48 protein-coding genes and 1 pseudogene are annotated in these 51684 nt (G+C 34.4%); 38 read left to right on the forward strand and 11 right to left on the reverse strand.

Annotation, left to right across the window (positions count from 1 at the left end; translation table 11 throughout):
- The first annotated feature begins 148 nt into the window (after positions 1-148).
- From DYH56_RS11870 to murI (DYH56_RS11890), 5 genes are all read left to right on the forward strand, one after another.
- Positions 149-1171: a bifunctional diguanylate cyclase/phosphohydrolase gene (locus DYH56_RS11870; RefSeq protein WP_255414718.1), complete on the forward strand. Its 1023-nt coding sequence runs from the start codon at positions 149-151 to the stop codon at positions 1169-1171.
- Between the two features lie 156 nt (positions 1172-1327).
- Complete coding sequence (locus DYH56_RS11875) at positions 1328-1528, forward strand: cold-shock protein (protein ID WP_114641395.1); 201 nt, start codon at positions 1328-1330, stop codon at positions 1526-1528.
- A 112-nt stretch (positions 1529-1640) separates the two neighbouring features.
- The gene (locus tag DYH56_RS11880; RefSeq protein ID WP_114643090.1) at positions 1641-2501 is read left to right on the forward strand and encodes a radical SAM protein; all 861 of its coding nucleotides are present in this window, start codon (positions 1641-1643) and stop codon (positions 2499-2501) included.
- Between the two features lie 201 nt (positions 2502-2702).
- Positions 2703-3023, forward strand: a complete 321-nt coding sequence (locus tag DYH56_RS11885) for a DUF3870 domain-containing protein (RefSeq protein WP_114643091.1) — start codon at positions 2703-2705, stop codon at positions 3021-3023.
- Between the two features lie 72 nt (positions 3024-3095).
- On the forward strand, positions 3096-3926 hold the full coding sequence (gene murI / locus DYH56_RS11890; protein WP_233500036.1) for a glutamate racemase: 831 nt from the start codon (positions 3096-3098) through the stop codon (positions 3924-3926).
- Positions 3927-4077: 151 nt separating this feature from the next.
- Here the strand turns inward: murI (DYH56_RS11890) and DYH56_RS11895 are convergent, their stop codons facing one another.
- Genes DYH56_RS11895 through DYH56_RS11910 form a run of 4 tightly spaced genes read right to left on the reverse strand, consistent with a single transcriptional unit; the run spans position 4078 to position 7520 of the window.
- Positions 4078-5145, reverse strand: coding sequence for an NAD(P)/FAD-dependent oxidoreductase (locus tag DYH56_RS11895; protein ID WP_114643092.1), 1068 nt, complete (start codon positions 5143-5145; stop codon positions 4078-4080).
- Positions 5146-5174: 29 nt separating this feature from the next.
- On the reverse strand, positions 5175-6233 hold the full coding sequence (locus DYH56_RS11900) for an NADH:flavin oxidoreductase (protein WP_114643093.1): 1059 nt from the start codon (positions 6231-6233) through the stop codon (positions 5175-5177).
- A gap of 45 nt (positions 6234-6278) precedes the next feature.
- Positions 6279-7064, reverse strand: a complete 786-nt coding sequence (locus DYH56_RS11905) for an EFR1 family ferrodoxin (RefSeq protein WP_114643094.1) — start codon at positions 7062-7064, stop codon at positions 6279-6281.
- Positions 7065-7103: 39 nt separating this feature from the next.
- Positions 7104-7520, reverse strand: a complete 417-nt coding sequence (locus DYH56_RS11910) for a MarR family winged helix-turn-helix transcriptional regulator (protein WP_114643095.1) — start codon at positions 7518-7520, stop codon at positions 7104-7106.
- Positions 7521-7813: 293 nt separating this feature from the next.
- Between DYH56_RS11910 and DYH56_RS11915 the strand changes: the two are divergent.
- The 7 genes and pseudogenes from DYH56_RS11915 to DYH56_RS11945 form a co-directional block, all read left to right on the forward strand.
- A pseudogene (locus DYH56_RS11915) lies at positions 7814-7969 on the forward strand (VanZ family protein); the annotation flags it as partial.
- Between the two features lie 92 nt (positions 7970-8061).
- Entirely contained in the window at positions 8062-9408 is a 1347-nt protein-coding gene (locus tag DYH56_RS11920) for an MATE family efflux transporter (RefSeq protein WP_114643096.1), read from the forward strand.
- Positions 9409-9542: 134 nt separating this feature from the next.
- Positions 9543-10181 (forward strand): GntR family transcriptional regulator, encoded by a 639-nt coding sequence (locus tag DYH56_RS11925; RefSeq protein ID WP_114643097.1) that lies wholly within the window; start codon positions 9543-9545, stop codon positions 10179-10181.
- 236 nt (positions 10182-10417) lie between these two features.
- Entirely contained in the window at positions 10418-10795 is a 378-nt protein-coding gene (locus DYH56_RS11930) for a GrdX family protein (RefSeq protein ID WP_199533022.1), read from the forward strand.
- A 19-nt stretch (positions 10796-10814) separates the two neighbouring features.
- Positions 10815-12101: a glycine/sarcosine/betaine reductase component B subunit gene (locus DYH56_RS11935; RefSeq protein ID WP_114643098.1), complete on the forward strand. Its 1287-nt coding sequence runs from the start codon at positions 10815-10817 to the stop codon at positions 12099-12101.
- 26 nt (positions 12102-12127) lie between these two features.
- On the forward strand, positions 12128-13438 hold the full coding sequence (locus DYH56_RS11940; RefSeq protein ID WP_114643099.1) for a glycine/betaine/sarcosine/D-proline family reductase selenoprotein B: 1311 nt from the start codon (positions 12128-12130) through the stop codon (positions 13436-13438).
- Positions 13439-13593: 155 nt separating this feature from the next.
- Positions 13594-14745, forward strand: a complete 1152-nt coding sequence (locus DYH56_RS11945) for a YkvI family membrane protein (RefSeq protein ID WP_114643100.1) — start codon at positions 13594-13596, stop codon at positions 14743-14745.
- Between the two features lie 109 nt (positions 14746-14854).
- Here the strand turns inward: DYH56_RS11945 and DYH56_RS11950 are convergent, their stop codons facing one another.
- Both DYH56_RS11950 and DYH56_RS11955 read right to left on the reverse strand, forming a co-directional pair.
- Positions 14855-15469 carry a ferritin family protein gene (locus tag DYH56_RS11950; protein ID WP_114643101.1) on the reverse strand — a complete coding sequence of 205 codons (615 nt, stop codon included), beginning with the start codon at positions 15467-15469 and terminating at the stop codon, positions 14855-14857.
- 60 nt (positions 15470-15529) lie between these two features.
- Positions 15530-16003 (reverse strand): GyrI-like domain-containing protein, encoded by a 474-nt coding sequence (locus DYH56_RS11955; RefSeq protein WP_114643102.1) that lies wholly within the window; start codon positions 16001-16003, stop codon positions 15530-15532.
- A gap of 156 nt (positions 16004-16159) precedes the next feature.
- Here DYH56_RS11955 and DYH56_RS11960 point away from each other — a divergent pair, with 156 nt between their 5' ends.
- The 6 genes from DYH56_RS11960 to DYH56_RS11985 all read left to right on the forward strand — a co-directional run bounded on the left by DYH56_RS11960 (position 16160) and on the right by DYH56_RS11985 (position 25910).
- Positions 16160-18931 (forward strand): heavy metal translocating P-type ATPase, encoded by a 2772-nt coding sequence (locus tag DYH56_RS11960; protein WP_199533024.1) that lies wholly within the window; start codon positions 16160-16162, stop codon positions 18929-18931.
- 264 nt (positions 18932-19195) lie between these two features.
- The gene (locus DYH56_RS11965; protein WP_114643103.1) at positions 19196-19774 is read left to right on the forward strand and encodes an anthranilate synthase component II; all 579 of its coding nucleotides are present in this window, start codon (positions 19196-19198) and stop codon (positions 19772-19774) included.
- A gap of 222 nt (positions 19775-19996) precedes the next feature.
- Positions 19997-21382, forward strand: coding sequence for an aminodeoxychorismate synthase component I (gene pabB, locus DYH56_RS11970; RefSeq protein WP_114643104.1), 1386 nt, complete (start codon positions 19997-19999; stop codon positions 21380-21382).
- Between the two features lie 9 nt (positions 21383-21391).
- On the forward strand, positions 21392-22201 hold the full coding sequence (locus DYH56_RS11975; RefSeq protein ID WP_114643105.1) for an aminotransferase class IV: 810 nt from the start codon (positions 21392-21394) through the stop codon (positions 22199-22201).
- 57 nt (positions 22202-22258) lie between these two features.
- Complete coding sequence (locus tag DYH56_RS11980; RefSeq protein WP_114643106.1) at positions 22259-24307, forward strand: carboxy terminal-processing peptidase; 2049 nt, start codon at positions 22259-22261, stop codon at positions 24305-24307.
- 199 nt (positions 24308-24506) lie between these two features.
- Positions 24507-25910 carry a peptide MFS transporter gene (locus DYH56_RS11985; RefSeq protein WP_114643107.1) on the forward strand — a complete coding sequence of 468 codons (1404 nt, stop codon included), beginning with the start codon at positions 24507-24509 and terminating at the stop codon, positions 25908-25910.
- A gap of 41 nt (positions 25911-25951) precedes the next feature.
- Here DYH56_RS11985 and cysK read toward each other — a convergent pair whose 3' ends face one another.
- Positions 25952-26875, reverse strand: a complete 924-nt coding sequence (cysK, locus tag DYH56_RS11990) for a cysteine synthase A (RefSeq protein WP_114643108.1) — start codon at positions 26873-26875, stop codon at positions 25952-25954.
- A 185-nt stretch (positions 26876-27060) separates the two neighbouring features.
- Between cysK and DYH56_RS11995 the strand changes: the two genes are divergently transcribed.
- Positions 27061-27888 (forward strand): WYL domain-containing protein, encoded by an 828-nt coding sequence (locus tag DYH56_RS11995; RefSeq protein ID WP_114643109.1) that lies wholly within the window; start codon positions 27061-27063, stop codon positions 27886-27888.
- 487 nt (positions 27889-28375) lie between these two features.
- Positions 28376-28885: a hypothetical protein gene (locus DYH56_RS12000; protein WP_114643110.1), complete on the forward strand. Its 510-nt coding sequence runs from the start codon at positions 28376-28378 to the stop codon at positions 28883-28885.
- Positions 28886-29233: 348 nt separating this feature from the next.
- Here DYH56_RS12000 and DYH56_RS12005 read toward each other — a convergent pair whose 3' ends face one another.
- Positions 29234-29722 (reverse strand): flavodoxin, encoded by a 489-nt coding sequence (locus tag DYH56_RS12005; RefSeq protein WP_114643111.1) that lies wholly within the window; start codon positions 29720-29722, stop codon positions 29234-29236.
- Positions 29723-29994: 272 nt separating this feature from the next.
- Between DYH56_RS12005 and DYH56_RS12010 the strand changes: the two genes are divergently transcribed.
- From DYH56_RS12010 to citF, 10 genes are all read left to right on the forward strand, one after another.
- Positions 29995-30675, forward strand: a complete 681-nt coding sequence (locus tag DYH56_RS12010; RefSeq protein WP_114643112.1) for a hypothetical protein — start codon at positions 29995-29997, stop codon at positions 30673-30675.
- Between the two features lie 352 nt (positions 30676-31027).
- The gene (glmS, locus tag DYH56_RS12015; protein ID WP_114643113.1) at positions 31028-31450 is read left to right on the forward strand and encodes a methylaspartate mutase subunit S; all 423 of its coding nucleotides are present in this window, start codon (positions 31028-31030) and stop codon (positions 31448-31450) included.
- A 77-nt stretch (positions 31451-31527) separates the two neighbouring features.
- Positions 31528-32940 carry a methylaspartate mutase accessory protein GlmL gene (glmL, locus tag DYH56_RS12020; protein ID WP_114643114.1) on the forward strand — a complete coding sequence of 471 codons (1413 nt, stop codon included), beginning with the start codon at positions 31528-31530 and terminating at the stop codon, positions 32938-32940.
- A gap of 14 nt (positions 32941-32954) precedes the next feature.
- A complete protein-coding gene (locus tag DYH56_RS12025) occupies positions 32955-34412 on the forward strand; it encodes a methylaspartate mutase subunit E (protein ID WP_114643115.1) in 1458 nt (485 codons plus the stop codon).
- A 134-nt stretch (positions 34413-34546) separates the two neighbouring features.
- Positions 34547-35743 (forward strand): sodium/glutamate symporter, encoded by a 1197-nt coding sequence (gene gltS / locus DYH56_RS12030; RefSeq protein ID WP_114643116.1) that lies wholly within the window; start codon positions 34547-34549, stop codon positions 35741-35743.
- A gap of 72 nt (positions 35744-35815) precedes the next feature.
- Complete coding sequence (gene murI, locus DYH56_RS12035; protein ID WP_114643117.1) at positions 35816-36610, forward strand: glutamate racemase; 795 nt, start codon at positions 35816-35818, stop codon at positions 36608-36610.
- Between the two features lie 30 nt (positions 36611-36640).
- Complete coding sequence (locus DYH56_RS12040; protein WP_114643118.1) at positions 36641-37882, forward strand: methylaspartate ammonia-lyase; 1242 nt, start codon at positions 36641-36643, stop codon at positions 37880-37882.
- 302 nt (positions 37883-38184) lie between these two features.
- Entirely contained in the window at positions 38185-38451 is a 267-nt protein-coding gene (gene citD / locus DYH56_RS12045; RefSeq protein WP_114643119.1) for a citrate lyase acyl carrier protein, read from the forward strand.
- On the forward strand, positions 38451-39320 hold the full coding sequence (locus DYH56_RS12050) for an HpcH/HpaI aldolase/citrate lyase family protein (RefSeq protein WP_114643120.1): 870 nt from the start codon (positions 38451-38453) through the stop codon (positions 39318-39320). Before citD ends, DYH56_RS12050 begins: the two co-directional genes overlap by 1 nt.
- 119 nt (positions 39321-39439) lie before the next feature.
- A complete protein-coding gene (gene citF, locus DYH56_RS12055) occupies positions 39440-40978 on the forward strand; it encodes a citrate lyase subunit alpha (protein ID WP_114643121.1) in 1539 nt (512 codons plus the stop codon).
- 225 nt (positions 40979-41203) lie between these two features.
- Here the strand turns inward: citF and DYH56_RS12060 are convergent, their stop codons facing one another.
- The 3 genes from DYH56_RS12060 to DYH56_RS12070 all read right to left on the reverse strand — a co-directional run bounded on the left by DYH56_RS12060 (position 41204) and on the right by DYH56_RS12070 (position 44801).
- Positions 41204-42487, reverse strand: coding sequence for a DEAD/DEAH box helicase (locus tag DYH56_RS12060; RefSeq protein ID WP_114643122.1), 1284 nt, complete (start codon positions 42485-42487; stop codon positions 41204-41206).
- A gap of 189 nt (positions 42488-42676) precedes the next feature.
- Positions 42677-43540, reverse strand: a complete 864-nt coding sequence (gene zupT / locus DYH56_RS12065; RefSeq protein WP_114643123.1) for a zinc transporter ZupT — start codon at positions 43538-43540, stop codon at positions 42677-42679.
- 73 nt (positions 43541-43613) lie between these two features.
- Entirely contained in the window at positions 43614-44801 is a 1188-nt protein-coding gene (locus tag DYH56_RS12070) for a radical SAM protein (protein WP_114643124.1), read from the reverse strand.
- A gap of 533 nt (positions 44802-45334) precedes the next feature.
- On the opposite strand from DYH56_RS12070, the gene DYH56_RS12075 reads away from it, so the two are divergent.
- The 8 genes from DYH56_RS12075 (at position 45335) to DYH56_RS12110 (ending at position 51572) form a co-directional block, all read left to right on the forward strand.
- Positions 45335-46180 (forward strand): hypothetical protein, encoded by an 846-nt coding sequence (locus DYH56_RS12075; RefSeq protein WP_114643125.1) that lies wholly within the window; start codon positions 45335-45337, stop codon positions 46178-46180.
- A gap of 249 nt (positions 46181-46429) precedes the next feature.
- Positions 46430-46921, forward strand: a complete 492-nt coding sequence (locus DYH56_RS12080) for a GNAT family N-acetyltransferase (protein WP_114643126.1) — start codon at positions 46430-46432, stop codon at positions 46919-46921.
- A 20-nt stretch (positions 46922-46941) separates the two neighbouring features.
- Positions 46942-47778: a CPBP family intramembrane glutamic endopeptidase gene (locus DYH56_RS12085; protein WP_114643127.1), complete on the forward strand. Its 837-nt coding sequence runs from the start codon at positions 46942-46944 to the stop codon at positions 47776-47778.
- A gap of 162 nt (positions 47779-47940) precedes the next feature.
- Positions 47941-48435 (forward strand): GNAT family N-acetyltransferase, encoded by a 495-nt coding sequence (locus DYH56_RS12090; RefSeq protein WP_114643128.1) that lies wholly within the window; start codon positions 47941-47943, stop codon positions 48433-48435.
- Between the two features lie 28 nt (positions 48436-48463).
- Complete coding sequence (locus tag DYH56_RS12095; protein ID WP_114643129.1) at positions 48464-49207, forward strand: class I SAM-dependent methyltransferase; 744 nt, start codon at positions 48464-48466, stop codon at positions 49205-49207.
- Positions 49208-49258: 51 nt separating this feature from the next.
- Positions 49259-50140: a CPBP family intramembrane glutamic endopeptidase gene (locus DYH56_RS12100; protein ID WP_114643130.1), complete on the forward strand. Its 882-nt coding sequence runs from the start codon at positions 49259-49261 to the stop codon at positions 50138-50140.
- Between the two features lie 30 nt (positions 50141-50170).
- Positions 50171-51046 carry a CPBP family intramembrane glutamic endopeptidase gene (locus tag DYH56_RS12105; RefSeq protein ID WP_158539148.1) on the forward strand — a complete coding sequence of 292 codons (876 nt, stop codon included), beginning with the start codon at positions 50171-50173 and terminating at the stop codon, positions 51044-51046.
- A complete protein-coding gene (locus DYH56_RS12110) occupies positions 51018-51572 on the forward strand; it encodes an LD-carboxypeptidase (protein WP_114643132.1) in 555 nt (184 codons plus the stop codon). The genes DYH56_RS12105 and DYH56_RS12110 overlap by 29 nt, the downstream gene beginning before the upstream one ends.
- Positions 51573-51684: the final 112 nt, after the last annotated feature.

The raw sequence follows: 51684 nt of genomic DNA on the forward strand, positions 1-51684 counted from the left end.
AGTTTAGTTTAGTCACTTAAATTATTAGAGTGTAATTTGATATGTGTCAATGGTCTTTTTTTATTTATTGCTAAAACGCTGACATTTTACTTTGCAACTGTGCTGTCTTTTTACTTTACCATAAACAAGAATAGCAAGAGAACAAAAAATCTGTTATTTAAGTTATCATGATTCTCTAACAGGCCTGCACAACAGAAGATTTTATGAAGAAAATCTAAGTAAATTAGATATCCCTGAAAACTATCCACTAACAATTGTAATGTCAGATATCAATGGTTTAAAATTGATAAATGATGCTTTTGGTCATAGTGCAGGGGATAAACTCCTTATTTCTGCAGCAAAAATTTTTTCCGATTATTGTAGAGAAACTGATTTGATTGCTAGAATTGGAGGAGATGAGTTTATTGTTGCAATGCCTAACACCAGTGGAGTAGAAGCTGAAAAAATTATAGATAAGATTAACAAAGAAGCAAAAAAAATAACTATTGAATCAATAGAGTTATCAATATCATTTGGATTTGAAACTAAGAATGAGGTTCATGAAAATATTCAAGAAATTTATAGAACTGCTGAAGATCTAATGTATAGAGTAAAACTGATTGAGATACCTTCAATGAGAAGTGGCGCAATCAAAACAATTTTGAATACATTGTACGAGAAAGATAAGAGTTCTGAGATTCATTCAAGAATCGTATCTCAAATCAGTGAAAAAATAGCTGTAGCCTATGGAATGAACCGACAAGAAGTTGCCGAAGTGAAAACAGCCGGATTGCTTCATGATATAGGAAAGATAATTATTCCAATCGAAATTATAACTAAAGAAGGAAAATTAACTTCCGAAGAATATAATTTAATAAAAGGACATCCTGAAATAGGATTTAGAATATTAAACTCAAGTCACGATATGAGGAATATTTCGACTATTGTGTTAGGCCACCACGAAAGATGGGACGGATTAGGATATCCAAGAGGAATAAAAACTGATGAGATTCCAATACAATCAAGGATAATTGCCATTGCTGATACATTTGATGCAATGACAAGCGAGAGAACATATCGAGAAGTTTGTACAAATAAACAGGCATTAGATGAAATCATTAGATGTTCAGGAACTCAGTTTGATCCTAAATTAGTTAAAGTATTTGCAGATAACTTCGAAAAGATAATCTAGGATAAATCTTTACTTTTTATAACGATTATGATACTATTTAATGGTAACAGAGAGTAGGACAAGAGTTTCATTAGTTAAAAAACCTTGAATGGATTTAAAGTTAAATGGATTTTAAGAAAAACTTATCTGTATTAAAATTTTACGGAGGAAATATATATGTTAAAAGGAACAGTTAAATGGTTCAACGATGATAAAGGATTTGGATTTATTTTGGCAGAAGACGGGAACGATTACTTCGCACATTTTTCACAAATCAACAAAGAAGGATTTAAAACTCTGCAGGAGGGAGCGGAAGTAACTTTCGAAATTACTGAAGGTGCTAAAGGTCCTTGTGCTACAAACATAGAAACTGTATAATTATGTAAAATTTTGAGTATTAAAGTGGTGGAAATTTCTGCCACTTTTTTATTTGCCGTTAAACAAATTTGTTTGTGATATAATAAAAGAAAATGAAAAAAGGAGGCAACACATGCCCTATGAAGGAGCAATATACCGGCCGCCCAGTGAGGCCAACAGTTTAATTTTACAGGTTACCGTGGGATGCTCCCACAATAGATGTACTTTTTGTTCTATGTATAAGGACAAATCATTCAGGATGAAATCCAAGGAAGAAATATTTGATGATATCGATACCTACACCAATGATTTTTATACCAAAGCCTTCCTGGCTGACGGGGATGCAATGCTGCTCCCAACCGGCCTCCTCATTGAAATAATCAGGCGGATCAGGGCTAAGATGCCCAAGATTAAAAGGATCGGGATCTATGCCCATGCCAATAATCTAAAGACTAAATCTGTGGAGGAGCTGAAATCCCTGCGAGAAGAGGGGCTGAATATAGTCTATGTAGGGATAGAGAGCGGCAGTGATAAAATTTTGGAAAAAATAAACAAAGGGATTACTTCCGGTGAGATGGAAAAGGAATTGATGAAAATATCTGAGAGCGGAATAAAACTCTCCATAATGATCATCTCAGGCTTGGGAGGGAAAGAATTAACCCATGAACATGCTGTGGAATCGGCTAAACTACTGAGCAGAGTCAAGCCTAAATTTCTCTCCCTCCTGACCCTGATGTTGGAAGAAGGAACCCAGTTTTATAACGATGTGAAGAACAATAAAGTAGAGTTATTGAACCCAGAGGAGATCTTACTGGAAACCAAACTTCTGATAGAAAATTTGGAATTAAATAATACCATATTCCGGGTAAACCATGCTTCTAACTACCTGAGTTTGGAGGGGGTGCTGAACAGGGATAAGGAGCGTATTTTAGAAGAGATAAATACAGCTGTCAGAGATAAAGACTATATACCCGAATATTTTAGGAGATTATAATTTAATAAAAAAGTTGACAAAATCATAAATTTAAACTATTATTAGTCATAAGTGAACCAAAATGTCATAAATTGTTTTAAAATTTTATATCTATTATAAAAAAGTAAGATATCTTAGAATATACGATATTAAGTTATTCGAGTCAGATTTACTTCCCCAAGGGAGTAGTCTGACTTTTTTTTTGAAAAATAAGGGGGATAAATGAAGAAAAAAAATGTATACGTATCTGGGTATGGAAAGGCACATGAGAAATCCGCTATAACAAAAATATATGGAATTTTTGCTCTGGGCATGATAGTAGACCCTAATACAGATGAGATCTTAGAGGTAGAGGGATCTTTGGTCTTGGATATAACTAAAAATTTTTTGAAGTGTCTGTTTGTAGGAGAGAAAATTACAGATGAAAAAAAAATAAGTGAAAAGATTAATGATTTATATTTTGGAGCCTCAAAAAAAGCATTTATTATAGCTTATAAGGATGCACTGAGAAGATACAAGGAGAAAATTAAATATAATATTTAAAGGAGTCTTGTCTACAGGTTTTCTAAATATGGAATGACAATTTTTATAAAGCTATTAATGGAGGTAGAAATAATGTATAAAATTGGTATATTTGATTCAGGGGTTGGAGGATTAACAGTTCTTAAAGAGATTCAAAAAATAGTTCCTTTAAGCCATATAATCTACTATGGAGATAACGGGAATGCCCCCTACGGAGATAAAACAGAAGCAGAGATAAAAGAACTTTGTTTAAAAATAGGGGAGTTTCTTTATGAAAATGAAGTTGATGTCATAGTGATAGCCTGTAATACAGCTACTGCCGCATCGATAAAAACAATGAAAAATAAATTTCCCATACCTGTCATAGGTGTAATAGAACCCGGAATAAGAGCAGCATTGGAAGTTACGCAAAATAAGAATATAGGTGTAATATTAACTCCTGCAAGTGCCAGAATGGAAGCATATAAAAATGTATTTGACGTCATAGCTCCTAAAACTCATACTTTAACTGAAAAAGGGTGCAAACTTATCTGTCCAATGATAGAAAATGGATGGGAGGATCGTTATGGTAATTATTTAACCGATGAAATAATCAAACTTTATATAGAACAAATTTCCCCTGAAATAGATACCCTTATCTTAGGCTGTACCCACTACCCTATTGTAGAAGAGAATATAGCTAAATACTTTAAAAAAAATATAGTGAATCCAGCCAATGAAACTGCAAATGAACTGTTGAAAAACCTTTCCCTGATTAAGCCGAAAGATTTAAATAACACCCATCCAAAGGTTGAATATATAGTTAGTGGAGACAGTAAAAGATTTATTGACTCTGCTGAGAAATTTTTAGGAGAAAAGATAGACAATATATACGAATTAGATCTGCATAAAAAATATAAAGAATTATTTCATGATGCAGTATAATAAATTATATTTTTTAGTATACAAAAAACCATGAAATAAGTCACACCTTTTATTGGGGTCCGATTTCATGGTTACAGTTTACAACTTACTACTTCTTTTTGCATTATTTACACAAATTTTGAGAATAAAGTCAAATCTATACTACTGTAATTTAAGATTTATAAAGAATATCAGTTACAAATAAATCTTTTTTTTGTTTATACGATGCTAAAAAATCCAATCTAATAAATGGTAATTGAGCAATTCCATTTTTTCTACCAAGTGTTATAAAAGAAATAGATCCCTTAATGGGTTTATATGGTTTTGTTTTTTTCCCATTAAGTGTTTTAAGTATATTACTCGCTGTTCTGTCTGCTTGTCTAATAGCTAAAGTACCAAGTTTGATTTCCGGAACATTATTGATATCTCCTATAGCCCATATATTTTCAACTCCTTCAATCTGCAGGTAAGAGTTTACTTTAATTTGATTTTTGTTATCAATCTTGTTAGAAAAATTATTTTTTAAAAAATCAGTATTTATGACATTCCCAAATGATTTATATATTATATCCACTTCATGTCTTTTACCTGAATTATCTATGACAACTTTAGAATTATTATTTTCTTCTATAGTAGCACGAGTATTTAAAATAATTTGTACTCCTAATTCTGATAATACTCTATGAGCCTTTTTACTAGCCCCTTTTGATAATGGAGACAATATTCTATCACTATTATGAAACAATAAAACTTTTTTATTAGGATATGCTTCTGCAATTTCACCAGCCAATTCTACACCTACAGTTCCACCGCCAATAATTGCAATTTTTTCTTTACTCTTTAATTGTTCGGCATAAGCTTCCCATTGTTTTTTTCTTTCGTTAAAACTTTGTTTATAATTTATTTTTAGATCCTCAAACCCTCTTGAAGTAGATCCTGTTGCAATAATACAATAATCAAAAGTAATAGTTTGATCATTATCAAGAATAGCCTTATTTTTATGTAATTTCACCAATTTTGCTTGAATATGTCTAACCTTTACTATTTCTGATATTCTTCTTCTAACTTTCTTTCCATAATCAAGGGGATCAACTATAGCTCTCAACATTCCATAAGGAACTTCAACATAATCTTTAGGTTCAACCAGTGTAATATCTAATTTATCACCCTTATATTTTTCTAATTTTTTAAGAACAGATATACCACCTATTCCTCCACCAAAAACAACTATTTTTTTCATAGGATAAATCCTCCTTAAAATTCAATTTTCTATAAATGTCGAGGGCACTTTGCAAAAATATTCATACAACCTGTTTTACAAGACAAGCATGAAATTGGTTTCTTATTTTCTTTTACCTTGTTTGTCCAATTATAATCTGCAACATGAGCTCTACCAACAGCTACAAAATCCGCCATATTTTTTTCTATAAGATATTTTGCTTGTTCAGGAGTTTTAATTTCATTTACAACAATAACAGGAATAGAAACGTATTTTTTTATTTCGGTACCACTAAATACAATTGCATTGCAAGGAAACTTATCAGGTACTTTTGGAAGATTTTCTTCATTGAATCCAGCTGATACATGAATATAGTCAATACCTTTTTTATCAAGTATTTTTGCGATATCTATTCCTTCATTGATAGTAGGTTCATTTGCTCCCATTCTATATCCAATAATAAAATCATTATTTAATTCATTCTTTAACAATTCTATAATTTCACAGGCAAATCGCATTCTATTGGATATTCCACCACCATATTCATCTTTTCTTTTATTTACAGTAGGTGAAGCAAATTGACTTAATAAAAAACCATGAGCTCCATGTAGTTCTATACCGTCTAAACCTGCAAGTTGAGCACGCTTTGCAGCTTTTAAAAAATCTCCCTGTATTTCGTAGATTTCTTGCTTAGTAATTTCCCTTGCCAATACATTGCCATCCTGAATATACTCAGATGGAGCTACAGAAAGTTTTGCCATAGATGGATCAGTTTTAAAACCTGGGTACATTATCTGCAAAATAACTTTTGCTCCATTTTCATGACAGATATCTGCAATTTTTTTAAGGCCTTCAATATGTTCATCAGACCATATTCCTAGATGTGTATCAGCAATACGGCTATTTCTATTTACACTATGACCTTCAAGTATTATAAGCCCGGCTCCGCCTTCGGCAATTTTTTTATAGTGTTTATAGAGACGTCTTTCACTGATTTTTCCTTCTTTATTTGCCTCAGCAGGCAAAAGAGAAGAAAGCATAGGAGGAACTACAACTCTATTTTTAATTTTTTTACCTTTAATATTAATTTCTGAAAATAAATTTTTCATAAAATCTCCCCTTTATACATTTGGTGTCACATATCCTACACCGAATTATTTTATTATTTTAGTATTTACTAAGTTATATTGTTCAAAAGACTTATTTTTAGCAAGATATGCGTTTTTAGGGCAAATATTTAGGCATTTTGCACAAGCCAGACAATGATCATTAAATATAATTTTATTATCTCTGATTTTTATATTATGATTTGGACATTTTTTAACACATAAAGTACACAGAGTACACTTATCACCATCAACCTTTAAATATTTATTAGCAAAGTTTGGAATCCACCCCTTATTCAGTGCTTTGTACATAGTTTCAAACAGTACTTGTTTTATTATTGATTTTTTATCAATTTGAGGTTTTCCATTAAAGTAGAATTCCATCATATTATTTATTTTTTTGATAACATCCCTATACATAGATTGAATTTCTATTTCTGTATTTTTTTCATGATTCATCATATAAAAACCATTTGGCATTAAGAATGATTGGGCTGATATGACGTTATATCCTGATTTATTTAAATGCTTTTTTAAGGTCATATGACCATAGGATTCGCCCCAGCTATGTGTGGTATAAGTGATGAAATCCTTACTTTTATTGTCTTCGTATTCAATATATTCATCAATAAAATTAAATACTTTTGCAGACGCTACTTTTGAATATGTCGGGGATCCAATAATAAACAGATCATAGTCCCTTAATTTACTAGACCATTGACTTATATCCACTAAATCTACTTTATAATTTGCAGTGAGCAAACGTTCTTTAAAAACTTCTGCAACCTTATAGGTATTACCTGTTCCAGAAAAATAAACAATAGCTGCTTTCATTTATATTACCTCCTTAAAAAATACTAATATATAGGACCTTTATTTCAAGTCACCGATTATCTTCATCATTAATTCCCCTAAAATATCTTTGTCTCCATCTGAAAATGACAAAAACATCTTTTTTTTAATATTTTCTACAATAGTAAGAATGTGGTCTTTCATCTCTTCTGCCCGATCAGTAGTTTCTACATAATAGACTCTTTTATCTTCTTTGGATTGATATTTTACTAAATAACCATTTTTTTCCAATGTATTAATCATCTCCGTAACTGTAGACTTTTTCTTTTCCAGTTGTTTAACCAGTTCCTTAATTTCCGACCTGCCGTTATTTGAATAGACAACAGACAGTAACCATATATGACCACAGCTTATGTCGATGCTATTTTGCTTCAATTTTTTTTGTAATTCTTTATTTATACGTTCACGTATTATCCCCAGTGCCACTAATAAATCCATAATTCCACCTCTTTTAATAAAATAGTTCAAAATTGAACTTAATTAATTATAGTCCATTTTTGAACTATTGTCAATAAATTATTCTAATAGAAGATATTGTCCCTACTTATCAAATTGTTCAATTACACCTCAATGGGTAGACAGAAATGAAGTCTTTAGAGTATACTTTTATTAAGATGAAATAGGTAAATCTATTAATCTAACCGATATAGAATGTAAATGTTTATTCAGTGTATATTTAAGAAAGCTATCTTTTGTTTGGTATAAAAATAGAATAATGATTTTTATTTGCTTGCAGCGATGAACTACATCAAACTTTTGTTCAAGGAAGAGGTGGAAGATTTTTAGATGTAATAATAGATTCTACCGGTGGGATGATTGGAATAATCTTTGCCAGTGTAAACTTTAGACAAAAGAAATCTAGAAAAATTATAACAAAAAAATCTTAGAAAGAATTAAAATCCTAGATTATCAAATTAATACAACAGCCATATTTCGCCACGAGAAGTATTCTCGGGGCGTTTTCTACAGAGGAGAGAGAATGAATACAGAACTAGAAAAAAAGAAGATACTGCCCCTGCTTATCAAATTTTCCATCCCGTCTACCATAGCGGTCCTGATTAATATGATATATAATATCACCGACAGGTATTTTATAGGGCAGAATGTAGGGAGGGATGGGATAGGAGCTTTAGCAATTATCTTTCCTGTGACCATATTAATAGGCGGAATAGGAATGTTCTTTGCCATTGGGGGAGCTTCAGCAGCAGGGATAAAATTGGGAGAAAGGGATAGGGGAGGAGCCGAGAAGGTCTTAGGGACTACTATATTTTGGATAATAATGATAGGTCTCGGTCTGACAGCTTTAATCCTTTTAAATCTAACCCCGATCCTGGAAATATTAGGAGCCAGTAAAAATAATATAGACCATGCCTATACTTATTATGCCTATATAATCCCGACTCTTGTGCTCCAGCTGGTGTTCATGTCCCTCAATGCTTTTATCAGAACGGAGGGGAATCCCATGCTGTCCATGAAGATTAATTTGCTTGGTGCAGGTTTAAATACCCTCCTGGATTATATTTTAATTGTAAGGTTCGGAATGGGAATAAAGGGAGCAGCCATAGGAACAGCTGCCGCCGGAGTAGTTCCTGCAATAATACAGTTATATCATTTCTTCAGGTCGGATATAATAACTTTAAAATTAAAAAATATAAGACCGAATTTAGAAATAATGTCGGAAATTTCAAAGATAGGTATAGGGTCGTTTTTAAACCAGCTCCTAAATGGAATTTCAGTATATATTATGAATATCAAGTTAAACTATTATGGAGGAGATCTGGCTATAGCAGCAGTTGGAATAGTATCTACCTCGAGAAATTTTATAAATACAAGTTTTATAGGATTTAACCAGGGAAGGCAGCCCATACTATCCTACAACTACGGGGCAAAAAAGTTTGACAGGGTGAAAGAAACCTTTAATATATCCACAAAGATCACATTTACAGTGGCTTTAATCCTTGTCTTTATAGTTGTGGGAAATTCAGATGCGGTAGCTGAATTTTTTGTGAACGATGAAAATCTTATAGAATTCACAGGTCATGCAATAAGGCTGAACCTGTTTATGATGGTATCCACAGCTCTCTACCTGTCGGGAACCAATTATTTTCAGGCAGTGGGAAAGGGGAAAAAGACTACCCAGCTGCTGACCATAAGGCTGGTGGTACTGACCATACCTCTTTTATATATTTTACCTGTATTCTGGGGATTAAATGGTGTCTGGCTGGCATTTCCCATCTCGGATACCATAGCTGCAGTAGTTGCCATGTATTTTATGAGGGAAGAATTTAAGGAAATGAAGGGGAATCCTTCGGTTCAATCGGTTTAACTTTAGGATAAAAACTGCTGAGATTATGGGAATTTTGTTTAGTCTTGTATTTTTAATAAAAAGTGGTTATAATTATAAATATAAAAATATTAGTTTTTTAAAAATGATTCTTAAAGATAAGAGGATGGTCTGCAATGAAAAAAAAATTTACAACAGATGAAATATATAATATTTTAAAAGATAGAATTATACAAATTAAATATGAACCTGGAATAGTTTTGAATGAAGTTGATATTGGAAATGAATTTGAAATAAGCAGGACCCCCATAAGAGAAATATTCCAAAGGTTAAACAGCAATAAATTACTTAAAATTATACCAAGGTACGGGGCCCAGGTTTCACATATTGATTTTAAATATATGAAATCAATATTTGAAATAACCAGAGAATTTGACAGCCTTGCAACAAAACTGTGTGTGGATAACATTTCAGAAGAAGAAATTTCCAAACTTGAAGAAATATATAATAACCTCCTCCAGTATAATATTGAGGAAGATTACCAGAAAGCTATCTCAGAGGATGAGAAATTCCATAAAATAATTTTAAAAAATTGTGGAAATACATGTCTGGAAGAAATACTTTCAAATTTACATATCCATACTGAAAGATTGTGGCATTATTCTGAAGATCATATAGATTCAATGGAAATATTTACAGAAACATTGGGGAAGATCCTAACTGCCATAAAGGAAAAAGATAAAGAAAAAGCAGAAAAATATGCCCGGGAGCATATAGATATTTTTGTTGAAAAAGTAAAAAAAGAGATGCTTTAAATAAAGGCAATAAAAAAAATCCGAGAATTAATTCTCGGATTTTTTTTATTATCTGGGAAATTATACCTATTTGGATGCAAGGTCACGTTGCTTTTTTATCACTTTATTTCTGTAAAAATAATTTAAAAATAAATTTGGAAAAATAAATTTGATATTGTATACTCCTGATATAAGATGAAAATACAACAAGTATACAACAAATAAAAAGAAAGTATTTTTGATTAAGGGGTGATTCTTTGGGATACTTAATAGTAAGTAATAATCCGATGGTCAAGGAAAAATTTGATAATGTTTATTTTATTGAAGGTACATCAAGGGAGGTGCTGGAAAAGGTAAGAGATCTGGTTCACGAAGGGTTTGAGTTGATGACCCACCCGTTGGGAGCCAGCTTGAGAATGATGTTCTCACCATGTTTTTCTGTAGTCGTTAAAGAAAAGCAGGGGGAGTTCAATTATTTTCACACTGAAATAATTGAATCAAGTATTGAAAAATATAACCAGCATATGGAGGTGAGAGAAGAGGATGTTGAAAATTCTAAAGATTATGCAGTAGTTGACTATAAGCTTTTAGAATCTGCTCTTGGGGAAATAAATAATAATGCAATGTCTTTTTAAAAAATTTGGAGGTGTCATTTTGAAGTTAGAACATAGAAAAATTAATATTAAGGATATACAGTTTGGAGAAAAAACTGCAGTAGCAGATGGAGTATTGTTTGTAAATAAAGAAGAAGTAATAGCTGAGTTAAAAACAAATTCTAAAATTAAAGAAGTAAAAATTGATATAGCAAGACCGGGAGAAAAAGTAAGAATTATTCCTGTGAAAGATGCTATCGAACCAAGGGTAAAAATTGAAGGGGAAGGAGATCAATTTCCAGGGGTACTGGCAAAAGTAACCCAGGCAGGGGAAGGAAAAGTTAATATATTAAATGGTGTTGCAGTGGTAACAATAGGAGATATTGTAGGATTCCAGGAAGGGGTAATTGATATGTGGGGTGAAGGTGCTAAATGGACTCCCTTTTCTAAGACATTAAATTTAGTAGTAGAAATCATACCTATAGATGGTTTGGAGCCACACGTTCATGAGGCTGCTGTCAGAATGGCAGGACTAAAAGCAGCTGCATTTATCGGAAAAGCAGGAAGAGAGATAGAGCCGGATGAGATTGAAGTTTATGAAACTGGAAGTATGGCAGAAGAGATAGCAAAATATCCTGACTTACCAAAAGTTTTATATGTAGAGATGCTGATATCTCAAGGATTACTGCATGACGGTTATATATATGGGGTAAACAGTCAGCAGATATTACCGACATTGTTACATCCAAATGAAGAACTGGATGGAGCGGTTATCAGCGGGAACTGTGTAGCTGCCTGTGACAAAATAACAACTTACCAGCATCAGAATAATCCGGTTATGAAAGATTTATATGCTAAACACGGGAAGGAATTAAACTTCTTGGGTGTTGTATTAACTCCAGAATTAACAACCTTAGACGGGAAGATCAGAACATGTGATTATACAGCTAAATTATGTAAGATGGTAGGAGCTGACGGGGTTATCGTATCGGAAGAGGGATATGGAAACCCGGATACCGACCTATTGATGATCTGTAAAAGATTAGAAGATTCAGGGATAAAAACAGTTTTAATTACAGATGAATGTTCTGGAAGAGACGGGATGTCACAGTCACTTGCAGATACAGCAAAGGAAGCAATAGCAGTAGTTTCAGGAGGAAACGTAAGTCATCTGGTTACTCTGCCCCCTGCAGACATAATTTTGGGAAATATTGAAGCTATATCTACCTTAGCAGGAGGATGGGAAGGATCACTCTTGGAAGATGGAAGTTTTATGTGTGAGCTGAACGCAATAATAGGAGCAACATCAGAGATTGGATACCATAATTGTACATCTAAATTATATTAATAACTATGACTGGAGGGGAATATATAATGGGAAAAAAGTTTAAGGTAGTATATTATTTGAATCAGTTTTTTGGTCAAATAGGCGGGGAAGACAAAGCCGGGATGGGACCTCAATTTATAGACGGGAATGTAGGACCGGCAACGGCTTTTGATAGTCTGTTAAAAGGAGAGGGAGAGGTAGTTGGAACTGTAATTTGCGGGGACAATTATTTTAATGAAAAAAAAGAAGATGCCATGGCAGAGATTAGCCGGATGATAAAAGATGCTGATCCGGATATAGTTATAACAGGACCTGCCTTCAATGCAGGAAGATATGGGATGGCATGCGGGGAAGTTGCTAAATATGTTATAGATGAACTAAAAATTCCGGCAGTGACAGGAATGTATATTGAAAACCCGGCAGTGGAACTCTGCAAAGCTAAAGTTATAATTGCCCAAACAGGAGCTTCAGCCGGAGGTATGCGTAAAGCTTTAAGTTCAATGTCAAGGATTGTGAAAAAAATAATATCAGGAGAAGAATTAGGACTGCCTGAAGAAGACGGGTATATTCCCCAGGGGAAGAGGAAAACAATCTTTGTAGATAAAAGAGGATCTGAAAGAGCTGTAGATATGCTTTTAAACAGGTTAAACGGGAGGGAATTTACAACAGAACTTCCAATGCCGGTATTTGATACGGTAGAACCGGCAGATGCCATTAAGGATATAACTAAGGCTACCATTGCATTAATTACAACCGGGGGAATTGTTCCAATGGGGAATCCCGACAGAATCCAGTCGGCAAGTGCCCAGATATGGGGAAGATATGACATAGCTGACTATAACAGTCTTACAGAAGGGGAATACTGTACGATTCATGGGGGGTATGATCCTGTATATGCAAATGAAGATCCAGACAGGGTGGCTCCCCTTGATATGCTGAGAAAACTTAAAACCGAGGGTTATATAGGAGATGTGGATAAATATTTCTATACAACCACAGGAACAGGAACCTCTGTAGGAAATGCCGTTAAGTTTGGAAGGGAGATGGGTGAGTTACTCAAAGCAGATGGTGTGGATGGAGTAATCATGACTTCTACATGAGGAACTTGTACTCGTTGCGGTGCAACGATCTTAAAAGAAATAGAAAGATTTGGAATAGCAGTAGTTCATATGTCTACAATTACTACTATATCTAAATCGGTAGGAGCCAACAGGATTGTTCCAACTATCGCTATCCCATACCCGGTAGGAAATCCAAAACTTTCTTCTAAAGAAGAGGGAGAGTTAAAATATAGCCTTGTAAAAAGAGCCGTAGATGCTTTGGCTACAGAGGTTTCTGGTGTAACTGAATTTGAATAAATAATTGATTATTTTTTCTTGAGCCCACCATCGTGGGCTTGAGAAAAATATTTTTTTCTCTACTTAAAAATGCCGTACTTAGGAAGACTACGCAATTATCGATTATTCCCAGAGATTAGGGGTAATAAAGTGTCTTTTAAAAAAAGGAGGTTTGGATGGTAAACGAAAAAGTCAAGATAAATGAAAAAATCAATAAAAAAACTGTCATGATGTTTGGTGGAGCTATAATTGCTTTTCTGATAGGTTCAGGATTTGCGACCGGACAAGAGATCTTACAGTATTTTGCCGGTTATGGTTACTTAGGATTAGCAGGTTCTGCTGTTGTTTTTCTGCTCTTAGTATATGTCTGCTCTAGTTTTTTAGAGGTTGGGCATAGGGAGAAATTTGAAAAAGGTAATGATATCTATAAATACTATTGTGGAGAAAAATTAGGGTTCTTCTTTGATTATTTTTCAACAATATTTTGTTTTATGTCTTTTGTAGTCATGGTAGCTGGTGCATCTGCTACTATGACTCAGCATTACGGTACACCAGCGGTAGTTGGTGGACTTTTAATAGCTTCTTTGTCTTTGGTCACCGTCCTTACAGGATTGTCCAGGATAGTTGAAATCGTTGGAAGAGTCGGCCCTATTATAGTTGCGATCGCAATTTGTGTAGGTCTTGTAGCTATCTTCAAGAACTACACCAATCTAGATCCGGAAACAGTGTCCTTGTCCATAGAATCTTTGAAATCTTCCGAAAAACTGGTGAAGGCATCATCCTCATGGTATCTGGCTGCCTTTTCATATGTTGGTTTCTGCATGCTTTGGCTAGCCGGCTTTCTGGCTTCTTTAGGAGCCAAGGCTCAAAGTCCGTTAGAAGCTAAATCAGGAGGGATCCTTGGAGGAGCTCTGTTCTCCCTGGCAGTAGTGGTTGTCACCTTGGGGCTATTGTCGTCTATCGATACGACAGCCGGCACACAAATCCCAATGCTTTACCTGGCTAACAATATCCACCCGCTGTTTTCCAGCATATTTGCTCTGATAATCTTAGCAGGAATTTTCTCCACAGCGGTTCCTTTACTTTGGAGTGTCTCAGCTAGATTTACTGTGGAGGGCACAAAGTCCTTTAAGGTTCTTACGTCTTTGCTGGCTACTTTAGGTTTCTTTGTTGGAATATGGCTTCCTTTTGATAAACTTGTGAACATTGTTTATGTTATCAATGGGTATCTTGGTGGGATCCTGTTGGTGATAATGTGTTACAGGAGTATTAATAGAAGGTTAAAGAAGAAAACTGTAACCCTTGTGGAGGACACTGAAAAAAGATAAAGCAGGTCTTGTCTATGTATCCCTAGGATATAGATTTGAATAATAGATTAAAATTAAAAAAGGAGAAAATTCAATTGAATTTTCTCCTTTTAATGCAACACCACGCTGCTTATTTTCCTTCAAAATGTCTTTCCAATAAACCTTTGAATGCTTTTCCATGTCTGGCTTCATCTTTCGCCATCTCATGTACCGTGTCGTGGATTGCATCGAATCCTAATTCTTTAGCTCTCTTGGCCAATTCAAATTTACCGGATGTAGCCCCGTATTCAGCTGCTACTCTTAATCTTAAGTTTTCTTCCGATGAATCGGTTACCACTTCTCCCAATAATTCAGCAAATTTAGCTGCATGTTCAGCTTCTTCAAATGCTATTCTCTTGTAAGCTTCAGCTACTTCCGGATATCCCTCTCTGTCAGCAACTCTTGACATTGCCAAATACATCCCAACTTCCGTGCACTCTCCTGCAAAGTTAGCTTTTAATCCTTCTATGATCTCTGTGTCTCCACAGGCTAATCCTTCTCCTAATTTATGCTCGGTTGCCCACTCTTCAGTAGCATTTTCATTATAAGCTACGAATTTATCTTTACCTGCCTTACATACCGGACACACCTCAACCCTTGCATCTAATATTTCCCCGCATACTGTACATCTCACTTTCGCCTCTTTAATAAACGAAAACTCTACACCTGTTTTATCTTGATTTTTTAATTGTGCCGTTAATCCCATTTTAATCACTCCTTAATTTTTAAAAAATATGTTAACTCGTTCACTTAAGAATGTCGGTAATTACTTTATAGGAACTAAAAGATAATAGACCGACTCAGGATTCTCTATACCCAGATATGACTCATCATAAATTTCAAAGGAATTTATCCCCCTTTCCATATCCGGAGTAATTTCTCCTCCTACCATGGTAAAGGTAAATACATCGGTATAAAATTTTTCTATACTCTCGGCATTCATTATTCCTTTGGAAGCAAATTTAGCATACTTCCCACCGGGGATAGTTATTTCCTTTTTGGTGAACTCTTTTAAAATAACTGTATCTATACCGGTACAAACTGAATAATCAAACTCCTGGGTAGTCATATCGAAATTTCTAGAGACACCATAGAGATCCCCGGCGGTTTTATAATCAATAGACTCTATAAGGGTCATCCACATGGTGTTGATAAGACCTTCTTTTTTCTTTTTTGCTGTAATATGTTCTTCAATACCAAAACATTTCTGTTCCTTAAATTCTACATTTTCAAATTTCATCCTGCCTCCTAATTTAACTTTATATTTTTAAAAAATAGCTTTCATTATAAATATACTCCTATTTACAAAAAATACCAAGAATAAATATTTTTGACAATTTAAAAGGCAGGTGGTAAACTCCTTATATAGGGTATGGGGGTATATTTGGAGGTAAGGATGATGAAAACTAAAGTGATAAACTTAACAGGATTAGGGTGTGGAAAGTGCAGGAAAAAAGTAGAAGGAATCGCCAATGATATAGATGGTGTAAGTAAAGGGATAGTAGACTTAGAAATGTCTACTTTGACCATTGAATTTGAGAGTGAGGTTTTAGTGGATTTTGAGTATCTAAAAAAAAAAATAATAAAAGCAGGATACGGAATCATGAAGGAGGGGAAAAATGAGTCACATATTACAGATACCAGTGACAGCGGTGCACCTGACAAAGAAAGATCTGCAGCAGAAGGTAAAATTTTAATAACTGAAACTATTGAGGTAGGAGGAATTACCTGCCAGGCCTGTGTGAGGACCATTGAAACTAAGACAGGAAAATTAGACGGAGTAGAGAAGGCAAATGTAAATTTTTTGACAAATAAACTGGAGATAGTTTTCGACCCCGAGAGGATGGACCTGAATACCATAAAAAAAACCATTGAATATGCAGGATATGAGGTTATAGAAAAGGAGTCCATGGAGGACCTGACTCTGAAGATAGAGGGAATGACCTGTCAGTCATGTGTCAGGAGTATAGAGGTAAACCTGGGGAAGGAAAAGGGTGTCCATGAAGTTGTGGTAAACCTGACCACAGAAAAAATGAGGATAAAATTCAACAGAAAAGAGATAAAATTATCTCAGATCAGGAAAAAGGTGGAAAGTCTGGGATTTAAAGCTGTAAAAGATCAGGGGGAACCAGACTATGACAGAAAAAAATTAGAACTGAAGAAAAAATGGTATGAGGTGATGGGATTACTGTTTTTAGGAGGGATAATACTGTATATAGCAATGGGATCCATGGTGGGAGTTTCCCTGCCACAGATTATTGACCTGAATAAAAACCCGTTGAATTTTGCACTGATCCAGCTGGTGTTTACAATACCGGTAGTTTATCTTGGGAGGAGGTTTTATCTGGTAGGATTCAAAGTTTTATTCAGGAATCCCAATATGGACAGCTTGATAGCCATTGGAACAGGAGCTGCTATCTTGTACAGCCTGTATGGAAGCCTTGAAATTTATGCCGGGAATACAGCCATGGCACATCACTTATATTATGAATCAGCAGTAGTGATCTTGGCACTGATCTCTTTGGGGAAATATCTGGAGGATGTGAGCAAGGGGAAAACCTCGGAAGCTATTAAAAAATTAGGGAGTTTAAGACCCAAGATGGCAAACCTTATGAAAGACGGTGAAATAATAGAGATAGAGGTAGAAGAGGTGGAACTAGGGGATATTGTGCTGGTTAAACCCGGGGAAAAGATCCCTGTAGATGGAAGGGTAATAAGCGGCCAGACCAGTGTGGATGAATCTATGCTGACCGGTGAAAGTATGCCGGTAAAAAAAAGGATAGGAGATCACGTAGTAGGAGCCAGTATAAATAAAAATGGGAGTATCCAGATAGAAACTAAAGCTACCGGAGAGGATACCACACTGTCCCATATAATAAAATTAGTAGAAGATGCACAGGGGTCTAAAGCTCCAATTGCCAGGATGGCAGATATAATATCAGGATATTTTGTACCTGTGGTTATAGTAATTGCCGTGGTTTCATCAGGTTTATGGTATTTAGCTGGGAAATCAGGGTGGATGGAGTTAAATAATGATCCCAGTATATTTGCCCTGACTATATTTATAGCAGTATTAGTCATAGCCTGTCCGTGTTCCCTTGGTTTAGCCACTCCTACAGCTATCATGGTAGGAACCGGTATGGGAGCTAAAAATGGGATCCTTATAAAGGGCGGAGAGGCATTGGAAACTACCCATAAATTAAATTATATAATTTTTGATAAAACAGGAACCATTACCCTGGGAAAACCTGTGGTAACAGATGTAGTAGAAACAGGCAAAATAATAGAAAAAGAAAAATTATTACAGCTGGCTGGATCTCTTGAAACCCATTCAGAGCATCCTCTGGGAGAAGCAATAGTAGAAGAAGTAAAGGTAAAAGGGATGAAGCTTTTAAAGGTAAGCGGATTTAACTCCATAACAGGAATGGGAATAGCAGGAGTAGTAGAGGAAAAAACTATCCTGGTAGGGAATGAAAAACTCATGGTAAAAAATAAGGTAGAAATCCTGCCCAAAGATAAAGATAAGATAGACCAGCTGGCTAAACAAGGGAAAACTCCTATGATGATTGCCGTAGAGGGGAAATTCAGCGGGATAATAGCAGTAGCCGATCCGATAAAGGAAAGCAGCAGAAAAGCTATTCAAAATTTAAAAGATATGGGAATTCAGGTAGCCATGATAACCGGGGACAATAAAAAAACAGCAGATGCCATAGGGAAACAGGTGGGAATAGACCTGGTGTTATCCGAAGTAATGCCCGAGGATAAGATAGAAGAGGTAAAAAAATTACAGGAGGAGGGATACAGAGTAGGGATGGTAGGAGACGGGATAAATGATGCTCCTGCACTGGCTCAGGCAGATATCGGGATAGGGATAGCGACCGGAACAGATGTAGCCATGGAGTCGGCGGATATAGTACTTATGAAAAGTGACTTAAAGGATGTGGCAGTGGCTATAGAGCTCAGTCGTGCTACTATTAAAAATATTAAGCAGAATTTATTCTGGGCATTTGCCTACAATACTACAGGAATCCCGGTGGCGGCAGGAGTACTCTTTATATTTGGAGGGCCCCTATTGAACCCTATGATAGCAGGAGGAGCCATGGCCATGAGTTCGGTATCTGTAGTGAGTAATGCATTGAGGCTGAAATTATTTAAAAGCAGATATTAGACCCTACTAGTTTCTCAAGTTATATTTTTAAGTAAAAAAAGATTGCTTTGGGTGATTAAAAGACTGAGTAATTTTGAGACCACTGGTTTAAATACAGATATGATAAAGGAAGCAAGAAAATTATAGAAAAATAATTAAACCTTCTACAGCCTGGATCAGTCCAACAGCTGTAGGAGGATTTTTTATATTATTTAATTTCTTGATAATATTAGGAAATTGACATATAATTTTAATAATAAACTATAAATATTTTAGGAGAGATTTATGATATTAATGATAGACAATTACGACTCTTTTACCTATAATCTGGTTCAATATTTAAATGAATTGGGAGAAGAGGTAAGGGTGTACAGGAATGATGAGATAAGCCTGGATAAAGTGAAGGAATTAAACCCTGAGATGATAGTTATATCTCCCGGGCCTAAAACACCAGATGAGGCAGGAATAAGTGTAGAGATAATAAAAAAATTCTATAAAACTATACCTATATTGGGAATCTGCCTGGGGCATCAGTCTTTGATCCAGGTATTGGGCGGTAAAATAATAAAGGCTGAAACACCGGTTCATGGGAAGGTAGAAGAGATAAGTCATACTGGAGAAGGAGTTTTTAAAGGTCTTAAAAACCCGATAAAGGTGACAAGGTACCACTCTCTTATAGCTGACAGAAGTAAACTGCCGGAAGAACTGATGATTACAGCAGAGACTGCCGGTGGTGAGATAATGGGTGTAAGACATAAAAAATATCTTTTAGAGGGAGTGCAGTTTCACCCTGAAGCTCTCCTGACAGAGTGCGGGCATGAGATGCTGGCTAATTTTTTAGCAGAAGCAAAAACAAAAAACTGAACCACCAATGACGCCAATGACCACGAATTTACTTTAGAGTACAGATAACAGAGTATAGAAAAAATGTATAATGAAAAAGCTCTGTGAAACTCTAATTATACATTCAAAATTTCTTCTAGTTATAAGGAATTTTAATATTCGTATAATCCCTCAGTGAATCTCTGTGTTAAAAGAAAAAGGTTGAAGATGCAATAAATCTAGAAAAGGAGTTAGAAAATTAATATGAAAAAAGCAAAAATTATAGAATTTAAAAGTAATTTAAATAGTATGGAATTATTTGAAGCTGTGAAAAAAGATGGAAACTACCCGTTTTTTTTGGATAGCGGGATGGACAGTGAAAAATTGGGAAGATATTCATTTATAGGAGTAGACCCATTTTTAGTGATAAAATCAGAAGGAAACAGGGTAAGTTTAGAGGAAGACGGGAAGATAAAAACAATGGAGGGAAATCCCCTGGATATTTTACAGGAAAAATTAAATCTGTATAAAATTGAGAGGGAGGAGATCCCCTTTGTAGGCGGAGGAGTAGGATATTTTTCCTACGAATTGGCTCATCTCATGGAAAAACTCCCAAATACAGTAAAGAAAGATGTGGATATTCCTGAAATGGTCATGGGTTTTTATGACGGGATCATAATAATAGATCATAGGGATGACAAAAAATATATAGGGGCAATAGGATTTAAACAAAATATAGAGGAAATAATAAAAAAAATAGAAAAGAATATAGAACAGTATGAAAAAAAAATAAAAACAGAAGAAATAGGAAAAAAGGTTATAAAAAATAGAGATATAAATTCCAATATGACAGAGGATTATTATCTGGCATCCATAAAAAAATTAAAGGACTATATCTATTCAGGGGATATCTATCAGGTGAATTTTACCCAAAGGTTTCAGTGTGACTTTCAAGGGGACTCCAATGAATTATATAAAAATTTAAAATTAATAAACCCGGCTCCATTTGCCGCATACTTAGATTTTGGAGAGGGGGAAATAATATCCAGCTCACCAGAAAGATTTATAAAACTAACTGACGGAACAATAGAAACAAGACCTATGAAGGGGACCAGACCCCGTGGGAAATCAAAAGCAGAAGATGAAAAACTAAAGGCGGAGCTGATAAACAGTGAAAAAGACAGGGCTGAACTACTGATGATAGTAGACCTTATGAGAAACGATATAAGCAGGGTAGCCAAAACAGGAAGTGTAAAGGTAACAGAGTTATTTCACCTGGAAGAGTATGCCACAGTGTTACAGATGGTAGCCACAATAGAAGGGGAATTAAAGGATGAATTATCGGCAGTAGACATAATAAAAGCAACATTTCCAGGGGGATCTATCACAGGTGCTCCTAAAATAAGAGCCATGGAGATAATCGACGAACTGGAGACAACGGCTAGAAATATATATACCGGGAGTATAGGATACCTGGGGTTTGATGGTGATATGGATCTGAATATCGCCATTAGAACAATAGTTTTAAAGGATGGATCGGCATACTTTCAAGTAGGAGGAGGGATTGTCTGGGACTCAGATCCCCATGAAGAATATGAGGAAAGTCTGGTAAAGGGCCGGGCATTGGTGAAGGCATTGAACATAACTTAGGAGTTGAGTATGATGAATTACATAATTTCAAATGATAAATTCATACCATCGGATGAATTTAAACTGGATATAGAAGATGGCTTGTTATATGGATACGGGGTTTTTGAGACAATTTTATTAAAAGACAAGAAATTAATTTATTTGGAAGAACATTATAACCGCTTAATTAAAGCGGTTGAAAGACTTAAAATAAATATGGATCTGAATTTTGAAAAATTAAGTTTATATTTAAACCTTTATATCCAAAAAAACTCCTTAGAAAACTCCGTTTTGAGGGTAACTATTTTGAAAAATTGTGATTCATTCGATATGCTGATAACCCACAGGGAGAATAAGTATAAACCTTCCAAATACAGAGAGGGATTTAAGATGGAAATATCAGAATTCAAAAGAAACCCCAACTCTATAATATCTGGGATTAAATCAGTAAATTATTTAGAAAATATATATGCCCTGAGGGAAGCCAAAAAGATAGGCAGTGATGAAGTGTTGTTTTTAGACTGTAAAAATTATGTATCTGAAGGGGCAACATCAAATATATTTTTTATTAAAGATGGAGTGATCTATACACCTACAAAGGAATGCGGGCTGTTAAAGGGGATAATTAGAGGAAAAGTTATGGAGATTATAGACAAAAATAAGCATTTGAAGCTAAAGCAGGGATTTTTCCCCTTAAAAAAACTATTAGAGGCAGATGAGGTGTTTTTGACCAACTCTGTAATGGGAATTATGCCGGTATCAAAGATAAATCACACGACTTATGATTTAAAAAAATATCATATAACAGATCTATTGGCAGAGGAACTTAGTAGATATTAAAAGACAGGCCTATGGATAAGAAACTCTGAAAATAACTGAAATACTAGGAGGCATAAGATGAAAATATACAGAAAAATAATGGTATTAATGGGAATATTACTCATAGCAATAGTTTCTGTTGGTGAAGTAATAAATGGAGAAAAAAAAGAACAGCTGAACAAGGTGTTATCGGATATATCTTTTTCATTGGAAACAACCCACTATAAAAACTTAGATATAGATGATGAATTTTCTAAAAACGTACTAAAAAATTATCTGGACACATTGGATTATAATCATCAATATTTCACCCAGGCTGAAGTAGATGAAATCTATGAAAAGTGGGGGACACAATTAGATGATGATTTTTTAAAGGGGGATTCCAGAGCAGCTTTTGAGATCTATGACATTTATAAAAATGCTGTAGAAAGAGTGATCCAATATCAGACTAAACTATTGAAGAATCCTAAAAACTTAGATTTTAATGTAGATGAAAAATTAGTCTATGACAGGGAAGATGAACCGTATTTTTTGACAAAAAAAGAATATGAAAACTATTGGAAGAAGATGTTGAAATCATCCATCTTATCCTTAGAGGAATATGAAGACCTGACATATGAAGAGAGCATTGACAGGATGAAGAGCAGGATGGTCACAAGAAAAAAATTGTTGGAGAAAAAAACTACAGATGATATATATTCATATTTTGTAAATGCATTTTTAAAGGAGTACGATCCGCATACTACCTACCTTTCAGCTAAGGAAATAACGGATTTTAATATAAGTATGAAACTGCAGCTTTCAGGAATAGGAGCAGTACTCACCGGGGAAAAGGGGTTCATCAAGGTTGTAAAAATCATGCCCGACGGGCCTGCTGCAAAGGGGAAGGAACTCCAGCCTGAGGATAAAATAATAGCTGTAGCTACAGATGGAAAGACATTTGAAGATATAATGGACTGGCCCCTGGGAGATGCTGTAAATCTTATCAGGGGAAAAGAGGGGACAACTGTAAAATTAAGGGTAATTCCAAGCGGCAGTAAAACAGCTAAAGAATATACCTTTGTAAGGGAAAATGTAAAATTAGAAGATAGGGGAGCCAGATATTTTATAAAGGAAGCTAAATCAAAAAACTCCACCTATAAGATAGGAGTAATTAATCTGCCTTCATTTTATATGGATTTTGATGCTTATAATAAGGGAGATAAAAATTATAAGAGTACCACAAGGGATGTAAAGAAAATTATAGAAAAATTAAATAAGGGAAATATAGACGGGTTGATTATAGACCTTAGAAATAATGGCGGGGGGTCTCTCAGCGAAGTAAACAATCTTATGGGATTATTTATACCCTATGGCCCTGTAGTTCAGGTAAAGGAAGGTGGACGTGTAAGTTATTTAGGGGACAGCGATATGACAACTTATTTTGATAAACCGGTAATAGTAATGGTAAACAGACTCAGTGCGTCTGCATCTGAAATTTTTGCAGCAGCAATGCAGGATTATGGACGTGGACTAATTGTAGGGACTCCTACATTTGGAAAGGGGACAATACAGACTATAAAAGGGTTAGACCTTGGAGAGTTAAAATATACCAATGGTAAATTTTACCGTATAAATGGCGGGAGTACACAGCATAAAGGTGTAACACCGGACATCTTATTCCCTCCTACATATGACAGTGCAGAGATAGGAGAAAGTTCACTGGATAACCCGCTGCCTTGGGATGAGGTAGATTCTCTGATAAATGGAGAAAATAATGGAAATAATAATAAATTGAAAGAATATTTGGCCAAAAAACATATGGAAAGAGCGGCAAATGATCCCGACTTTATCTATAATACCAAAAGGTATGCTATTATCAAAGAGATAACAAAGGATAAAGAAATATCTTTAAATAGAGAAGTCAGAGAGAGGGAAACCAAAGAATTGGAAGATAAGTGGCTCGCCATAACCAATGAGAAGATGAAGGCTAAAAATGAAACAGAACTTAAAGACTATAAGGCTTTAGAGGAATACAATAAAGAAAGAGCTAAAAAAGATGAACTTGAATTATTGAAAAAAGATGGTGAAATTATAGAAACAGTGAAGATATTGGCTGATGAAATAGCCGTAGGAAAAAAAAGATAAAAACTAAAGCCTGAGTTTTGTAGAATACAAAATTCAGGCTTTTAAATTTAAAAAACACCAAAAGATTACTACAATGTTATCATTAGAACGAACTAAGAATAAAGTTAAAAAAAGCTTAAAATAATTCATTGAGAACTGTTGACTCCAACAAAATAGGGAAGTATACTTAGCTTATAAGATATAGATGAAGGGGGATTTTATGACGACGGTTATGGCTGAAAAAGAGGGGCATCCAAAAGGATTTTGGTTGATGTGTTTTACTATTTTATGGGAAAGATTTAGTTATTATGGAATGACAGCTATATTAGTTTTATTTTTTACGGCTAACTTAACTCAGGGTGGATTAGGGATGGATGTAAAAACTGCCACTTCTCTTTTTGGTTTTTTTACTGGATTTATTTATTTAACACCGATAATTGGCGGCTGGTTAGCAGATAATTATTTAGGACAGCAAAAATGTATTTTTATAGGATGTGTACTCATAGGAACAGGAGATTTAATTCTATTTGGAAGTCAGAGTCGGATGACATTATATATGGCTTTAATAACTATAATAATAGGAAATGGTTTTTTTAAAGCCAGCGGGACTAATATTATAGGGAACTTATACCCTAAGGAGGATACGGCCAGAAAAGATGCAGCCTATAGTTTACAATATACGGCAGTTAATTTAGGAGCATTTTTGGCACCTTTAATAATAGGCTTAGTTGCAGATAATTTGTTTTCTGTAGTTGGAAGAGATGGAGCTATTATATTTTATGGCTATAAAACAGCTTTTGCATTTTGCGGGGGGGGAATACTGGTAGGCGCTTTTGTATTTAAGATGCTGGCACCAAGATATTTAAAAGAGGTTGGGAGGGATCCTATAGCTCACAGTTACCGAGGTAAAGACGGAAGGGTTATTAAAGAACCTTTAACAAAAGATGAAAAAAATAAAGTGTCTGCTCTACTAATAATATGTGTTTTTGTAACTGTATTCTGGACAGCATTTAATCAGTCTTATACTTCTTTTGCTCTTTATGCAAGGGATTTTGTGGATAGAAGTGTTGGAGAATTTGATATTCCTGTGCCTTGGTTTACATCACTTAATTCAATTTTATGTGTTACCATAGCTCCTATATTGGGGATTATTTGGATTAAATTGTCCAAAACAAAAAAAGGCGACCTGTCTATTCCTGTAAAGATGTCTCTTGGAATGCTCCTTATGTCGTTAGGTTTTGGAATTATGGTTCTTTCTGTATTTTCAACTAACGGAACTTCGGATCCCGGTGTTAAAGCCGGGCTGGTATTTATAACAGGAACTTATTTTTTCAATACTGTAGGAGAACTTTGTTTATCCCCGGTGGGAAATGCCATGGTAAACAGGTTAGCTCCGGCTAAGTATACTACTTTATTTATGGGACTGTGGTTTTTAACAAACTTTTTTGCCAGTATATTTTCCGGTATAATAGCAGGATTTACGCAAAATTTTGGATTCTCTACAATATTTAGTGGAATAGGAATTTTATTGTTTATAATGTCAGTTTCATTATTCTGGATGAGAAAACCTCTCCTTAGATTGATGGGAGAGGAAGAAAGAGAAGTTGTATTGAAAAAAGCATAAAAAAAGTGTTTTCCCGTTTTGGGGAAAACACTTTTTTTTTCTTAATAAAATATACCGCTGGAAAGATATCTTTCTCCTGTATCCATAATGAAAGTCAGGATTTTTTTGCCTTTATTTTCAGGACGCCTAGCTATATTTATTGCTGTAGCTAAGTTTGCTCCGGAAGAAACTCCTCCCAGGACTCCTTCTTCCCTGGCTAGCCTGTTGGTGATCTCCTGGGCCTCTTCATAGGAGATAGTAGCTATCTCATCCATAACAGATGGGTCAAATGTAGAAGGAATAAACCCGGCACTCATACCCATTCCCTGGATATCGTGGGGACCAGTAACTCCTGTAGAGATAAATGGAGCCCTCATAGGTTCTACAGCAACAGTATAGATATCATTATTTTTTTCCTTTAAATATTTTGCTACCCCTGAAAAACTTCCACCGGTTCCGGTTCCGCAGACAAAGATATCCAATTCATCTTTAAAAGTTTCCCAAATCTCAGTCCCGGTGGAATTATAGTGTGCCATAGGGTTAGCCGGGTTTGAAAACTGGTCAGGAGCAAAACTGTTTGGATGCTGTTTCATCAGTTTATCCAGTTTACATAAACAGCCTTTCATCCCCTGAGACCCGTCGGTTAAAACTAATTCAGCTCCATAGGCTTTTAAAAGCTGTCTTCTCTCTACACTTACGCAGTCAGGCATTACAATGATCAACTTATATCCTTTCACAGCACAGACCATAGCCAGGCCGATTCCTGTATTTCCACTGGTTGACTCGATAATTGTATCGCCTTTTTTTAACTGTCCGCTTTTTTCAGCTTCCTCTATCATATTCAGAGCTACCCTGTCTTTTACAGAACCGGCAGGATTAAAAGATTCCAATTTGATATAGATCTCTGCATGGGTATCGTTGATGTTATTTATTTTTAAAATTGGAGTTCTTCCAACAGTTTCTAGGATGTTATTTAATATTTTCATTTTTAACCACCTCTATTATGTATTTTTCAAATCTATTAACAGTATATCATCTATATATAGAACATTAAAGCAACAAAAATAAATATTTTTTGTTCCATGAATACATTGAAAAACTATATAAATAAGGGTATTATATATTATAAAGTGTTCGAATAAAATGAATTTTAAAAGAGCGGGGGATAAAATTGAAGAAAATAAGAGTTACTATCCCAAAGTATATGGGAGATATATTGAAGTATGATGCTGTAGAATTCGGCCTGAGTAAAAATTATCTGTTAAATTATCTGGTGAAAAATTACAGTCTGCTAAGGGAAAAGGATATACCTGTACTTGAGGGGGAAAAGGAAATTGTTCAGTTCAATTTAAATAAGGAAAATGAGGATTTTTATAGGGAGGTATATAACAGAAGTGAGTTTGAAACAGAAGCTTCCTTTATTAGAACTTTGATATACGGGTATATATCCCAATCCAAGGTTATAAGGGAGAGGTTTATATTTAAAAAATTAATAGGAAAGATCCAGAGGGGGATAAAAGATAAAAAAAAGATAAAGATTAAATTTGAAACAGCCGAAAAAATTGTGAGCCCGTATAATATTTTGTATTCCAGCATGGAAGTGAGTAATTATTTGTTCTGTTATTCAGAGGAAGATCAAAATTATAAAAACTACAGGTTATGTAATATTAAATATGTGTATATATTGGATGAAAACAGCTATACAGGAGATACAGAATATCTTAGGAAGGTAAGGGAAGATTTTGATCCGTTTTTATCCTATGGCCTGCCAGTTGAGATAAGATTAAGTGAAAGGGGTCAGGAAAAATATGACAGGATAAAGACCAACAGACCTAAATTAATAGAAAAATTAGATGACAGGTGGATAGTGGAGGGATCCCAGGAGAAGATAAAAAGGTATTTTGCTTATTTTATGAGTGATGCAGAGATAATATCTCCCATGAATTTGAGAGAATGGTTTTTCGAGGAAGCTAAAAAGATGATAGAGATGTATGGTTAAAAAATAAGGTTAAAAGATATTTCTTTATTTAATCTAAGTTGCTACTTGTAAAAAAGACCTAAGGATTCCATCCTTAACTGGGGTCATTTCTTTTGGTGAGCAAAAGAAACGAACCAAAGAAAAGCTCACTTTTTCTAAATGATGTTATTTGAGTAAGTCAAAAGTAATGTCCGTCTTTTTATAGCTACAGTCCTCGTTACACTGCGAAACTTATTCTGTTGGACGACTGAGTAGAAAATTTACTGAGAAGCTAGGAAACATCTAAAAAAAGGTTTTTTTTAACCTCAAAAATGATCTCTTAACGAGTCTCTTTATCTCATTTTCTTGAAGTTCTATGTTTATGAAATAAACTAATAGTTCTATGACTCTTGCGGTTACTTTGTGATGAAGAGTTAAATATCTTATAAGGTAGTAACTTGGGTTAATTAAGGTATCAATATATAATCAGAAGTATACTGTGAAATAATAAGAAAAATGGAGGAAGAATATGGAAAAACAAATATTAGTTAGAATATATCTAGGTGTTGTAGCGAAATCTAACGGAACATTAAATATTAGATTTCCTTATTTTTTAGATCCAATATTTTACATTGAAGATTTTAATGGGAATATGATTATATATAAAGATAAGTTCGATGATCACAATGATATATATATTGATATTAAAAATGGAGAAACAAAAAATATTAAGATTGAATGTTTATGTGAAGGAATAAGTGACGTTATAGAAATATTAACAACAGATCAAATGGATGCTAGAGTTGTTAAATTAGAAGTGAAAAACTATACAAAAGGCGGTCGTGTATCCTTATATATAAGGGAAATAAAAAGAAAAATATGGGAAAACTTTAATCTTCGTGCATTTTTAATTAATCCAGTAAATAATAAAGACCTTTATAAAATAGTAGTGCATTACCGGAAAATTAGATATAAAAGATTTGGTAATCCTGATCTAATTTATGGCGAATTAAAAAAGGATGTTTTTAAAATATTTTAAAGAATGAGCTCAAAATAAGTATTGTTTATCTCTTCTATAGAAGATTGATGAATATAAACTTTAGTTTTAATAATAGACATTATAAAAATTATGTAAATGGAATAGGATGAATATAGTCAGGAAATTATCTTGAGATGTTCGTGTTCTATTGATTTAACATTAATTAAGGGTAGGAGGAGTAAGGAAAGGAATATCTTTTACGCATAATTTAGGATAGGCCGATCTTTAATACGGGTTCATTTCTTTATTTATTTGAATTTAAAAATAGAAAAATTAATATATATATATATATAAGATAAGGAGGAGAATTTATTATAATTCTCCTCCTTAGTTATAGTTATGAATCTATTACATCTCTTTTTTTAATTGTTCCACCCAATTTTCAATTCTTGAAGAAGTCATGTCATCTTGATTGTTTACATCTATTGCAAGACCCATTAAATTATTATCTTCCAAAGCTTTACTGTCATCAAAATTATAGCTGTCTCTAGAAGTAAATCCTATTATTTCCCCGCCAGCTTCCCTAACAGCTTCACCTATGATACCCAGGGCATCACAAAAAGTATCCACATATGATTCTTGGTCACCGGTTCCAAAAAGCCCTACTTTTTTCCCTGCCAGATTCATTTTCTTTAAACTCTCTATTTCGTCGTTCCACTCATCTTGAAGATCTCCATATCCCCATGTAGAAGATCCTAATAAGATCAGATCAAAATTATCTATATTTGTTAGACCTTCCGAGATAGAAACAGCCTCTACATTAAAAAATCCACCTAATTTTTCTGCTATTGAAGCTGTGTCACCTATTGTACTTCCATAATAAATTCCTACTTTCATTTTGTCCTCCTCTTATTTTTTTTAACAAAAATGGTTATGAGATCTTCTAAATTTAAATTCCCCCTTTTTAAAATATAAAGCTAAACTTAAAATTTTATAATGAGTTATTTTGACTCTCAAACCTTTCGTGTAAAAAAAGTATATATGAGTGTACAGAGTTTGTCAAGAAAAAATATGATTTAACTGGATTCTGTAAAAATTATATAGAACCTTTGGAGCTATGAACAAAAAAATGTTATAATTTTATGAATTTATAGATAGCGGAGGTAAAGATGAAATTTGGAAAAAATTTAACGGTTGAAATAAAACAGATAGAAAATGGTGTAAAATTAAGGGTAGGGGGAGTAAAGAAAGGTATATCCATTACTCCTACAGATTTTGGATTGGATCTCCATAGGAGAAAGATGGAGGGGGTCACTGTAGATCTCAGGGAAGAGATCGATGTATTACAGGGAATAAAAGATGAACTAACTACAGGAGAAGATATCATTTTTGAATATCTATATGGAGATGAACTATCGGCTGTGGTTTTAGCCGGGACCATAGCAAAGAAACATATACCATATGAATTAAAAGCATTAGCTGTAGAAATAGGTGGAATAAATGCAGTGGAACAGAATAAGGATTATATAACCATAGCTATCCAAAAGATGTTAGGGACTAATGACTCCATAGGTGGAGTAGTGGAATGTATCCTGCCATATAACTTGGATTTAAATTCTATTAAAGGTGAGTTTTCATGGGTTATCCATAATCTTATGGAGGAGGTCAGTGCAATCCAATTTGGCAATGGTGTAAAAGACAGCCGGTCAAACGCAAAAGAGTATGAGCTCAGTAAGAATAAAATAACGGTAACATTTGGTCCCCATATGAAAGAAAGGAATAAAATTCCATGTTTAGCAGGAGTGAGAGATGTTATAGTGGATTCTGTTTTGTCAATAGTACTATTATAGTTTGAAAAATTCAGAAATGGGTCAGGATATTAGAAAAACGAAAAAATGATATATATATAATCAATGTTTATCATTTATTGGAATAGAAAATCAAAACAAGCTAATCGTTATGTTGTGTGATTTTACAAAACAAAGTGAAACGAATGTGAACAAACGGCCGTTATATTAGAATTGTATAAGAAAAATAAGGGTTAATTAAATACTAACTATATACTAAGTGAATAATTAGTATATTTTGGTATTTTTTTTTTGTATATTTCCGCATATTGTATTTTTTTCTGAAATTGATTAGAATAGCTTTGTAAAGAAAGAACTAAAAACTAAAACTAAAAACAATTTTTGGAGGTCAAAAATGAAAAATGGAAAGACTATAGTAATCGGAGTAATTGGATCGGACTGTCATGCAGTTGGGAATAAGATCATTGATCATGTATTAACACAGCAAGGGTTTAATGTGATCAACGTAGGTGTTATCTCACCACAAGAAGACTTTATAAACGCAGCAGTAGAAACAGATGCAGATGCAATAATAATCTCTTCATTATATGGTCATGGAGAATTAGACTGTCAAGGATTTAAAGAAAAATGTGATGAAGCAGGATTACAAGATGTAAAATTATATGTTGGAGGAAACATCGTAGTAGGAAAGCAAGATTGGAATACAGTTGAAGCTAGATTTAAAGACATGGGATTTGACAGAGTATATAAGCCAGGAACACCTATTGAACTTACAGCAGAAGATATCAAAAAAGATTTAGGAATGATACCTGCTTAGTAATATCTGGAACAATATAGTAATGAAAAGGGGAAATTGGGGAAGAAGATACATTATAAAAATTGGGAGTGGTAGAAATGAATGCCTACTTATTGATTGACTTTGGGAGTACCTATACTAAATTGACAGCAGTTGATATAGAAAATGAAGAGATACTAGCTACTGCTAAAGATATAACTACAATTGAAGATGACATAATGACAGGTTTTAAAAAAGCCTATGAAAAACTCAAATTATGCATAGAAGAAAAAAATATAAAATTTGATGAGATTAATTTCATAAAGAAAATAGCCTGTTCTTCCGCAGCTGGTGGTTTGAAAATGTATGCAATAGGGCTTGTGCCGGAGCTTACAGCAGATGCCGCTAAAAAAGCTGCCCTAGGTGCAGGAGCCAGGGTTATGAAAACTTATTCTTATGAATTGAATCATAGTGAAATTGAAGAGATAAAAAATTCAAATGCAGATATATTATTGTTAGCAGGTGGAACAGATGGCGGAAACAAAAAGTGTATCATACATAATGCTAAATTAATAGCAGAAATAAAGATAGAGATACCGGTTTTGCTGGCTGGAAATAAGAGTGCTAACGACGAAATTATAGAGATATTTGAAGAAGCAGATATAGATTATATAGTAACAGAAAATGTTATGCCAAAATTAAATAAGATAAATGAAAAACCAACAAGGGAAGCCATAAGAAAGATATTTATGACAAAGATAGTGGAAGCTAAAGGGATGAAAAATGCCGAGAACTTCATATCTGGAATACTTATGCCTACCCCGGCAGCTGTATTAAAAGCTGCAGAGGTACTTGCTCTCGGTAGTGATGACGAAGACGGATTAGGGAATTTGATGGTTGTAGATATAGGTGGGGCCACAACGGATATCCATTCACTGGCAGAGGGTGACCCTAGTAATGCAGGTGTAATTCCTAAAGGCTTGGAAGAACCTTTTGCTAAAAGAACTGTTGAAGGGGATCTCGGAATGAGATACTCTGCTCTATCATTATTAGAAGCAGCAGGAACAAAAAAAATAAGACGATACCTGCATGATGATCATAAAGAGATCGATGTAAAGGCTCACTGTAATCATAGACATGAAAATATTATGATGGTTCCACAAACACCGGAAGAGATATTTTTCGATGAGGCTATGGCAGGAGCAGGAACTGAAATCGCAATGGTAAGACACTGTGGATGGTTAGAAAGTGTATTTACCCCAATGGGAGTAATGTACTACCAGCATGGGAAAGACCTTTTAGATGTTAAATACGTAATTGGAACAGGTGGAGTACTGGTGCACAGTAAAAACCCTAGAAATATATTGAAGGCAGGGGAATTTAATAAAGAACAGCCGGTACATCTATTGCCTAGATCTCCAAATTATTTAATTGACAGCACATATATATTGTCGGCTATGGGACTCCTTGCAGGAGAAAAACCGGATATGGCAGTAAGAATAATGAAAAAATATCTTGAGAAAGTTAATTAGGAGGATCATATTAAATGAATATTAAAAATAAAAAGTGGACAGAGGAAGAATTTTTTAAAGTAAGAGAAGAAGTATTAAAGCAATGGCCTACAGGTGAAGAGGTAGATTTAGCTGAAGGTGTTAAATATCTAAAGGAATTACCTGATCATAAAAACTTCGCTAAAAAGTTATGGACAGCTAAGCAAGATGGAAAAACATTAGCACAGCCTAGAGCGGGTGTAGCATTATTAAATGAACATATAGAGTTATTAAGCTTCTTATCTGAAGAGGGTGGAGCAGATTTATTACCATCAACTATAGATTCATACACTAGATTAAATAGATATGAAGAGTGTGAAAGAGGAATTAAAGAATCAGAAAAAGCAGGAAGATCATTATTAAATGGTTTCCCAGGTGTAAACTATGGAGTAAAAGGTTGTAAAAGAGTATTAGAAGCAGTGGACAAGCCGTTACAAGTAAGACACGGAACTCCTGATGCAAGATTATTGGCTGAGATCACAATGTCTGCTGGATGGACTTCATATGAAGGTGGAGGAATTTCTTATAACTTACCATATGCTAAATCAGTATCTATGGAAAGAACAATAAGAGACTGGCAATATGTAGATAGATTAGTAGGATGGTACGAAGAGCAAGGTGTTTCTATCAATAGAGAACCTTACGGACCATTAACAGGAACTTTAGTTCCAGTATCAATATCAAATGCAGTACAAATAATAGAGTGTTTATTAGCAGCGGAACAAGGTGTTAAGAGTATCACTTTAGGATATGGACAATGTGGAAACTTAGTTCAAGACGTAGCAGCTATCAGAACTTTACAGGAGTTAGCTGAAGAGTACTGTGAAAAATTAGGATATGAAAATATGCAAATAACTACAGTATTCCATCAATGGATGGGTGGATTCCCAGAAGATGAATCTAAAGCTTTTGGTGTAATCTCAAATGGAGCAGCAGCAGCAGCATTATCAGGAGCAACAAAAGTAATCGTAAAGACTACTCATGAGGCTATCGGAATCCCTACAAAAGAAGCTAATGCCAATGCAATAAAAGCGACTAAGATGGTATTAAACTTATTAGAAGGACAAACATTACCTGATTCTGAAGAGTTAGAAACAGAAATCAAGCAGGTAAAAGCAGAGATCAAATGTATCATGGATAAGGTATATGACCTTGGAAATGGAGACTTAGCTCTTGGTACTATTGAAGCAGTTAAGCAAGGTGTAATTGATATTCCATTCGCACCTGCAAACGTAAACATGGGTAAAATGTTACCGGCTAGAGATAACAAAGGTAGAATCAGATATTTAGAGTGTGGAAACATTCCATTCACAGACGAGATCAAGGCATTCAATACAGCTGAATTACAAAAAAGAGCAGACTTTGAAGGTAGAGAGATCAGTTTCCAAATGACAGTAGATGATATATTTGCAGTAGGAAAAGGAACTTTAATCGGAAGACCGGAAAAGAAATAATAAAAAAATTATGAATAATGGAGAAAGTTTTTAATGAAAAGGTAGATTTATAGTCTGCCTTTTCTTGAAAAAAGGGGAGAGTGAAGAGTCACAAAAATACAAATACATATATGTATACTTAAAGGGGGCAAAAAATGCAAGTTTTTCAAATGGATCACATATCGACATTATTTATGGCGATAATCGTATTATTAGTAGGTAGGTTTGTAAGAAGTAAAGTTGGGATATTAAGAAGATTCTTTATACCGGTACCGGTTATAGGAGGGGTTATCTTTGCTGTATTGACTCTGGTTGGTCATTATACAAATACCTTCGAATTTAGTTTTGACGGTACATTGAAGAGTTTATTTATGATAGCGTTCTTTACGACTATCGGATTTATGGCCAGTTTCAAACTTTTAGCTAAGGGTGGAATACAGGTTGTAATATTCTTAATTGCAGCAACAGCTTTAGTAATCCTTCAGGATATAGTTGGAATATCACTGGCTAAGGTATTCGGATTACCGCCATTATTTGGTTTAGCAGCAGGATCTATACCGCTTACTGGTGGACATGGAACTTCAGGTGCATTCGGACCGTTATTGGAGCAGGCAGGAGCAGCAGGAGCAACAGCAGTTGCCATAGCATCGGCTACATATGGTTTAGTTGCAGGATGTCTGATTGGTGGACCAATCGGAAAAAGACTTATGACTAAATTTAATTTAAAGCCAAGTGAAGAGTTATTGAAGGAAGAACATGCTGATATAACAAATGAAGATCAATCAGTAGAGGTTACAGAACATACATTCTTCAATGCAGCTACAGTTATCATTGTTTCAATGGGAATAGGATCAGTACTAGTAGGATGGTTAAAGCAAGTTGGAATTACTTTACCTATCTATATCGGTCCAATGTTAGTAGCGGCAGTTATCAGAAACATATCTGACTCAATGAAGAAAGAATTAAATCATAAAGAAATTACTATTATCGGAAATACTTCATTATCATTATTCTTAGCTATGGCACTTATGTCTATGAGACTATGGGACCTGGCAGCATTAGCAGTACCTTTAGTAACTATTTTATTGGTACAGACTGTATTAATGGGAGCATTTGCATACTTCGTTACATTTAATGTAATGGGTAGGGACTATGATGCAGCAGTAATGGCTTGCGGACATTGTGGATTCGGAATGGGAGCTACACCAAATGCCATTGCAAACATGGAATCATTTACAGCAGCAAACTATCCGTCATTTAAGGCATTTTTCGTAATACCATTGGTAGGAGCTTTATTTATTGACTTTACCAATGCATCGATAATTACTTTCTTCATGAATATGTTTGGATAAACCTATTAAAATTTTATTAAAAATAGTATAATTTTTATACAATAAAAATTATGATATTAGGAGATAGGATTTATGATAGATAGAAGACCAATTGGAATATTTGACTCTGGGGTAGGGGGACTGACTGTTTTAAAAGAGATAGAAAAAATCTTACCCCATGAAAATTTAATATATTTTGGAGATAATTTAAGAGCTCCCTATGGATCAAAAAGTACAGAAGAAATTTTGAAATTCACTTTAAATATAAGTGACTTTTTTATAGAAAAGAATGTTAAAATGTTGATCATAGCATGTAATACAGCTACAGCAGTAGCATTAGAAGTATTAAAAGGTAGATTAAATATACCGGTAATTGGAGTAATAGCTCCTGGAGCAATAAGTGCTATAAATTTAACCAAAAAAAATAAAATAGGGGTGTTTTCTACACCTGTTACAGCAAAGATGAATGCCTATAAAAATGAAATAGAAAAAATCAATAAAGATATAGAAGTTTATCAAATAGGATGTAAACCACTTTGTAAAATGATTGAATCAGAATGGGAAGACACAGAAGAAAATCAAGATATAATTAAATATTATGTAGAAAAATTGCCCACGGAAATAGATGTTGTGGTGTTTGGATGTACTCATTACCCTATAATAAAAGAATACTTTTACAGAGAATTAGAGGGAAAACAATTTGTAAATCCAGCCAAAGAAACAGCATTGGAGGTAAAGAAACTCCTAAAAAAGCTAAAACTCTTAAATAAAAGAGATTCAAAAGGGAAGGTTTCTTTTTACACCTCGGGCAGCATCAATAAATTTAAGCAACTTGCAGAAAAAATATTGGATAGATCATTAGAAAAAATAAAACGAGCATTAAATTAAATTAATCGAATATAAAAGGAGATGTATCACATGAAAATTATTGATATCATTTGTTCAGCAGGAAAGACAGGATTTTATTTTGACGACCAAAGAGCTATAAAGGCAGGAGCAGGTCATGACGGTTTTGATTACGTAGGAGAGCCAGTTACTGAAGGATTCTCAAGAATCAGACAAGCAGGAGAATCTATCTCTGTAATGTTTATCTTAGAAGACGGTCAAGTAGCTCACGGAGATTGTGCAGCAGTACAATATTCTGGTGCAGGTGGAAGAGATCCATTATTCTTAGCATCTGACTTTATCCCAGTTATCAAAAACGAAATAGCTCCAAAATTAATTGGAAGAGATATAAATGAATTCAGACCATTAGCTGAAGAGATAGATACAATGGAATTAAATGGAAAGAGATTGCATACAGCTATCAGATACGGATTAACTCAAGCTATCTTAGATGCAGCTGCTAAAGCAAACAAGATAACTATGGCAGAAGTAGTAAAAAAAGAATATGCAACTGACGTAGCAATCAAAAGATTACCATTATTCACTCAATCTGGAGACGACAGAAAGAATAATGCAGATAAGATGATAATAAAAGGTGCAGACATAATGCCGCATGCATTAATCAACCATGTTGAAACTAAATTAGGTAAAGATGGATCTATCTTAAAAGACTACGTAAAGTGGTTAAGCGACAGAGTATTAAAATTAAGAGAATCTGAAGATTATATGCCAATATTCCACATCGACGTATATGGAACTATCGGAGTAGCATTTGACCAGGATATCCAAAAGCAGGCTGACTACTTAGCTACATTAGAAGAAGCAGCAAAGCCGTTCCACTTAAGAATCGAAGGTCCTATGGACGTTGAAGAAAGAGAAGCTCAAGTTGAAGCATTATCAGCTCTAACTGCTGAATTAGACAAGAGAGGAATCAACGTAGAATTAGTTGCTGACGAATGGTGTAACACATTAGAGGATATTAAATTATTCGCTGATAAGAAAGCAGGACATGTAGTACAAATTAAAACTCCAGATTTAGGAGGAGTAAACAATATAGCAGAAGCAGTATTATACTGTAACGAAAAAGGAATCGGTTCTTATGTTGGTGGAACTTGTAACGAAACTAACAGATCAGCTGAAGTAACTACAAATATAGCAATGGCTTGTGGAGCATTACAAGTATTAGCTAAACCAGGAATGGGTGTAGACGAAGGTATCATGATCGTAGGAAACGAGATGAACAGAGTAGAAGCATTAGTAAATAGCAGAAAATAATTAAAAGTTTTAAGATTAAAGGTAGTTTTTAAAACTACCTTTTTCTTAGTTTTTAAAGCAACGAATAACTAAAACCTTAGTCACAAATTACATGAAAGATATACGAGTATTAAAAAAGTCAGATTTTAGTCTGCGTCAAAAAGGTTTATTGGTGTAGATTGGTGGCGAAAGCTCTTTTTAAGGTTTATAATGTTGCGAAAGATTAGTGAATAAAGAGTAAATTAATTAGGAATGAAAATAAAACTTGAAATCCCATTTCTTGGGGATAAAATGTCGAGTATTAAAATATAGAGGTGAAAATAATGAAAATATTAAAACCAGCTAAGGCAGGGACATTGGAATCAAATGATATCTCAATAATGTTGATGCCAGGTAACAATGGTATAGAGATAGAGTTAGAAAGTATTGTAGAAAAGCAGTTTGGTGCAGAGATAAGAACTTTAATAGAAAATACTTTAAAGGAATTAGGAGTAGAAGATGTTATGGTAAAAGCCATCGACAAGGGCGCTCTTGATTATACAATAAAGGCCAGGATTGAAACAGCAGTAACTAGGGCAGGTGAGATGTAATGTTAAGAAGAAGTATGTTATTTATGCCGGGAAATAACCCGGGAATGTTACAGACAGCTGAAGTTTTTGGATCGGATTCAATTATATTGGATTTAGAGGATGCTGTATCATTAGGAGAAAAAGATGCGGCCAGGATCTTAATCAAGGGAGCATTGAAGACGTTTAACTATGGAACTACAGAAGTAGTGATAAGAATCAATCCATTCTCAACTCCATATGCATTGGAAGATATAGATGTAATGGCCAGGTTGAAGCCAAATGCTATTTTATTACCTAAGGCAACACCTGAAGACATGAAAAAATTAGACGAAATGTTAACAAAGATAGAAAAAGAAGAAGGATTTGAGGAAGGATCTATCAGAATCCATGCTTTAGTAGAAACTACATACGGAGTAGAAACTGTCTATGAAACAATAAAAATGAGCAGCAGAGTTGATTCGGTTTGTTTAGGCGGGGAAGACCTGGCTGCTGATTTAGGAGTTGCTAGAACTAAAGATTCGGAAGAGTTATTCTATGCAAGAACAAAGGTTGTAAATGCCTGTAAGGCATTAAAAATAGATGCAATAGATACACCATTTACAGATACCAACGATGAAGCAGGATTGTTAGCCGATACAATTCATGCAAAAAAATTAGGATTTACCGGTAAACTGTCTATAAACCCCAGACAAATAAATACAATACATAAGGTATATTCTCCTACAGCTGATGAAATTTCATGGGCCAACAGGGTTATGTATGCTAAGGATGAAGCAGAAAAAGAGGGATTAGGAGTATTTTCTCTGGATGGAAAGATGATAGATGCACCTATCATAACTAGAGCAATGAATACATTGAATACCGCTAGGGTAATAGGATTAATAAAATAGACTCTTCCTTTCTATAGTTTCTCTTCGCAAAAGAAACTATAGCTAGAATACTGAGCTATAGTTTTCCTTTATGAAGGGAAAACGACAACAGGGAAAGAGTATAAAAAGGAGAATTAAATATGAAAAATATCTTAGGTAGAGAAGTACCTGATAATATAAAAGGTTATGGAGAAGTAAAACATTATGGTGGATACCTGGCATCTAAAGGGACAAAAACTAAAAGATCAATTAAATTGACCAATGTTTTACCTGGAGATGAAAAATTACATGATAATTTAGATGTGGTATTGGATAAATTACCGTTAAAAGACGGGATGGTAGTTTCATTTCATCATCATTTGAGAAATGGAGACTTTGTTTTAAATATGGTAATGGAAAAGATAGCAGCCAGAGGTTATAAGGATATAACCATTGCAGCCAGTTCAATCTTCCCGTGTCATGGTGAATTAGTAGAATTGATAGAAAAAAAAGTAGTAACCAGTATATATGCTGCCTATATATCCGGACCAGTAGCAGATGCTATCTCAGCTGGGAAATTGGAAAACCCGGCAGTAATGCATACCCACGGGGGAAGAGCCAGAATAATGGAATCAGGGGATCTAAGTATAGATATAGCCTTTATAGCAGCTCCTACATCGGATGATTATGGAAATATAAATGGTGTAGACGGTAAATCAGCTTGCGGAGCATTGGGATACGCATATACAGATGCAGAAACGGCTGATATCACAGTGGCTATCACAGATAACCTGGTAGAATACCCGAATACAACTATTGATATTCCCCAGACACTTATAGACTATGTAGTAGTAGTAGATGCCATAGGAGATCCCAATGGAATCGTATCAGGAACTACCCAGATCACTAAAAATCCAATTGGATTAAAAATAGCAAATATGACGACAGAACTGATCAAAAACTCCGGATATTTTAAAGATGGGATGAGTTTCCAGACTGGAGCCGGAGGAGTATCCCTGGCAGTAGCAGCAGACATGAAGGCTGAGATGATCGAAAATAATATCAAAGGAAGTTTTGCTTCTGGAGGGATAACAGGCTATATAGTGGATATGTATAAAGAGGGATTATTTAAATCGCTGTTTGATGTACAGTGTTTTGACCTGGCAGCTATAAAATCAGCTAAAGAAAATCCAGGACATATGACTATGTCGGCATCTATGTATGCAAATGCAGACAATAAGGGTTCTGTAGTAAATAAATTGGATGTAGTTATATTAGGAGCTACAGAGATAGACACAGACTTCAATGTAAATGTAACTACTACTTCCGACGGGACTATCATGGGTGGTTCAGGCGGGCATGCAGATACATCAGCTGGAGCCAAATTAGCCATAATAGTAACCCAGTTAGCTAACTCCAGAATATCAGCTATAAAAGACAGGGTAACTGCTCTGACTACTCCAGGGGAAACTGTGGATGTGATAGTAACTGAAAGAGGAATAGCGATCAATCCTAAGAGAACAGAATTAATCGAGAGATTGAAGGAAACTAACCTACCTATCATGACAATTGAGCAGTTAAAAGATATTGCTGAAGGTATGACAGGTAAACCAAAAGAAGTAGAGTTTACCGATGAGATAGTGGCAGTAATCGAATACAGAGACGGAACTGTGTTAGATGTAGTGAGAAAGGCAAAATAACTCTTCCTTCTTATGGAGATTTCACGAATATTAAAATTAAGTATATTTAATACTTAATTTTAAATGTGAACCTTCTAGGGAGAAACCGAGGTGGAGGATAGTAAAAGTAAAAAAATCCAGGTCGCAGCATCTGCCACAACCTGGTCTTAGATAAAAAGAGGAGTCAGAAATATGAATATTTCTGACTCCTTTTATTAATTATCAACTATCAATTTTTAATTATTCTTAACTACCCTTCTTGAAACTTTTAGGTTTTCTGGAAGGACCTTTTTTACCCCTTCTACTTGGTTTCTTTCTTCCTGTAGAAGTTCCTTTAAAGTCATATTTTTTCTTATTTCTTTCTTCCCTGGCTGCCTGTAGATCAGAAAAAGAAGGTTTTTCATCTCTAAGGTGGTAAGGGTGATCCTTTTCAACATAGATAGTTTTATCTATAGTTTTTTGGATGGTCCTGAGGAACCTTTTTTCTTCTACGTCACAAAATGAAATCGAGATTCCCTCGCTGCCTGCTCTACCTGTTCTTCCAATCCTATGAACATAAGTTTCAGGAATACTGGTAAGATCGTAGTTTATAACGTGGGAAAGGTCATCTATATCGAGACCTCTGGAAGCCAGGTCTGTAGCTACTAAAAATTGAATATTTCCATTTTTTAAATCCCTGATAGTTCTCTGTCTGGCAGACTGGGATCTTTCTCCATGGATAACGTCTGATTTATATCCTGCCTCCAATAACATCTCATTGATATCGTTGGCTCTAAACTTGGTTCTGGCAAAGATAATTGCAGAACTTATCTTTTGTTTTTTTAAAACATGAAGCAGCAGAGCCGGCTTATCTCCCTTGTCTACCAGGTATATACTCTGGTTAACAGTGTCTACAGTGGAAGATGTAGGTGATACCGAGATATCCACCGGATCAATCAATGCAGTTTTTACCAAGTCTTTTATCTCATCTGGCATGGTAGCAGAAAAGAGCATAGTCTGTCTCTCCTCTGGTAATTTTGAGATGATCTTACGAACTTCGTGGATCATACCCATATCCAGCATACGGTCAGCCTCATCGATTACCAATTGGTCTACCAGCTCTAAGTTAAGGTAACCCTTTGAAATCAGATCCAGTAATCTACCAGGGGTAGCTACGATGATATTTGGTCCTGTTTTAAGTTTGTGGATCTGCTTTATGGGTGAAACTCCTCCAAAAATTACAGCACTGGTAACTCTGGTATTTTTTCCGTATGAATGGACACTTTCCTCTATCTGGAGTGCCAATTCCCTGGTAGGAGCTAAGATCAATGCTGTCAGATCCTTGGATTTACCGTCTAAAGCAATTTTTTGCAGGATTGGAAGGGCAAAGGCTGCTGTTTTACCGGTTCCCGTCTGGGAAGATCCTATGATGTCTCTTCCATCCATAATAAGTGGGATAGCCTGTTCCTGTATAGGTGTAGCCTCTATGTAGCCCTTTTTTTTAATGGCTTCTAATAATGGTTCAACTAAATTTAATTCGTTAAATAACATGTTTTTTCTCCTTGATCTATAAAAATTTATTATTCAATATTTTATCACATATCCTTTAATAATACTATTATTACCATTAAATATTACAATATTTTGACACAGATCTCTATTATGGCTATAACACGGAATTTTTTTAAACCTTTTAATTTCCTTTTATAAGTGAAGATTGGTGTTCAAGTTCTTAAAAATTTAAATAAATAATAATAAACTGACAGCCATGACCCCCATACCGCTGATCAGCCCGTAGATAGAGAGATGGTGCTCTCCGTATTTTTGTGCTGCCGGGAGGAGTTCATCCAAAGATATAAATACCATTATCCCGGCAATCCCGGCAAAGATAATCCCAAAGACCGTATCGGATAAAAATGGCATTAAGATCAAATAACCTACCAGGGCTCCAATGGGTTCAGCCAGCCCGGAAAGAAAGGAGTAAAAAAATGCTTTTTTTCTGTTTCCAGTGGCGAAATAGATAGGGACCGAGACCGCAATTCCCTCTGGAATATTATGGATAGCTATGGCAACTGCAATGGGAACTCCAAGTGACGGGTCTTTTAATGCCGCTACAAAGGTAGCCAGCCCTTCGGGGAAATTATGTATCCCAATGGCAAGAGCTGAAAATAATCCCATCCTCATCATGGCACGGTTAAACTTCTCGTGTTCTCCTGCACTTTTTTTCTCCTCTTCCATCTTTTCTAAATCCTTTTCCAGATCAGAAATTTCACCTATCTCCTCAATCCCTTGTAATTCATGGGGATTTTCATAGGACGGAACTAACTTATCTATAATAGCTATTAAAAATACTCCTCCAAAGAAAGAAACTACAGTAACCCAGGTTCCCTTTACTATCCCTAGATCTGCGACTAAAAATATCTTTGCCTTGACGAAGATCTCTACAAAGGATACATAGATCATTACTCCGGCGGAAAACCCAAGAGCTAAAGATAGAAATCTTTTATTTGTCTGTTTTGTAAAAAAAGCCAGAGCGCTTCCTATCCCTGTGGCTAATCCTGCAAACAGGGTGAGACCGAAAGCTATGTAAAAATTCTCATGCATAAAAAATCCCCTCCTAATAAGTATCATCATTAGAATAATACCAATCAGGAGGGGAAAATCCTCTTATATTTATTTATCCTTCGAATCCTTCATAGATCTCGTCATCAAAGGAAAAGTCTTCCAAGATCTCCTCTATATTTTCCCTGCAGTTTTCTAATTTCCACTTAGCCGGCAGGGGAATTGAATCTAAAAATTTAAAATTCTCATCCTCTAAAATAGGTAAAAATGCAGCAATAAGGGGTCTGTCAAACTCGCTGACATAGGTATGGGAACCAAATTGGCCGCTGTTTTTCATCTTGTTGATCTCTCTGGCATACTTAGTATGGTTAGAACAGTCGTGGATAAGCATATCCCAACCTTCATTTACAGCAGTTTCCATAAATTTAAGGGTAACCTTCCTGGACCAAAGGGGAGACAGGTATCCGTTTCTATATGTATAGAAGTTTTCACCCATATAGTTATTCAGATTATCCGTTCCCAGATGCAGTTCGGCACAGTTCATATAGTCCAGCCCTATTGAAAGAATTGCCTCTTTTTTAGCCATAAATTCATCGTAAAATGAAGGTGTCATAGGAGTTTCTATTCCTACCCATTTAAAATATTTACGGGCAATTCTCATAGCTTCGATAACCTGGTCACTGACATTAGTGGCATTCAGGTTAAACCTGAGTTCATCCAGTCCGGCTTCGGCTAATTTTTTTAAATTATCCTCTGTACACAGGACACCATTGGTATACATATGCTGATGAACACCTGCATCTGAGAATTTTTTTACTACATCGTAGTATTTTTCTATCTCCATAAACGGCTCTAAATATACATAGGCTATTCCAGATGGTTTCTTCTGGATAGACAGCAGCAGGTCGATATCTTCAGTCTCATACAGTTCATCTCCTATATCCCACATATCCTGAGGGATGGGATCTACTGAATCCAATGAATCATGGTAGTAACAGAACTCACAGGTAAGGTTACAGGTATGAGTCTTTCTGATCCCCCCAAGTCCGTCACCAAACAGGCAAGATATACATCCAGGAGGAAATTTTTCCTTCATTCCCACATAGTATGTACGCCCTCTCATATCCTTCAATCCATCTATCTTACTCTGGATCTTCGCTATTTCATTCATATATGATCTCTCTATCTGTCTTTGAGTAGATCTGATTATATCTTCATACTCCTCAAAAACTTCCTTTGCATCTACAGGAATATCTGCCAGATATTCAAACCATTCCAATGCTTCACATTTACTTATTTTCATCTTTACCTCCAAATTAACCTAACTCTTCCTGACTCTGGGCTCTCTTCATACTCCTCCCTCTTACGGTTTCTCTAGTCTTAGAGAAACCAACGCATGTCCAAGTCATTACGAGAGTTTCCTAATATTAATGACCTAGTGAAAACACTAACAGGAAAGGTGTTATGAGAAAATACCAACAGGGAAAGAGTGTTTTTATTTATACTCCTAATTATATCATAAAATGAGAGATATTGTTTATCCTAGATCTTACTTTATCTCTTGAATTCCCTTTCTAAAGATTAAATCAGGTCATGGTTTCATAAGTTAATGGGGGATTTTAAATTCTGGGCAGATGATTAAAATTTAAGTATTTTTTAATTATTATTTTGAAATTGATTTTAAGAGGGGTATACTCGTAAGTAGATAACCCTCTTCCCTTTTTATCGGAGATTTCACGATTATTAAAATTAAATACAGAAGAATTTAATTTTAAATGTGAATCCCTCACTAGGGAGAAACCTAAAGTTGGAGTGTTGGATTAAAGGAGGTTTAAAATGTTTGATAAAACGTTGAAAGAGAATGCAGATGAAACTTTTCAAATGGCTGAAAAAGCATTGGAAAAAATGATTGACGGTGAAGTGACATATCAAAATTTTAGGAATTATGTAATAAATCTTCACAATTCATATGAATTATATTTTAAATATAGATTATTAGAAAATGATGTATATACACTTTTTCAATATCCAAATTATGATAAATTTGTTTTAAAACAAAAAAAATTTTTTAAAGATAAAAAAGAATTAGTTGAGTATATGAAAGACTCTAAAGCAACACTACCAAATACAGTTAGTTTTACAGATTCTATAGAGAGACTTGAATCTTTAGATACGAAAGGGGAATTTAATAAACGTTTTCAAAATAAGTTAGGGGAATTGCACAAGCTTAGAAATAAATTAACACATTTTGAATACAAATTAGGAGACGAGGAGTTTGGAACAGTTAATGAGTTATTTATTAAATACTCTAAAAACTATGATGAACGTTATCGGTGGGGGTGTCTTCCAGGAGAAAAAGTAGTAGATATAAAGGAATTTGAAGAGAAAATAAAAAATAAAGAACTTAAACAATTAATATTAGAAGCTGAATTTAATCAAAATTTATTGAAAAAAATAGAAAGCTATCGTGATTGGACTTCTTTTATGTTTGGTTGTAAAAGTGTAGCCAAAGATATAGTCTCTAATTGTGAAGAGTTTAGTGGCGATGACATTAAAAAGATTAGGAAAAGGTTAGAGATTTTAAAGTATGCAGAGTTAATAGAATTCACTGAAGAGATTATTGAAATGGAGGAAGGCAATTTTACCACTATAATAAATGTAGAAGTAAAAAATAAAAAATAAATAGTTTCAAATCGACATTTTAAAAATTTTGTAAATGAAATATGAAGAAAAAATTAGGAAAATATTCGACGACTTACATCAATGTCTAGCATCGATTCGATTTTTTCTGATTTTTTCAAATATGGAATAGAAATTTTTAATAAGTCTTGAACTTTGGTTACTTTTTTTCAAGAGAAAGTAACAGGAAACTTTTAAGTAATGAATTTTATTAAAAAATAATGTTTAAAAAAATAAATAAAGGGGAAAAACATGAATATCAGACAAATAGAAGAAAAAGATGTGGAATTATTTTTAAATTTAATGATGGAATTGGATAATGAAACCAAGTTCATGATGCTGGAACCGGGAGAAAGAAAAAATGATCTGTATATAACCAGATCAATAATTAAAAATAATCTCGAAAATTCATTTATGTATGTTGTAGAGGAGGAGAATAAATTAGTCGGATTTTTAACCGGGGAGAGGGGCAGTGCCAACAGGATAAAACACACTGTTTATATAGTCATCGGTATCCTAGGTGGTCATCGCGGCAAGGGGATAGGAAGGCAGCTTTTTGAAGAACTTGAAATATGGGCTGGAAAAAATAATATCAAAAGACTTGAACTGACTGTAATGACCCACAATAAAAAGGCTGTTAATTTATACAGGAAGATGGGATTTAAAATAGAGGGAGTCAAGGAACACAGTATCTTACTGGATGGAAAATTCATAGATGAATATTATATGGGAAAAATACTATAAATAAAAAAAGAGGGTGTAATATGGAGAATCAGGCAAGGGAAAGTAAATTTGAATTATCTGTTTTAGGAGCTTTAGGAATCATGGGAAGTACAATATTTTATGTTTTTATAATTTTTGCGGGTTTATTAATTTTCTTGTTTCCTATAGGTCTTATAATTGGGGAGTTTACCCCTGTAAGTTTTGAAAAGTTAAAAGAAATTGCAAATTTATTGAGCGAACCTATTTTCAAGATCATACTAATAGTAGTAGCTGTGAAAAAAGCAAAAAAAATCAGTGATAACAACTTTAGGATAAGCTACCTGGGAAAATTAAACTATAAATTATTGTTGTCTGTTATTTTACTCATGATAGGATATTATTTTTGGTATCAGAGTTCTATCGGAGTAGTGACAAATAAGATTCCACTCCCTGAATTTTTAGAAGAAGTGTTTAAAGACATGGAGCTTCATCCCTATCCTGCAATTTTTTCTATTGCGATAATAGCTCCTATTTATGAAGAAATATTTATGAGGGGAATTATTTTAGCAGGTTTATTAAATAGATACAGTCCCAAAAAAGCTATAATTATTTCTGCATTAATTTTTGGAATATCGCATTTTAATATTGTACAATCTGTCAATGCCACACTCATAGGATTGATTTTAGGAATGATTTATTATAAAACCAACTCTTTGATCCTATGTATTGCTGTACATATGACCAACAATATATTTGCCATGATTATGGGGGTAGCGAAAGAATATATGGGATATTCTCCCAATATCATTTCATTTTTGGCAGGGGTAATAATATTCATAGGTTCAGCCATGTTGTTCTTTCGATATCTCAGGGAATTGGGTGAAAATTTAGGATGGTAAAAATTATATAAAAATCGGGAGGAATTATGAAAATATATTATTTCAGCGGATCGGGAACTCCTAGGGAAAGTTAAGATTTAGAAATAAAAAGGTAGACATAAATGAGGTCTAGAGATAAATCAGATGGAAGTGAAAGAAAGTATAATTTAATGGAGGAAAGATATGAATATCAGAAAGGGCAGAATAGATGATGTAGATAAGGTATATAGATTATATAAAAAAGTCTCCCAAACAGAAGGTGGGATAGCCAGGTTTGAAGATGAAGTTACCGAGGAGTATGTGGAAGGATTTGTAAAAAACGCATTGGATGACGGGGTTTTTATAGTGGCTGAAAAAGACGGGGATATAGTAGGAGAGATCCATGGATATAAAATCGGGATTAGAGTTTTTGACCATGTGTTGTCAAATATAACCATAGTGGTATCTCCTGATTTTTGTGGGGAAGGAATTGGTAAAAAAATATTCTTGAAATTAATTGAGGAAGGTAAAAAAATAGAAGGTGTTTCAAGGATGGAACTCATCGCCAGGGAGAGCAATAAAAAAGCATTAAAATTTTATGAAAGCCTGGGATTTGAGATAGAGGGAAAGATGAGGCAGAGGATTAAAAATTCAAAGGGTGAATTTGAAGCGGATATTCTCATGGGGATAATATTTTAATAGAAATAAAAAATAGGGGTTGAAAACAATGGGAAAGAATCAAAATGTTTATGACAATGAAATATTCTTTGAGGGTTATAAGGGAATCAGAGAACAGGAAAATAATTATAATAAGTTACAGGAACAACCTGCAATAAAAAGTTTACTGCCGGATCTAAAAGGAAAAAGAGTCTTGGACCTGGGCTGCGGTTATGGGGAAAGTTGCAGTTACTTTATAGAAAAGGGAGCAAAAAAGGTTGTAGGTATTGATATCTCCAGAAAAATGCTGGAAGTTGCCAGGGAAGAAAACTCCCATGAAAATATTGAATATTTAGAAAAGAGTATGGATGATATAGATAATTTAACGGGGAAATTTGATCTCATATATAGTTCCCTGGCACTCCATTATATGGAGGATTTTAAAAAATTATTGACGGATATAAATACACTGCTAGACACCGATGGGTTATTTATATATTCCCAGGAACATCCCCTGACTACAGCACATGAAAAGGGGCAGAGATGGACAAGGGATGAGAGTGGAATGAGAATCCACTATAATTTAGCTAATTATATGAAGAGCGGGAAAAGGGAAGTGACATGGTTTATCGACGGTGTTGTCAAATATCACAGGACCTTTTCAGAGATCATAAATACAGTGAATGAATGCGGATTTCAAATAGAGAAAGTTTTGGAGCCCTTACCCAGCAAAGAGGATATAAAGCTTATTCCAAAGATGGTACAGGATTTTCATAAGCCTAATTTTTTAATTATAAGGGCAGGAAGAAGATAAATTATCAGGGATTTAAGATAGTATATAAAATTTTATAAAAAGAGGTGCAACATGGAAAATCAGGTTAGGGAAAGTAAATTTGAATTATCTGTTTTAGGAGCTGTATGGACTGCAATATTTTATACTTTTATAGTTGTGGTTATCATAGGGTTATTATGGGCTCCTTTTAGTCTTATGATTGGGGCTGTTTATCGTGAAAACTCTTTTGAAAATCTTCAAAATATTCAAGCAGTCATGGGTTTAGTGGGAGAATCTATTTTAGACATAATAATAATAATATTAGCTGTGAAAAAAGCCAAAAAAATGAGTGACAATAATTTTAGGATAAAATACCTGGGAAAGTTTAACTATAAATTACTGTTGTCTGTTATTTTACTGATCATAGGATATTATTTTTGGTATCAGAGTTCCATCGGGGTAATCACAGACAAGATTCCGCTTCCTGAATTTTTAGAAGAAGCAGAAAAAGAGATGGAACTGCATCCCTATTCTGCATTTTTTTCTCTGGTGATAACAGCTCCTATTTTCGAAGAATTTTTAATGAGGGGGATTATTTTAGCAGGCTTATTGAACAGGTACAGCCCCAGGAAAGCTATAATTATCTCTTCCTTGATCTTCGGGATATATCATTTTAATATTGTACAATCTGTCAATGCAACACTGATAGGACTGGTTTTAGGGATAATCTATTATAAAACCAACTCTTTGATCCTGTGCATTGCTCTACACATGACCAACAATATTTTTGCCGCGATTATGGGGGGAGCAACAGAATATATGGGATATTCTCCCAATATAATTTCGTTTTCGGCAGGGGTAATAATATTCATAGGTTCAGCTCTGCTGTTCTTTCGATATCTCAGGGAATCGGATGCTGAAACAAAGTTTACAATGCTCGAATCAAAAGAAAATAAAAAATGGTCATTATTTTAAATGAAATTTTATAAAAAAAGAGGGTGTAATATGGAAAGTCAAGCAAGGGAAAGTAAATTTGAATTATCTGTTTTAGGAGCTGTGTGGACTATAATATTATATGAACTGATAATATCGGCCCTTATATGGGGGCCATTTTCTGAGATATACGACAGTATTTCTTTTGGGAACATGGAGAATACCAAAGAGATAATAGGGATATTAGGGAATATAATTTTAAGAATAATAATAGTAATATTAGTTGTTAAAAAAGCAAAAAAAATCAGTGATAATAATTTTAGGATAAACTACCTGGGGAAATTAAACTATAAATTATTGTTGTCTGTTATTTTACTGATGATAGGATATTATTTTTGGTATCAGAGTTCTATCGGAGTAATAACAGACAAGATTCCACTCCCTGAATTTTTAGAAGAAGTGTTTAAAGACATGGAGCTTCATCCCTATTCTGCAATTTTTTCTATTGCAGTAATAGCTCCTATTTATGAAGAAATATTTATGAGGGGAATTATTTTAGCAGGTTTATTGAATAGATATAATCCCAAGAAAGCTATAATCATTTCTGCATTAATTTTTGGGATATCGCATTTTAATGTTGTACAATCTGTTAATGCGATAGTAATAGGATTGATTTTAGGAATGATTTATTATAAAACCAACTCTTTGATCCTATGTATTGCTGTACATATGACCAACAATATATTTGCCATGATTATGGAGGGAGCGAAAGAATATATGGGATATTCTTCCAATATCATTTCATTTTTGGCAGGGGTAATAATATTCATAGGTTCAGCTCTGCTGTTCTTTCGATATCTCAGGGAATCGGATGAAAATTTAAAAGCGGATAAATTATATAAAAAAAGGAGAGATTTAGATGAGGATACCGGAAAAATTAAAATTTAATGATGAGATCAGAATAATTGCACCGTCGAGAAGCTTAAAGATGATAGGTGAGGAAACCAGAGATTATGCAGATAGATGTCTTGCTGAAATGGGATTAAAGGTAACATTTTCCAAAAACTGTGAGGTAAGCGATGATTTTATGTCTTCTTCCATAGAGGAGAGGATAGCAGACCTGCATGAGGCTTTTGCCGATAAAAATGTCAAGTGTATTTTAACTGTGATAGGAGGACATAATTCAAACCAGCTGTTGAAATATATAGACTATGATCTGATAAAAAATAACCCTAAGATATTCTGCGGTTATTCGGATATAACAGCTCTTTCAAATGCCATCTACAATAAAACCGGCCTGGTTACATATTCCGGGCCCCACTATTCCACTTTTGGGATGAAAAAAGGAATTGATTACACCCTTGAATACTTTAAAAAATGTATGTTTTCAGAAGATGAGTATAAGGTAGGGCCTTCAAAACTGTGGAGTGATGACCTCTGGTTTTTAGATCAGGAAGATAGACTAACTATATGAAGTCAAGTAAAAATAATTGATTTTTTTTAAAGTCAAGTTTAAAAAAAATGGCATTACAAAAAAAGGTGCTAAGATTTTAAATTTTTTAAAAGTTAACTGCAGATGAATTTTT

It is taken from the genome of Psychrilyobacter piezotolerans (assembly GCF_003391055.1).
Classification (GTDB): domain Bacteria; phylum Fusobacteriota; class Fusobacteriia; order Fusobacteriales; family Fusobacteriaceae; genus Psychrilyobacter; species Psychrilyobacter piezotolerans.

Bases quoted from the DNA above. Each gene is read 5' to 3' on its own strand.
- DYH56_RS11875 (WP_114641395.1), top strand. From the start codon at position 1,328: ATGTTAAAAGGAACAGTTAAATGGTTCAACGATGATAAAGGATTTGGA.
- DYH56_RS11880 (WP_114643090.1), top strand. From the start codon at position 1,641: ATGCCCTATGAAGGAGCAATATACCGGCCGCCCAGTGAGGCCAACAGT.
- DYH56_RS11885 (WP_114643091.1), top strand. From the start codon at position 2,703: ATGAAGAAAAAAAATGTATACGTATCTGGGTATGGAAAGGCACATGAG.
- murI (WP_233500036.1), top strand. From the start codon at position 3,096: ATGTATAAAATTGGTATATTTGATTCAGGGGTTGGAGGATTAACAGTT.
- DYH56_RS11895 (WP_114643092.1), bottom strand. From the start codon at position 5,145: ATGAAAAAAATAGTTGTTTTTGGTGGAGGAATAGGTGGTATATCTGTT.
- DYH56_RS11900 (WP_114643093.1), bottom strand. From the start codon at position 6,233: ATGAAAAATTTATTTTCAGAAATTAATATTAAAGGTAAAAAAATTAAA.
- DYH56_RS11905 (WP_114643094.1), bottom strand. From the start codon at position 7,064: ATGAAAGCAGCTATTGTTTATTTTTCTGGAACAGGTAATACCTATAAG.
- DYH56_RS11910 (WP_114643095.1), bottom strand. From the start codon at position 7,520: ATGGATTTATTAGTGGCACTGGGGATAATACGTGAACGTATAAATAAA.
- DYH56_RS11920 (WP_114643096.1), top strand. From the start codon at position 8,062: ATGAATACAGAACTAGAAAAAAAGAAGATACTGCCCCTGCTTATCAAA.
- DYH56_RS11925 (WP_114643097.1), top strand. From the start codon at position 9,543: ATGAAAAAAAAATTTACAACAGATGAAATATATAATATTTTAAAAGAT.
- DYH56_RS11945 (WP_114643100.1), top strand. From the start codon at position 13,594: ATGGTAAACGAAAAAGTCAAGATAAATGAAAAAATCAATAAAAAAACT.
- DYH56_RS11950 (WP_114643101.1), bottom strand. From the start codon at position 15,469: ATGGGATTAACGGCACAATTAAAAAATCAAGATAAAACAGGTGTAGAG.
- DYH56_RS11955 (WP_114643102.1), bottom strand. From the start codon at position 16,003: ATGAAATTTGAAAATGTAGAATTTAAGGAACAGAAATGTTTTGGTATT.
- DYH56_RS11960 (WP_199533024.1), top strand. From the start codon at position 16,160: ATGATGAAAACTAAAGTGATAAACTTAACAGGATTAGGGTGTGGAAAG.
- DYH56_RS11965 (WP_114643103.1), top strand. From the start codon at position 19,196: ATGATATTAATGATAGACAATTACGACTCTTTTACCTATAATCTGGTT.
- pabB (WP_114643104.1), top strand. From the start codon at position 19,997: ATGAAAAAAGCAAAAATTATAGAATTTAAAAGTAATTTAAATAGTATG.
- DYH56_RS11975 (WP_114643105.1), top strand. From the start codon at position 21,392: ATGATGAATTACATAATTTCAAATGATAAATTCATACCATCGGATGAA.
- DYH56_RS11980 (WP_114643106.1), top strand. From the start codon at position 22,259: ATGAAAATATACAGAAAAATAATGGTATTAATGGGAATATTACTCATA.
- DYH56_RS11985 (WP_114643107.1), top strand. From the start codon at position 24,507: ATGACGACGGTTATGGCTGAAAAAGAGGGGCATCCAAAAGGATTTTGG.
- cysK (WP_114643108.1), bottom strand. From the start codon at position 26,875: ATGAAAATATTAAATAACATCCTAGAAACTGTTGGAAGAACTCCAATT.
- DYH56_RS12000 (WP_114643110.1), top strand. From the start codon at position 28,376: ATGGAAAAACAAATATTAGTTAGAATATATCTAGGTGTTGTAGCGAAA.
- DYH56_RS12005 (WP_114643111.1), bottom strand. From the start codon at position 29,722: ATGAAAGTAGGAATTTATTATGGAAGTACAATAGGTGACACAGCTTCA.
- DYH56_RS12010 (WP_114643112.1), top strand. From the start codon at position 29,995: ATGAAATTTGGAAAAAATTTAACGGTTGAAATAAAACAGATAGAAAAT.
- glmS (WP_114643113.1), top strand. From the start codon at position 31,028: ATGAAAAATGGAAAGACTATAGTAATCGGAGTAATTGGATCGGACTGT.
- glmL (WP_114643114.1), top strand. From the start codon at position 31,528: ATGAATGCCTACTTATTGATTGACTTTGGGAGTACCTATACTAAATTG.
- DYH56_RS12025 (WP_114643115.1), top strand. From the start codon at position 32,955: ATGAATATTAAAAATAAAAAGTGGACAGAGGAAGAATTTTTTAAAGTA.
- gltS (WP_114643116.1), top strand. From the start codon at position 34,547: ATGCAAGTTTTTCAAATGGATCACATATCGACATTATTTATGGCGATA.
- murI (WP_114643117.1), top strand. From the start codon at position 35,816: ATGATAGATAGAAGACCAATTGGAATATTTGACTCTGGGGTAGGGGGA.
- DYH56_RS12040 (WP_114643118.1), top strand. From the start codon at position 36,641: ATGAAAATTATTGATATCATTTGTTCAGCAGGAAAGACAGGATTTTAT.
- citD (WP_114643119.1), top strand. From the start codon at position 38,185: ATGAAAATATTAAAACCAGCTAAGGCAGGGACATTGGAATCAAATGAT.
- DYH56_RS12050 (WP_114643120.1), top strand. From the start codon at position 38,451: ATGTTAAGAAGAAGTATGTTATTTATGCCGGGAAATAACCCGGGAATG.
- citF (WP_114643121.1), top strand. From the start codon at position 39,440: ATGAAAAATATCTTAGGTAGAGAAGTACCTGATAATATAAAAGGTTAT.
- DYH56_RS12060 (WP_114643122.1), bottom strand. From the start codon at position 42,487: ATGTTATTTAACGAATTAAATTTAGTTGAACCATTATTAGAAGCCATT.
- zupT (WP_114643123.1), bottom strand. From the start codon at position 43,540: ATGCATGAGAATTTTTACATAGCTTTCGGTCTCACCCTGTTTGCAGGA.
- DYH56_RS12070 (WP_114643124.1), bottom strand. From the start codon at position 44,801: ATGAAAATAAGTAAATGTGAAGCATTGGAATGGTTTGAATATCTGGCA.
- DYH56_RS12075 (WP_114643125.1), top strand. From the start codon at position 45,335: ATGTTTGATAAAACGTTGAAAGAGAATGCAGATGAAACTTTTCAAATG.
- DYH56_RS12080 (WP_114643126.1), top strand. From the start codon at position 46,430: ATGAATATCAGACAAATAGAAGAAAAAGATGTGGAATTATTTTTAAAT.
- DYH56_RS12085 (WP_114643127.1), top strand. From the start codon at position 46,942: ATGGAGAATCAGGCAAGGGAAAGTAAATTTGAATTATCTGTTTTAGGA.
- DYH56_RS12090 (WP_114643128.1), top strand. From the start codon at position 47,941: ATGAATATCAGAAAGGGCAGAATAGATGATGTAGATAAGGTATATAGA.
- DYH56_RS12095 (WP_114643129.1), top strand. From the start codon at position 48,464: ATGGGAAAGAATCAAAATGTTTATGACAATGAAATATTCTTTGAGGGT.
- DYH56_RS12100 (WP_114643130.1), top strand. From the start codon at position 49,259: ATGGAAAATCAGGTTAGGGAAAGTAAATTTGAATTATCTGTTTTAGGA.
- DYH56_RS12105 (WP_158539148.1), top strand. From the start codon at position 50,171: ATGGAAAGTCAAGCAAGGGAAAGTAAATTTGAATTATCTGTTTTAGGA.
- DYH56_RS12110 (WP_114643132.1), top strand. From the start codon at position 51,018: ATGAGGATACCGGAAAAATTAAAATTTAATGATGAGATCAGAATAATT.